Annotated in this window: 49 protein-coding genes and 9 pseudogenes (1 of these 58 running past the window's edge); 20 read left to right on the forward strand and 38 right to left on the reverse strand. The window is 59.3% G+C overall.

Annotated features, from left to right (window positions below):
• From CES87_RS06000 to CES87_RS06010, 3 genes are all read left to right on the forward strand, one after another.
• On the forward strand, positions 1–583 hold a 583-nt coding region (locus CES87_RS06000), incomplete at its 5' end, for an FUSC family protein (protein ID WP_178081392.1).
• On the forward strand, positions 573–773 hold the full coding sequence (locus tag CES87_RS06005; RefSeq protein WP_128605394.1) for a DUF1656 domain-containing protein: 201 nt from the start codon (positions 573–575) through the stop codon (positions 771–773). The genes CES87_RS06000 and CES87_RS06005, both read left to right, overlap by 11 nt.
• 24 nt (positions 774–797) lie before the next feature.
• Positions 798–1,652, forward strand: a complete 855-nt coding sequence (locus CES87_RS06010; protein WP_128605395.1) for an HlyD family secretion protein — start codon at positions 798–800, stop codon at positions 1,650–1,652.
• Between the two features lie 120 nt (positions 1,653–1,772).
• On the opposite strand, the gene CES87_RS06015 is transcribed toward CES87_RS06010, so the two are convergent.
• The 16 genes and pseudogenes from CES87_RS06015 to yaaA all read right to left on the reverse strand — a co-directional run bounded on the left by CES87_RS06015 (position 1,773) and on the right by yaaA (position 22,459).
• On the reverse strand, positions 1,773–2,162 hold the full coding sequence (locus CES87_RS06015) for a DUF4440 domain-containing protein (protein WP_128605396.1): 390 nt from the start codon (positions 2,160–2,162) through the stop codon (positions 1,773–1,775).
• Positions 2,163–2,281: 119 nt separating this feature from the next.
• Positions 2,282–3,105 (reverse strand): annotated as a pseudogene (locus CES87_RS06020) (SDR family oxidoreductase).
• 47 nt (positions 3,106–3,152) lie between these two features.
• Positions 3,153–3,617 carry a multidrug transporter gene (locus CES87_RS06025; protein WP_128605397.1) on the reverse strand — a complete coding sequence of 155 codons (465 nt, stop codon included), beginning with the start codon at positions 3,615–3,617 and terminating at the stop codon, positions 3,153–3,155.
• Between the two features lie 279 nt (positions 3,618–3,896).
• On the reverse strand, positions 3,897–5,348 hold the full coding sequence (locus CES87_RS06035) for a mannose-1-phosphate guanylyltransferase/mannose-6-phosphate isomerase (protein WP_128605399.1): 1,452 nt from the start codon (positions 5,346–5,348) through the stop codon (positions 3,897–3,899).
• A 226-nt stretch (positions 5,349–5,574) separates the two neighbouring features.
• The gene (locus CES87_RS06040) at positions 5,575–6,231 is read right to left on the reverse strand and encodes an alginate O-acetyltransferase AlgF (RefSeq protein ID WP_128605400.1); all 657 of its coding nucleotides are present in this window, start codon (positions 6,229–6,231) and stop codon (positions 5,575–5,577) included.
• Between the two features lie 17 nt (positions 6,232–6,248).
• On the reverse strand, positions 6,249–7,424 hold the full coding sequence (locus CES87_RS06045; RefSeq protein WP_128605401.1) for an alginate O-acetyltransferase: 1,176 nt from the start codon (positions 7,422–7,424) through the stop codon (positions 6,249–6,251).
• Positions 7,425–7,436: 12 nt separating this feature from the next.
• On the reverse strand, positions 7,437–9,002 hold the full coding sequence (locus tag CES87_RS06050) for an MBOAT family protein (RefSeq protein ID WP_128605402.1): 1,566 nt from the start codon (positions 9,000–9,002) through the stop codon (positions 7,437–7,439).
• A gap of 356 nt (positions 9,003–9,358) precedes the next feature.
• Complete coding sequence (locus CES87_RS06055; RefSeq protein WP_128605403.1) at positions 9,359–10,474, reverse strand: mannuronate-specific alginate lyase; 1,116 nt, start codon at positions 10,472–10,474, stop codon at positions 9,359–9,361.
• 8 nt (positions 10,475–10,482) lie between these two features.
• Complete coding sequence (locus CES87_RS06060; RefSeq protein ID WP_128605404.1) at positions 10,483–11,931, reverse strand: alginate O-acetyltransferase; 1,449 nt, start codon at positions 11,929–11,931, stop codon at positions 10,483–10,485.
• Positions 11,932–11,941: 10 nt separating this feature from the next.
• A complete protein-coding gene (gene algG, locus CES87_RS06065) occupies positions 11,942–13,528 on the reverse strand; it encodes a mannuronan 5-epimerase AlgG (protein WP_128605405.1) in 1,587 nt (528 codons plus the stop codon).
• 26 nt (positions 13,529–13,554) lie between these two features.
• Positions 13,555–15,167 (reverse strand): annotated as a pseudogene (locus CES87_RS06070) (alginate export family protein).
• Positions 15,164–16,666, reverse strand: coding sequence for an alginate biosynthesis TPR repeat lipoprotein AlgK (gene algK, locus CES87_RS06075; RefSeq protein WP_305880253.1), 1,503 nt, complete (start codon positions 16,664–16,666; stop codon positions 15,164–15,166). The pseudogene CES87_RS06070 and the gene algK overlap by 4 nt, the downstream one beginning before the upstream one ends.
• Before the next feature lie 15 nt (positions 16,667–16,681).
• The gene (locus tag CES87_RS06080) at positions 16,682–17,851 is read right to left on the reverse strand and encodes an alginate biosynthesis protein Alg44 (protein WP_128605407.1); all 1,170 of its coding nucleotides are present in this window, start codon (positions 17,849–17,851) and stop codon (positions 16,682–16,684) included.
• 37 nt (positions 17,852–17,888) lie between these two features.
• A complete protein-coding gene (alg8, locus tag CES87_RS06085; RefSeq protein ID WP_371858183.1) occupies positions 17,889–19,370 on the reverse strand; it encodes a mannuronan synthase in 1,482 nt (493 codons plus the stop codon).
• 169 nt (positions 19,371–19,539) lie between these two features.
• Positions 19,540–20,856 (reverse strand): nucleotide sugar dehydrogenase, encoded by a 1,317-nt coding sequence (locus tag CES87_RS06090; protein WP_128605409.1) that lies wholly within the window; start codon positions 20,854–20,856, stop codon positions 19,540–19,542.
• A gap of 823 nt (positions 20,857–21,679) precedes the next feature.
• On the reverse strand, positions 21,680–22,459 hold the full coding sequence (yaaA, locus tag CES87_RS06095) for a peroxide stress protein YaaA (protein ID WP_128605410.1): 780 nt from the start codon (positions 22,457–22,459) through the stop codon (positions 21,680–21,682).
• 254 nt (positions 22,460–22,713) lie between these two features.
• On the opposite strand from yaaA, the gene CES87_RS06105 reads away from it, so the two are divergent.
• The 6 genes from CES87_RS06105 (at position 22,714) to CES87_RS06130 (ending at position 28,047) form a co-directional block, all read left to right on the forward strand.
• Positions 22,714–23,838 carry a polysaccharide deacetylase family protein gene (locus CES87_RS06105; RefSeq protein WP_128605411.1) on the forward strand — a complete coding sequence of 375 codons (1,125 nt, stop codon included), beginning with the start codon at positions 22,714–22,716 and terminating at the stop codon, positions 23,836–23,838.
• Positions 23,839–24,175: 337 nt separating this feature from the next.
• Positions 24,176–25,570 (forward strand): PhoH family protein, encoded by a 1,395-nt coding sequence (locus CES87_RS06110; RefSeq protein ID WP_128605412.1) that lies wholly within the window; start codon positions 24,176–24,178, stop codon positions 25,568–25,570.
• Between the two features lie 252 nt (positions 25,571–25,822).
• Complete coding sequence (moaC, locus tag CES87_RS06115) at positions 25,823–26,296, forward strand: cyclic pyranopterin monophosphate synthase MoaC (protein WP_128605413.1); 474 nt, start codon at positions 25,823–25,825, stop codon at positions 26,294–26,296.
• Entirely contained in the window at positions 26,293–26,535 is a 243-nt protein-coding gene (moaD, locus tag CES87_RS06120) for a molybdopterin converting factor subunit 1 (RefSeq protein WP_128605414.1), read from the forward strand. The genes moaC and moaD overlap by 4 nt, the downstream gene beginning before the upstream one ends.
• A gap of 3 nt (positions 26,536–26,538) precedes the next feature.
• Positions 26,539–26,991: a molybdopterin synthase catalytic subunit MoaE gene (moaE, locus tag CES87_RS06125; protein ID WP_128605415.1), complete on the forward strand. Its 453-nt coding sequence runs from the start codon at positions 26,539–26,541 to the stop codon at positions 26,989–26,991.
• Positions 26,992–27,270: 279 nt separating this feature from the next.
• The gene (locus CES87_RS06130) at positions 27,271–28,047 is read left to right on the forward strand and encodes an ABC transporter substrate-binding protein (protein ID WP_128605416.1); all 777 of its coding nucleotides are present in this window, start codon (positions 27,271–27,273) and stop codon (positions 28,045–28,047) included.
• A 106-nt stretch (positions 28,048–28,153) separates the two neighbouring features.
• On the opposite strand, the gene CES87_RS06135 is transcribed toward CES87_RS06130, so the two are convergent.
• The 5 genes and pseudogenes from CES87_RS06135 to CES87_RS06160 form a co-directional block, all read right to left on the reverse strand.
• A complete protein-coding gene (locus tag CES87_RS06135) occupies positions 28,154–28,795 on the reverse strand; it encodes a transcriptional regulator (protein WP_128605417.1) in 642 nt (213 codons plus the stop codon).
• Positions 28,796–28,884: 89 nt separating this feature from the next.
• Positions 28,885–30,012 (reverse strand): FAD-binding oxidoreductase, encoded by a 1,128-nt coding sequence (locus tag CES87_RS06140; protein WP_128605418.1) that lies wholly within the window; start codon positions 30,010–30,012, stop codon positions 28,885–28,887.
• Between the two features lie 137 nt (positions 30,013–30,149).
• Positions 30,150–31,094: an ornithine cyclodeaminase family protein gene (locus CES87_RS06150; RefSeq protein WP_128605419.1), complete on the reverse strand. Its 945-nt coding sequence runs from the start codon at positions 31,092–31,094 to the stop codon at positions 30,150–30,152.
• A 141-nt stretch (positions 31,095–31,235) separates the two neighbouring features.
• A pseudogene (gene rhlB / locus CES87_RS06155) lies at positions 31,236–32,722 on the reverse strand (ATP-dependent RNA helicase RhlB).
• A gap of 105 nt (positions 32,723–32,827) precedes the next feature.
• Entirely contained in the window at positions 32,828–33,484 is a 657-nt protein-coding gene (locus CES87_RS06160) for an alpha/beta hydrolase (RefSeq protein WP_128605420.1), read from the reverse strand.
• 468 nt (positions 33,485–33,952) lie between these two features.
• Here CES87_RS06160 and CES87_RS06165 point away from each other — a divergent pair, with 468 nt between their 5' ends.
• The 6 genes from CES87_RS06165 to CES87_RS06190 all read left to right on the forward strand — a co-directional run bounded on the left by CES87_RS06165 (position 33,953) and on the right by CES87_RS06190 (position 40,337).
• Positions 33,953–34,984, forward strand: a complete 1,032-nt coding sequence (locus CES87_RS06165) for an amino acid ABC transporter substrate-binding protein (protein ID WP_128605421.1) — start codon at positions 33,953–33,955, stop codon at positions 34,982–34,984.
• A 65-nt stretch (positions 34,985–35,049) separates the two neighbouring features.
• On the forward strand, positions 35,050–36,231 hold the full coding sequence (locus CES87_RS06170) for an amino acid ABC transporter permease (protein ID WP_128605422.1): 1,182 nt from the start codon (positions 35,050–35,052) through the stop codon (positions 36,229–36,231).
• 10 nt (positions 36,232–36,241) lie between these two features.
• Positions 36,242–37,339 (forward strand): amino acid ABC transporter permease, encoded by a 1,098-nt coding sequence (locus CES87_RS06175; protein ID WP_128605423.1) that lies wholly within the window; start codon positions 36,242–36,244, stop codon positions 37,337–37,339.
• A 27-nt stretch (positions 37,340–37,366) separates the two neighbouring features.
• The gene (locus CES87_RS06180) at positions 37,367–38,131 is read left to right on the forward strand and encodes an amino acid ABC transporter ATP-binding protein (RefSeq protein ID WP_071551739.1); all 765 of its coding nucleotides are present in this window, start codon (positions 37,367–37,369) and stop codon (positions 38,129–38,131) included.
• Between the two features lie 249 nt (positions 38,132–38,380).
• On the forward strand, positions 38,381–39,040 hold the full coding sequence (locus tag CES87_RS06185) for a FadR/GntR family transcriptional regulator (RefSeq protein WP_128605424.1): 660 nt from the start codon (positions 38,381–38,383) through the stop codon (positions 39,038–39,040).
• A complete protein-coding gene (locus CES87_RS06190) occupies positions 39,030–40,337 on the forward strand; it encodes a CynX/NimT family MFS transporter (RefSeq protein WP_128605425.1) in 1,308 nt (435 codons plus the stop codon). Before CES87_RS06185 ends, CES87_RS06190 begins: the two co-directional genes overlap by 11 nt.
• Here CES87_RS06190 and CES87_RS06195 read toward each other — a convergent pair whose 3' ends face one another.
• The 13 genes and pseudogenes from CES87_RS06195 to CES87_RS06250 form a co-directional block, all read right to left on the reverse strand.
• Positions 40,338–40,973, reverse strand: coding sequence for a DUF1120 domain-containing protein (locus CES87_RS06195; RefSeq protein WP_128605790.1), 636 nt, complete (start codon positions 40,971–40,973; stop codon positions 40,338–40,340).
• 93 nt (positions 40,974–41,066) lie between these two features.
• Positions 41,067–41,690, reverse strand: a complete 624-nt coding sequence (locus tag CES87_RS06200) for a DUF1120 domain-containing protein (protein ID WP_128605426.1) — start codon at positions 41,688–41,690, stop codon at positions 41,067–41,069.
• 94 nt (positions 41,691–41,784) lie between these two features.
• Complete coding sequence (locus CES87_RS06205) at positions 41,785–42,405, reverse strand: DUF1120 domain-containing protein (protein WP_128605427.1); 621 nt, start codon at positions 42,403–42,405, stop codon at positions 41,785–41,787.
• Between the two features lie 92 nt (positions 42,406–42,497).
• Positions 42,498–43,115 carry a DUF1120 domain-containing protein gene (locus tag CES87_RS06210; RefSeq protein WP_128605428.1) on the reverse strand — a complete coding sequence of 206 codons (618 nt, stop codon included), beginning with the start codon at positions 43,113–43,115 and terminating at the stop codon, positions 42,498–42,500.
• 92 nt (positions 43,116–43,207) lie between these two features.
• A complete protein-coding gene (locus CES87_RS06215; protein ID WP_256590844.1) occupies positions 43,208–43,612 on the reverse strand; it encodes a hypothetical protein in 405 nt (134 codons plus the stop codon).
• Positions 43,603–43,821 carry a DUF1120 domain-containing protein gene (locus tag CES87_RS32940; RefSeq protein WP_256590845.1) on the reverse strand — a complete coding sequence of 73 codons (219 nt, stop codon included), beginning with the start codon at positions 43,819–43,821 and terminating at the stop codon, positions 43,603–43,605. Before CES87_RS32940 ends, CES87_RS06215 begins: the two co-directional genes overlap by 10 nt.
• Positions 43,822–43,904: 83 nt before the next feature.
• Positions 43,905–45,047, reverse strand: a complete 1,143-nt coding sequence (locus CES87_RS06220; RefSeq protein WP_128605429.1) for a DUF1120 domain-containing protein — start codon at positions 45,045–45,047, stop codon at positions 43,905–43,907.
• A 10-nt stretch (positions 45,048–45,057) separates the two neighbouring features.
• A complete protein-coding gene (locus tag CES87_RS06225) occupies positions 45,058–47,520 on the reverse strand; it encodes a fimbria/pilus outer membrane usher protein (RefSeq protein ID WP_128605430.1) in 2,463 nt (820 codons plus the stop codon).
• A 132-nt stretch (positions 47,521–47,652) separates the two neighbouring features.
• The gene (locus CES87_RS06230; protein WP_128605431.1) at positions 47,653–48,363 is read right to left on the reverse strand and encodes a fimbria/pilus chaperone family protein; all 711 of its coding nucleotides are present in this window, start codon (positions 48,361–48,363) and stop codon (positions 47,653–47,655) included.
• Between the two features lie 44 nt (positions 48,364–48,407).
• A complete protein-coding gene (locus tag CES87_RS06235) occupies positions 48,408–49,037 on the reverse strand; it encodes a DUF1120 domain-containing protein (protein WP_128605432.1) in 630 nt (209 codons plus the stop codon).
• A 93-nt stretch (positions 49,038–49,130) separates the two neighbouring features.
• Positions 49,131–49,751, reverse strand: a complete 621-nt coding sequence (locus tag CES87_RS06240) for a DUF1120 domain-containing protein (RefSeq protein WP_128605433.1) — start codon at positions 49,749–49,751, stop codon at positions 49,131–49,133.
• Between the two features lie 32 nt (positions 49,752–49,783).
• Positions 49,784–50,406: pseudogene (locus CES87_RS06245) on the reverse strand (DUF1120 domain-containing protein).
• Positions 50,407–50,467: 61 nt separating this feature from the next.
• The gene (locus CES87_RS06250; protein WP_128605434.1) at positions 50,468–51,085 is read right to left on the reverse strand and encodes a DUF1120 domain-containing protein; all 618 of its coding nucleotides are present in this window, start codon (positions 51,083–51,085) and stop codon (positions 50,468–50,470) included.
• 355 nt (positions 51,086–51,440) lie between these two features.
• Here CES87_RS06250 and CES87_RS06255 point away from each other — a divergent pair, with 355 nt between their 5' ends.
• From CES87_RS06255 to CES87_RS06270, 4 genes and pseudogenes are all read left to right on the forward strand, one after another.
• Positions 51,441–52,073 (forward strand): response regulator transcription factor, encoded by a 633-nt coding sequence (locus tag CES87_RS06255; protein ID WP_128605435.1) that lies wholly within the window; start codon positions 51,441–51,443, stop codon positions 52,071–52,073.
• A 124-nt stretch (positions 52,074–52,197) separates the two neighbouring features.
• Positions 52,198–52,667, forward strand: a pseudogene (locus CES87_RS06260) (nuclear transport factor 2 family protein).
• A gap of 40 nt (positions 52,668–52,707) precedes the next feature.
• The gene (locus CES87_RS06265; RefSeq protein WP_128605436.1) at positions 52,708–53,019 is read left to right on the forward strand and encodes a GIY-YIG nuclease family protein; all 312 of its coding nucleotides are present in this window, start codon (positions 52,708–52,710) and stop codon (positions 53,017–53,019) included.
• An 88-nt stretch (positions 53,020–53,107) separates the two neighbouring features.
• On the forward strand, positions 53,108–54,040 hold the full coding sequence (locus tag CES87_RS06270) for a glutathione S-transferase family protein (RefSeq protein WP_128605437.1): 933 nt from the start codon (positions 53,108–53,110) through the stop codon (positions 54,038–54,040).
• Positions 54,041–54,146: 106 nt separating this feature from the next.
• Here the strand turns inward: CES87_RS06270 and CES87_RS06275 are convergent, their stop codons facing one another.
• Positions 54,147–54,497, reverse strand: a complete 351-nt coding sequence (locus CES87_RS06275) for a glutaredoxin family protein (protein ID WP_128605438.1) — start codon at positions 54,495–54,497, stop codon at positions 54,147–54,149.
• Positions 54,497–55,499, reverse strand: a pseudogene (gene yejK / locus CES87_RS06280) (nucleoid-associated protein YejK). The gene CES87_RS06275 and the pseudogene yejK overlap by 1 nt, the downstream one beginning before the upstream one ends.
• Before the next feature lie 391 nt (positions 55,500–55,890).
• Here yejK and CES87_RS06285 point away from each other — a divergent pair.
• Positions 55,891–56,169, forward strand: a pseudogene (locus CES87_RS06285) (HU family DNA-binding protein).
• Positions 56,170–56,380: 211 nt separating this feature from the next.
• Here CES87_RS06285 and rlmF read toward each other — a convergent pair.
• A pseudogene (gene rlmF / locus CES87_RS06290) lies at positions 56,381–57,402 on the reverse strand (23S rRNA (adenine(1618)-N(6))-methyltransferase RlmF).
• A gap of 223 nt (positions 57,403–57,625) precedes the next feature.
• Positions 57,626–57,671 (reverse strand): annotated as a pseudogene (locus CES87_RS06295) (valine--tRNA ligase); it runs 2,799 nt beyond the window's last position.

The raw sequence follows: 57,671 nt of genomic DNA on the forward strand, positions 1-57,671 counted from the left end.
GGGGGCAATCATTCTGCCGCCCAACAGTCGCTGGTTGTGGCGACGGCTGGAGCAGGACCTGCGCGGCCAGGTGGTGTATGCCATCAGCGGCAAACTCAAGGGCCTGGCGTCGAGTTTCGAAAGCCGCACCCGTGACCTGGTGCATCAGGCCTACGGCTTCGCGGCGGGGCAGCCGCAGGTGCAGCGCACTCTGCTGCGCTGGATGTTCGTAGTGCTGGAGGTCGGTCACGCGATTATCGAGTTGCGTAAGGAACAGGCGATCTTGCCGGTGCACCCGGCGTATGCCCAATCCCAGCCATGGCGTCAGTCGATCCGCGTGATGGGGCGCTCGCTGGTGCGGCTGTTTCTGAAGCCGGGCCAAAGCAACCTGGAGCGCGCATTGATCGCGGTCGACCACGCGATCAATCGCGTGCAAGCGACTGACGAACCCTTCGCCCCGCACTTCGATACTTCGGCGTTGCGTCGGGTCAAGAGCTACCTGCACTTCATCCGTACCTCACTGCTGGACCCGCAATCGCCACTGTCCAGCTACGCCCTTGCCAGCGCCACCGCCAAGCCCCAAGGACTTGAACATGCCTCGTGAAATAGCGTTCCACGGCGTGTACATGCCGACCATGACCCTGATGTTTCTGATTGCCGCAGTGCTGGCCTGGGCGCTTGACCGGTTTCTCGCAGGCTTCGACCTGTACCGCTTCTTCTGGCACCCGGCGCTGCTGCGCCTGAGTCTGTTTACCTGTCTGTTCGGCGCCCTGGCGCTGACTGTCTACCGTTGACTCTCTACCACTGAGAATGCACTGATGAAAAAGCTTTTCAGCCTGCTCGCGACCCTGCTGGTGCTGGCCCTCGCCATATGGATCGGCCGGACCCTCTGGGTGCAATACATGCAAACCCCGTGGACCCGCGACGGCCGGGTGCGCGCCGACATCATCAACGTCGCCGCCGACGTTACCGGCGAAGTGGTGAACGTGCCGGTGCGTGACAACCAGCTTGTAAAAAAAGGTGATCTGCTGATGCAGATCGACCCCGAGCACTACCGTCTGGCGGTCAAGCAGGCGCAGTCACTGGTGGCTTCGCGCAAGGCGACGTGGGAGATGCGCAAGGTCAACGCCCATCGCCGTGCCGATCTGGATAATCTGGTGATCTCCAGGGAAAACCGTGACGACGCCAGCAACATCGCCGATTCAGCCCTGGCCGATTACCAGCAGGCACAGGCGCAACTGGAAGCCGCCGAACTCAACCTGAAACGCACCGAAGTCCGTGCGGCGGTGGACGGTTACGTGACCAACCTCAACGTCCATCGCGGCGACTATGCGCGCATCGGCGAAGCGAAAATGGCCGTGGTCGATATGAATTCGTTCTGGGTCTACGGCTTCTTCGAAGAAACCAAACTGCCCCACGTGCGCGTCGGCGATAGGGCCGACATGCAACTGATGAGCGGCGAAGTGCTCAAGGGCCATGTGGAAAGCATCTCGCGCGGTATCTACGACCGCGACAACCCGGAGAGCCGTGAACTGATCGCCGACGTAAACCCGACGTTCAACTGGGTGCGCCTGGCGCAACGGGTGCCGGTGCGGATTCACATCGATGAAGTGCCGGAGGGGGTACTGCTGGCGGCGGGGATTACTTGTACGGTGGTGGTGAAACAGATGTAACCCTGTAGGAGCGAGCATGCTCGCGATGGTCGTCAACGATGACGCTGGCGTCCTGACACCCCGCGGCGTTCCCGGGTGCATCGCGAGCAGGCTCGCTCCTACAGTTGATCATCGACACAGTCAGCAAAAAGTCTCATGCAAATGCCGCCAAAGAATCTTGCCATCCACCTTCTGGAACACCACGGTCGAACGGCGATCCGAGTGCAGGCCGGTGGCATCGGTCTGTTGCTCGCGATAGCTGACGGTCGCGCCATCGTTGTGCAGCGCAATGCCGCGTAACTCGCTGAGCTTGATGCGGAACCCAAGCTTCTTGCCACCAGACAGCATGAACAACTGATTCAGCGCATCAAAACCCAGCACCCGACCCAAGGGCGAGACCATGGAAAACTGCGGCGAAAAGCGAGTCAGCAGGTGCTCAAGTTCGGATGCTTCCTGCTCCTTTCCCAGCCATTGTTCGATGGCTACGTGGGCCTGGATCACTTCGTCAAAGTATTCGGTGTAGTCGGTCATGTTGTTTCCTTGAATTCTGTGGAGTCTGTTCCGGCGCCTTCGCGGGCAAGCCTCGCTCCTACAGGTTCGGTGATTACCTGTAGGAGCGAGGCTTGCCCGCGAAGAACGATCACGCGGTGCTAGAGCTGCCCACGCAACCCGAACCGCTTCATCAACGTCGATTCCAGCAAGCCCTTGGGTAACAACCCCGCTATCAACGGCAACGCCCGACTGCCATTACCCAACCGCACCAGCCGTGGCGGCTTGCTCTGCTGCACGGCCTTGAGCAACCCGGCTGCGAATTCACTGGCTGGCGTCGGTTGTCCTGGGAAGCCTTGGCCCGTGCGCGAATGCCTTCACGCAGCGGGAACCATGGCGATTGTTCGCTGATCAGTTGCTCGGCCTCAAAGCCGGCATTCTTGGCGAAACTGGAGGTAATGGCACCCGGCTGAACTTCCATGACCCGTACGCCAAACGGCGCGAGCTCCATGCGCAAGGCATCACTTAAGGCATGCACGGCGGCTTTGGACGCGCAGTAGGCGCCAGCGAACGGCGTGACCAGAATCCCCGAAACGCTGCCGATATTCACCACGATCCCTTTGGCGTGACGCAACACTGGAAACATTGCGCGAGTCACGCCAACGATGGCGAAGACATTGGTTTCGAACTGGCGCTGCATCGCCTGTACGCCGCCATCGAGCAAAGGCCCCATGGCGCCGTACCCGGCGTTATTGATCAGCACATCGAGTCCGCCATGCTGCTGGTTGATCCGTTCGCTCAATTGCTCAAGCGCCTGGCCGTCGTTGACATCCAGTTGCACGGCGGTGAATCCCGCCGCGCTCAGCGCGGCCACGTCTTCAGCCTTGCGCGCACTGGCCCAGACTTCGTATCCGACGTTTTTGAATGCATCGGCGAGGGCGCGGCCAATGCCGCTGGAACAACCGGTAATCAACGCAACGGGCATGGCGCGGTCCTTGTGCAAACGGTGGAAGAAAGCTCAGTGGGGAAAGCTCAGTCAGAGAAACTACCCTGCAATCGCTCGGCGCGAAACTCCAGGGTTTCCGGGCGGTAACCGGGGCGCAGTGGCGGTAGCGGCAAACAGTCTTCCCACTTGCCACCGGCCTGCAATTCGCCGGGGCCGCGGTAGCGTGGGGCGGCGTATTGATTGTCGGCCAGGTTGACCGTGTCGCCTGGCGCATAGGCGGCCACCCGCCAGCGTAGTTCGGTCAGCGGCACATCGTTGCCGTTGTTCATGGTCAATTGCAGCGGACGGTCTGCGGGGCAGCGTTGGGGCGCATAGCTGATGCGTAGCTCAAGGCGTTGCAGTTGCTTCAGTTCGCGGTGGTCCATCCAGATGACCCAGGTGGCGACGATGCCCAGTCCGATGGCAGCAGCCATAGACACGGGTAAAGCCTTGGCCGGATAGCGCAGCAACAGGATCAGCCAGGTGATTACCAGCAGGATGCCGATGAACATGTCGCGCAGACCTCGGGGGAGATAGGACCATCGTACATAAGCGCGGGTGGGGTTGGCGATGGGCGAGATCTTTGTGGTGAATGTAATGGCCCCATCGCGAGCAGGCTCACTCCTACAGTTGACCGGGTTTTTCCTGGAGAAATACGATCGAATGTAGGAGTGAGCCTGCTCGCGATGAGGCCAGTAAGGGCAGCAATGAATCCAGAAAAAAGCCCCATCCAACCCGCTGCGGATAGGGAACGCAGCGGATTGGACGGGGGCTTTTGTCTTGCCTGATGCTTACTGCGCGATGGTTTTCACCGACACGCCACGCTCGATCGGCGTTGAACGACCGTAGATATCCTCAAATCGCTCGATATCGTCTTCGCCCAGATAGCTGCCCGATTGCACTTCGATGATCTCGAGTGGAATCTTGCCTGGGTTTCGCAAACGGTGCACCGAAGCAATCGGAATGTAGGTCGACTGGTTTTCGGTCAACAGGAACACATTTTCATCGCAGGTCACTTCGGCGGTGCCGCTGACGACGATCCAGTGCTCGGCGCGGTGGTGGTGCATCTGTAGCGACAGGCACGCGCCCGGCTTCACCGAGATGTGCTTGACCTGGAAGCGACCGCCCATGTCCACCGAGTCGTAGGAGCCCCACGGACGATAGACTTCGCAGTGATTCTGGGTTTCGCTGCGGCCCTGTTCATTGAGGGTGTTGACCATCTGTTTCACGCCTTGGACCTTGTCCTTGTGCGCAATCATCATGGCGTCCTTGGTTTCCACCACGACGATGTTTTCCAGGCCGATCACCGACACCAGTTTGCCGTTGCCGTGGATCATGCAGTTGCGGCTGTCCTGAATCACCACGTCGCCTTTGGTGACGTTGCCGTTGGCGTCTTTTTTATTCACTTCCCACAGCGACGACCAGCAGCCGACATCACTCCAGCCCGCGGTCAGCGGCACTACGCAGGCGCGCTGGGTTTTTTCCATTACCGAGTAGTCGATGGAATTGTCCGGGCAGCAGGCGAACGTGGCTTCGTCGATGCTGATGGTGTCGGAATCTTGCTGGCTGCGTTCCAGGGTCAGCAGACAGGTGTCGTAGATGTCCGGATCGTGCTTTTTCAGTTCTTCGAGGAAACGGCTGGCGCGGAACAGGAACATGCCGCTGTTCCAGAAGTAGCCACCGGACTGGACAAACTCGGTGGCACGTTTCACGTCGGGTTTTTCGACGAAGTGCGAGACACGGCTGACGCCTTCGGGCAGCAGCAAATCGTTGGTCGACTTGATGTAGCCGTAGCCGGTTTCCGGTTTGGTGGCCGGCACGCCGAACAGCACCATTTCGCCGTTTTCGGCGGCGACGGTGGCCAGTGCCAGGGCACGTTGCAGGGCCTTCTGGTCTTCCAGCACGTGGTCGGCCGGCAGCACCAGCATCAATTCGTCGCGACCTTCATTGATCAGCATCATCGCGGTCAATGCCACCGCTGGTGCGGTGTTGCGGCCGAACGGTTCCATCAGGATGCGCTGGGTTTCCAGCTTACGGGCGGCCAGTTGCTCGTTGACGATGAAACGGTGGTCTTTGTTGCAGACCACGATCGGCGTGTCCATGCCGTCGAACACCAGGCGCTCCAGGGTTTGCTGGAACAGCGTGTGCTCGCCGGTCAGGGCCAGGAATTGTTTCGGGAATTGCTTACGGGAAAGCGGCCAAAGACGGGAGCCGCTACCACCTGACAAGATCACCGGAATCATGTTGTTACTCCTTGAAAATCGTTTGGGTCAGAGCGACGAACGCTGTGTCGTTTCACTCTTGTTCTTGTTTCGTGTCCCGACTGACACCTCGGTCCCTTGTAGGAGCGAGCTTGCTCGCGATGGACGTCAACGAAAACGCGCGCTGTCTGGATAAACGCGTTGTCCTTACGTTTTTCGCGAGCAAGCTCGCTCCTACAGAGGAAAATGGGTCAATCGGGCAAATGTGTTAGCGCGTCGATACCGGGCGTTTTACCCAGACCGGCGACAGGCTGCTGCCGTTACCGGTGACGTACAGCACCGCTGCCTCACCGCGCTCCAGGGCGACGGGTTTCACGTCGCCGACTTTCGTTGCGCCATCGTATAGCGCCAGGCTGACTTTAACCGGGTTGATTTCACGCTCGCCACGGCCCTTGGCGGCCACGTTCGGGACTACCTCGGTCTTGCCGTCGGCGGTCTTCAGGGTCAGTGCCTTGTCGCTCAGGTTCTGCACGCGGACCAGGGATTTCTGCTTGTTCTTGAACGGCGGCTCTTCAATCAGTTGCGGCGCGCCGCTCGCGTTGTTGACCAGGGTGTAATAGTGGTCGCCGGCCAGTTTCACCGGCAGGGTCTGGCTGCCGACCTTGGCGCTGTAATCGCCGCCCGGCATAAAGCTGAAGTCACTGCTGGACAGCGGCGCGACGTCGCTCAGGCTGGTGCTGCCGACGGTGGCGCTGACTTCGGCGTTGCTGGCGTTGTAGATGCGCACGAAGGTCGAGCCTTTCGGTGCGGTCGGGCCGTACAGCGCCGCGTCGCCACCGGCGAAGGCCTGCATCGAGAGCACACTCATACCAGCAACCAGTGCAAAGGTCTTGGCGAGACGACGAGGAGTAGTCGTGAAAGTCATGGTAATACCTCTCTCTTTCAGTTTTGCGCCCGATCGGGCGTCTCGGATTTAGCGTTAATGGCTACGTTTTGTTGGCGGGCGCCGGCTTGTTTAAGCTCTGCGACCCACTGCGGGTCGGCGTCGCCGATTTCGTTGTTCACAGGCAGATAGCGTTCAGGAAACTCCCAGATCAGCACCTGTGGCGGGCTGTTCTTGAAAGCGTCGCTTTTCAGGTAGCTGAGCATCGGCAGAATCGGGCCGTGGCCGTCTTCGGCGTAATTGACCACGTCGCTGTGCAGCGCTTGCTTGAGCGCACCGACGAAGTTCCAGTTGGGATTGGCGCTGTAGCTGGTGCCGATCAGTGCTACGGGTACTTCGGTGTTGGCGAACAGCGCGTCGTCGCCGGCCGGCTGGCCTTCAGCCGCTACGGTGTTGCGCTTTTGCAGCGGTTCTTGCGCCGGCATCAGGTTTTCGAACAGCGGGTCCAGCGGCAGGAACAGACGCAGGTCGCCCTTGTGGATAACTTTTTCCGCTGGTTCAGTGACGAAGGTTTGCGGTTCGCCGCTCAGCGGGTACTTCTCGGTAATGGTCTTGGCCAACCGGTTGGCGGCGATCTCGGCGCCTTCCGGGGTCCAGTGGGTGTCGGTACGCAGGAACACTTGCTTGCCGGCGTTTTTGGCGGCTTGCAGCGGACCAAGCAGGTCCGGCGCCGGAATCCGGTCAGCGGCCAGGCGCTGGTGGAAATCCTTGTAGAGGTTGGCGTGGATGCTGGCCGGTTTCTCTTCACCAAGGTGTTCCGGGTACAGGCGCACCTTGGCCGGCACCACCGCCATCACCAGTTGTATGCCTTTGGCTTTCAAGGTCTGGCGCACGCCTTCGACCAGCGCGTAGTTGCCTTGCAGGTTCAGCTCTTCGTTGACGGTCGGATGAAACTCTTCATCGCTGTACAACCACTGATCCCGACCGAGCACCACGCCCGGACGACCTTCGTTGAACAGTTTGAAGTCCAACGCCGCCCAGAGGTTGGTACCCAGGCGCTTGATCGGAAACTCGTCGTCGTAGTGCGTCTCCACGGCCTTGGTCCAGCGGCCGTTGAGTACCGTCGCATCGGCGTTGGTGGTGAAGCCCAGGAAGCTGCGAACCGACCACAGGCCCAGGGCCAGCAGGGTCACCATAAACAGGGCGATGTAGAAGATGCGTAATGAGCGGGTCATTGGTCAGATCCCTCAGAACTGGAAGTAAAGGAACGGCGAGAAGCTTTGCGCCGAGAGTTTGAGAATCGAGGCGATGAACAGCAGCAGTACCAGGGCGCGCATCACGTAGCGCGACCAGTCAGCGGTCCAGTAGGCCGGTTGCACCTGGGCTTCGACGCCGACGGTGTAGCCAGGCTGGTGGATGCTCGACGGGTTATCCCCAGGCACGGCTTTGATCAGGCCCGGTTGAGCGGCTGCCGGACCGTCGCTATCAACGTTGACGGCAGGCTTGGTCTTGGCTGGCGGCTGATTGGTGTAGAAGTCGCGCAGGCCGAAGAACGCCAAAGTCACATAGGCCAAAATAAGCGTCGCCACTTGCAGGCCGGTGAGGCTGGCCTGGTTGAGTTCCGACAGCGACCAGTCGCCGAAGCTGAACATCGCGCCGTACATGCGAGCGGCGACGTGCAGGTTTTCCGCACGGAAAATCACCCAGCCCATCACCACCAGCAGGAAGGTCAGCGCCCAGCGGATCGGATTGAAACTGCGCGGCGAGGTGTTCAGGCCGATGGCTTTTTCAATCGCCAGCCACATGCCGTGCCACGCACCCCAGACGATGTAGGTGATGTTCGCGCCGTGCCACAGACCACCGAGCAGCATGGTCAGGAACAGGTTGCGATAGGTCATCAGCGTGCCTTTGCGGTTGCCGCCCAGGGTGATGTAGAGGTAGTCACGCAGCCAGGTCGACAGGCTGATGTGCCAGCGACGCCAGAACTCGGTGATCGACTGGCTGATGTATGGCTGCTTGAAGTTTTCCATGAAGCGGAAACCCATCATCAGGCCCAGACCGATGGCCATGTCGCTGTAGCCGGAGAAGTCGAAGTACAACTGCGCGGTGTACGCCAGGGCGCCCAGCCAGGCATCGCCTGTGGTCGGGTTTTGCAGGGCGAAGCAATGGTCGGCCACCACCGCGAGGGTATCGGCGATGAAGACTTTCTTAATGAAACCCTGCATGAACCGCGTGCAGCCCTCGGAGAACTTGTCGAGGGTGTGGGTGCGGTTGTTGAACTGATCGGCCAGGTCGCGAAAACGCAGCACGGGGCCGGCGATCAGGTGCGGGAAGATCGCCACGAACGCCGCGAAGTCGATCAGGTTGCGGGTTGCCGGCGTGTCGCCACGGTAGACGTCGATGATGTAGCTGATGGACTCGAAGATGTAGAACGAGATCCCGATCGGCAACAGCACGTGGGTCAGGATGAACGGCGACAGACCCACCGACGTCATCATGGCGTTGATGCTGTCGACGCCGAAGTTGGCGTACTTGAAGTAGCCGAGGATGCACAGGTCGACGGCCACGCCGAGCAGCAACCAGCGCTGCGCCGGATTGGTCCTGACGCCGGCGGCGCCGACTTTGAGGCCGATCCAGTAGTTCCACAGCGTGACGGCGGCAAACAGCGCCAGGAAGTCCACACGCCACCAGGCGTAGAACACGTAGCTGGCGATCAGCAGCAGCAGATTGCGATAGCGTATTCCGCTCAGGTAGTACAAGCCGAGAAAGATCGGCAGGAACAAAAACAGGAACACGTTGGATGAAAAAACCATCCTGATCTCTCCTTGTTTAACCAACATTCAAGGGCCAACGGCCCCCCAACCCCCCACGAAAATCCGGGAGATGTATTGCATTCAAAACCACCACAAACCCCCTGTAGGAGCTGGCTTGCCAGCGAAGGCGGTGTTTCAGGTACACCGAGTCGTGCCATTCGCCAGCAAGCCGGCTCCTACAGGGTTAGCGGTGTGTCAGGTACACCGTGTCGCGCCATTCGCCAGCAAGCCGGCTCCTACAGGGTTGGCGGTGTGTCAGGTACACCGTGTTGTGGCATTCGCCAGCGAGCCGGCTCCTACAGGGTTAGCGGTGTGTCAGGTACACCGTGTTGTGCCATTCGCCAGCAAGCCGGCTGCTACGAACCTTTTTTGCCTTTTTCGTTGGCCGGGTCGTAGACCTTGGTCAGGTCGCCTCCGAGGCGGAAGGTCTTGAACGGCTGCATGGAGTGTTTCTTCTCCAGCACCTCCGGCGCGCAGGTGTAGAGCGTGCAGAACGGTTCGAGCCAGGCGAATTTCATGTCCTCCTTCAGGTCGGTCATGTCCTGCTCCTTGCCGTTCTTCTTCTCGAACTGGTCCGGGTCTTTCACCCCCGCCAGTACACGATCACCCAGGCGTTTCAGCGCGCCGTTGTTTTCCTGACGCAAATCCACACCGTTGACCTGGGCGAAACTGGCGATCATCGCCAGCGGCGGCAGGGCGTAGTTGTGGTAGGCGAGAGCGCGTTGCTGGCGCTTGAGTTCGTTGGGCAGGTAACCGTCCGCGTCGACCTGATTGGCGCCGACCTTGTATTCCTTCACCGCCCAATCGAACAGGTCGCGACGGTTAGTGGCGATGGACGTTGCCATCACCGACCAGGCAGCCCAGTACGAGTGGTTGTTGGTTTGCTCCAGTGGCAGGTTGTCCCAGTCGCTGACTACCTGATCAGCCATTTTGCTGAACCAGGCTTCGATCAATTGCGACTCTTGCTGATGGTTGGCCAGCGGATGGGAGTCGGAGAACTTCAGGCGAATGTAAGACGACGCCATACTGCCCAACGCCCATTTGCGCATGGACTTGCCGGTGTGGTTGAAGTCCTTGGACATCAGTGCATCCGCCCGAGCCCAAGTAGCCAGCCAATTCAAAGTGCATTCCAGCTGTTCCGGGCGACCGTCGCGCATGAACTGCATCACCCGCTTGCTGGTGCCGCGCTCCATTTTGGTGATGTCGGCGGTACTGTCACGGAAGGCTTTTTCCGACACCACATTCAGTGTCGAGCGGGCCTTGTCCGAGCCTTCGTACTTGCTGCGAAACTGCAGCGAGCCGGTGTACGGCGTCGGCATCGCGTCACAGCCTTCGCTCTTGTCGCCGGTTTTGAGTTTCTCGATCGGCGCGAAGTAGCCCTGGGGCGGACGCAGTGGCGCGGCAGCCTGAGTCGCTCCGGCAAACATCGCCATGCTCAGAAGAGCAAGTGTTGCAAGTGTCGGATTTTGCATAGCAGTCCTCATTGCCCGGCCTGAGCGGTACGTTGCTCAGCACCCGGGAATACGTTGCGTTTGCAGATTTTTGCTTCGACTTTCTGTGGCGCGGCGCCTGCTTCAGGGCCTTGGATTTCGACGGCCAGCAGATTCTGCGAGGCCCAGTCTTCGTCCGTGCGCAACTCGAAGGCGAAACGCCCGTCAGTGTCGGAGGTTTGCGGTTTATCGATCTTGATGTCCTCGTGGCGCCCGTTCATGTACCAGAGGGTGGCTTGCAGGGTTTTCACCGACGGATCGGCGAAGCGGATGTCGACCTGGTGACTGCTGTTTTGCAGGTTCAGGTTTTTGCTGTTGACCATCAGTTCGTTTTTGCCCGGTTTCAAAGTGGTGCTGCCGGACATCTGTGCATCCTTGCCTTCGCAACCGTTGTCCAATAGCGCCATCATCTGGCGGTAGATGGTTTCCTGGTCGAGGCGATAGAGCGGCGAGAATTCCCAGATGAGAATCTTCGGTGGTTTGGTCTGAAACTCTTCGCTGCCCAGGTACTGCAGCATCGAACCTTCCAAGCCGCCGCCGGGGAACGCCACGTTGAGAATGTCGGCTCCGATGGCCTCTTCGAGGAAACCGGCGAAGTTGTAGTTCTTGCCGCTGTGGCTGGTGCCGACCAGGGTAATTTGCGGATTGGCGGAATCGCCAAACAAGTCGCCATCGCCCGCTTCGCCCTTGGGCTCGGTGGTGAATTGATCCATGTACTGGATCGCGTAGCTGGTGCCACAGAGTTGACCGGCCATGTTGTGTAATGTTCCGGTCTTGCCCATGCGACCTGACTTATGGGTCTCGAATTCGCGCTTGGGAATGTCGGCGAAGGCCGGGATTTGCTTGACCTTTTCAGCGACGATTTTCGCTGTGCGCTGGGCGCCGTACGGGGTCCAGTGCTGGTCGCCGCGGAAGTAGAAATCATGCGCCGGCAACGTGTCGGGCAGTTGTTCGTTGGTCAGCGGCGACAGGTCCGGCACCACGTAGCCCATGGCCGCGAAACGGCCGAGCATGGTCTTGTAGTTTGTCAGCGCCTTGTCGAAGTCGTAGCTGGCTTTCTCTGCCGGGTTGAGCTTGTTGCGGTTCACCAGGCCACGGGTCGGTTGATAAACGACGACCAACTCCACGCCTTTGCTCTTGAACGCATCGTGCAGCTGTTTCATGCGTTTGTAGCCGGCGGGCGAGGTGTCGAATTCGGTGCGCAAGTCTTCCTGGGTACGGAACAACCAGTCGCCCTGAGCCTGCACCAGCGTGGTGAAATTCTGCTGGTAGCGGGTGGTGTAATTCTTCGCGTCGTGGGCAGCGGGGCACAGGCTGCAGCACGGTTCGGCGCTGAACTTCGGTGCCTGATTTTCATCGGCACGAACGCCCGAGCTGGCCGCGAGAATGCCGGCGGTCAGGGCCGACAGGCTGAGTAATTTGATCAAGTGTGGGTGCATAAAATTATCCTCAGTCGCGCATTTCGGTCTGGCGTTCGACAGGGTCGATCAGCACGGCTTTTTGCTGGCGCACCAGCAGGTCGAGAATTTCATCCTGGCGCTCGCCGAGAATGCCGTTGAAGCTGATGCCGCTGGATTTGGTCGGCGCAAGCATGGACACGCGATACAGCTCGACGCTCAGCGGCGAGTCGATGGACAGCGGGCCGCTGCCGTTGGCCGCCAGTTCGCCGCCGACCACGATCAGCGACACCTGGGCGTCGAACGGGTCGAGCTTGATGTCGCGGTCGGTGTCGGAGAGATCCTTGATGTGCCCGTACACGCCGGTCAGGCCGTTGGCCATGGCGACGTTTTCGTAGAGGCGAATGTTCACGCTGTTACGAATGCGGATGCCGTGGCGACGGTTGCTGATCACCTTGTTGCCCCACAGCAAGTTGTCGGCACTCTCGTAGAGGGTGATGCCGTCGGTGTGGTTCTGGTAGATCTCGTTGTGGGCGATCAGGTTGTTGACGCTGTTACGGTCGATAACGAGTCCCGAGAGGTGGTTGTCGTAGCTGCGGTTGTTGAAGATGAAGCTGTCGTTGACCTCACGGGAAATAATGATCCCGTGCTTTTTCTTGGTCCCGAACACCGTGTTGTCGGCGATGATCAGGCCATGCGACCGGTCATGCGGGTCGATGCCGTAGACGATGTTGTCTTTGTAGGTGTTGCCCTTGACCACGAAGTCGCGGGTTTCGTAGCAGTAAAATCCGTACCACATGTCCGAGAACTCGGAACCGACTATCCAGCCGGTCGGTTCAGGACGCTTGAGCACCTTGGCCATGTTCGGCGTGTACTGGGAAATACTCACGCCATAGGACTTACTGTTGGCGTAGCCGAAGCTCGCGATCTTGCTGTTGGCGATGTAGGTCTCGGTGCCGCCCCAGGACAGCAGGAACGGACGGAATTCCTTGGGCGAATTGAACGTCGCCGGGCCGTTGTCCTTCTCGCGCCAACCGGTGATTTTGGTATCACGCACGAACAACTGGCCGTCGTTGACCAGGAACGAACCGGCCTCTTGCGACAGGCGCAATTCCTGGGTCTGTTTGTCGATTTCCAGGATGCCATGACGGCCGACCACGATCGGCAATTTGGCCAGGAACACACCCGGCGAAGTTTCGATGACGTATTTGGGCTGCTTCTTCGCCAGGTCCTTGAGGTTCATGTAGCCGTCGTCGACAAAGATCGCCTGCGGGATGCCGTGCTGACGCACCACCCATTCGGCCATCTTGTTGTCGCCGCCAATGAAGTCCTTCAGGGCGTCTTCCTGCATCATCCGGCGCACACTGATTTTGCCGGCCTTGCTGCGCACGATTTTCGCGGCGATGGCATCGCTGGTGTAGCCGGAGATGTCCGGCAGTTTCGGCTCGGCCAGTTCCAGCGGCGCGGTCGGTGCGCTGCTGACGGTGTAGGTCTTGGCTTGTTGCAGTTCCTTGGCCATGGTCGCCGGCTTACCTTGTTGCGGGGCAGCCGGCTCCACACTGGCGAAGGCGCTCGCACTGGCCAGCAGCATCGCGCCGGCCAACAGGCTGATCGAGCCTTTTATGGCTTGATGATTCATCTGGGAGACTCCCTTCGCAATGTGCATCAGAAGCGCCAGATCACGTCGATGAACGCGCGGTGCATGTACGAATCGACTTGCTTGCCATAGGCGTCGCCGGGCTTGAACACGCCACCACGGAACCGCACCAGGGCCGAAGGCTCGTCGACCGACTGGCTCAACGCTGCTGGCAACAGCCCCTGCTTGAAGTACTTGGTGACTACCAGGTCCATTTCCTGACCCATGTCTTTTCACCATCGTTCAGCGGCAGCGAGGTGCTGGAAAGCACGGCGCCGGTGACGTCGTCGGTGTTGTTCTGCACAGCATTGATGCCGTTGCTGCCGACCGGCTTGTTACCGTCGACACGCCAGAATTTGTGGTAGATCAGGCTGGCGTCGTATTCGTCGTTGAGCATCCACGATCCGAACAGCGTCGCGGTTTGCAGGTTGTTCATTTCACCGCGGAAGGCTTCGCCGAAACGGTGCACACGCGAGCGGGTACCGGTGTAGTTCGAGCGGTTGCTTTCCAGGCCGTTCTGTTCGTAATCGGCGCTGGCACGGGCGTAGGCCGCACCGACTTGCCACTGTGGATCGAGGCGCAGGCGCACACCCAGATCGGTGGCCCAGCCGTTGACATCGCCGCTGTGCTTGGCTTGTGCGGGAGCGCTGCCATCGGCGTTCAGCGGGTTGACCGTGTCGCGGTCGCCGCTCATGCCGGTGATGCTGCCCCAGTAATTGACCGTGTTTCTGTTTTTCAAGCTGTAGGCGTCGCTGTCGGCGGTGAGGCCGAGCCAGCTGATGTCGCCGTTCTGTTTCTTGTCCAGCGAGTCGCCCGGTTCGCCCGGCGTCGGGTAGTCGAGTTTGCCGTCATCGTGGGTGTGATGACCGCGAATGCCGACCCAGTTGCCTGGCGTCCACTGATACGCCGCATCGACGTAGGCGTGCAGGCGATCCTTGTCTTTCGGCGCCAGTTCTTTGAGGTCGGTGCGGTATTCGCTGAAGCGTTCGGCGACACCGGCGTTGGCGCGCAGCAGGGTGGTGTCGAAGGTCCAGTTCAGGGCTTCGATGTTGGTGTCGCGCCACTGGCCGTCGTCGTTGCGCAGGCGTTGGCGACCGAGCTTCAGCATCTCGCCAGGGTAAGGCGTCAGGCCGCTGTAGCCGACCCAGAACTCGCGCATCGCCAGATAGTTCTTCTTGGTCTTGCGGTCATTGTTGTCAGTGTTCGCGGCGCCGTCGGATTGTTGCAGGGTGTCGGTCTCGATGATGTCGGTGGACGTCACCGCCTGGCCCATGGCGTAGGCGCTCCACGCGCCGCTTTCGCCATAGACCCACGGGCGCAGGTCGAGGCCGACGCCATTGACGTCGCCACCGCTGCGGGTACCGAGGTCGCGGTCGTCTTCGGACTGGCCGGTGATTTTCACTTCAAGGCCGAAGTTCTTGTCTTCGGTCAGGGCCGCCAGGGTCGGGCTTGACCAAATCACGGCGAGGCTCAAGCCAATAAACAATTTCGAAAACGCAAACGGTCTTGTAGCAGCTGGCGCAGCCTGCGTCCGGCTGCGGAGCAGTCGTAGGGTGGTTTGGCGACCGCTGCGCGATCGAACGCAGCCTTCGGCAGCTGCTACAGAGGTCGCGGCTGGCTCAAAAAATGGATTCAACTTCATAGGGATTCCTCGCCGTCTTCTTGCAGGGCCTGCAGTTGCAGCGTGTTCTGGCTCAAGGCACCGCGAACGGACTGTTCCTGTTTCAACAGACGCTGGGCCTCGGCAAGCTGCGCAGGTGGCAGTTGGGCTTCGAGTGTTTGTGCAAGCTCGGTGGCTTGCGGGGTGTTCTGGGCCTTGGCGAGCTGGCTGAACACGTACGCGTTGAGCGGGTCAGGTTTGGTGCCTTTGCCTTGGGAAAACAGCTGGGCGATGGCGAAGTCGGCACTGTTCTGGCCATTGCGCGCAGCGGTCAGCAGGTGATCCAAAGCCTTCTGCGGATAAACCTTGCCCAGGTAGCCACGGCGATAGATCTGGCCGAGGTAGTAATCGGCGGCGACTTCGCGGCCGACGGCTTTCTGGAAATGTTCTTCGGCGACCTTGGCGTCGGCCGGGACCAATTTGCCTTCGTAGTAGAGCTTGCCCAGCAACAGTTCGGCGCGCGGCTGGTCGGCGGCGCGGCCGTTGTCCAGGTACTTCATCATCTGGTCGACGTCGCCAAGCTCCGGGAAGTCGTAGATCAGTTGCGCGAGGGTGACCCACGACGCCGGGTAGCCCGGAGCGATCGGTTCGAGCAGCGACTGCGCGGTTTTTTCGTCAGTCTTGCCCAAAGTCGAATCGGCGAGTACGCGAGCGACGCTGTCCACCCGCTGAGCGGAGACAGTACCGCGGCTGTGCGCCGCCTGCATCTGTTTGATCAGCTCGGCCTGTTGTTCTGGCTGGGCCTTTTTCTGATAGACCGTGGCCAGTTCGACGTAGCAGATGTCGGTGCTGTTGAGCGCGGCTTTGCAGATCTTTTCCACGTCATCCAGATGCTGGTCGTAGGTGCCCTGGGTGCGATACAGCAGCACTTGCGCCAGACCGGCTTGCGGCTTGCCTTCTGCACGCCATTGGCTGATCTGTTTCTGCGCGTCGACGTTGGGGAAGCTGTGCGGGTATTGCAGGTACAGCATCGCCAACGGGATCAGGGTGTTGCCTTCGCCAGCAGCGGAAGCCTTTTTCAACAGGCCTTCGGCTTCGAGATGTTCGGCTTCGGTAGCGCCGGGCTTGGCCACCAGCAGGCGACCGAGACGCGCCTGGGCACGCGGCGAAACACTGGCCGCGGCGCGGTAAGTCGCCTCGGCCTGTTTCATCTGCGCCGGGTCGCGGCTGTCGACCTGAATGTCGGCCAGGCCAACCTGAGCTTCGCTGTAGCCCAGGTCCGCCAATTGCTGATAGTTCGCGGCGGCGGTGGCGGTATCGCCACGCTTGAGGGCTTCGTTAGCCAAACGTTGGTCGGGCAGGCCGGCGCAACCGGCCAGGCTGACGGCCAGTGCCAGCGAGCACACCACATGCCCCCTGTAGGAGCTGGCTTGCCAGCGATTCGCTTGACGCGGTTTATCAGAAACACCGCAGTGATCCCATCGCTGGCAAGCCAGCTCCCACAGGGATCGCGGTGTTCTCAGGAGACTGATGATGGTCACAGGCATGTCCTCCGGTTACAGACCAGCAGCCATGGCTTTGTCGATCAGCCAGTTCAGGTTCGGACCACGGTCGCTGTGCACTTCCACCGGGCGACCGGCGAGGGTGCTGTCCAGCGCTTCGTCCGGCTGGATCAGGACGCGGATGTCGGACGACAGGTCGGCGCTTTTCAGGCTGGTGCTGCTGACAATCTTGCCGGTGCGGGTCTTGTCTTCACCGGCGATCTGGAAGCGCACGGCAGTGCCTGGCAGCACGTCGCCGAACTGACGGTAGGAGAAGCGCGCTTCGACATTGGCTTCGGTGTTGCGCGGCACCAGCTGGAAGATCACGTCGCCCTTGCTGGCGTACTGACCGTTGGCAACCATTTGCTGGCCCACGGTGCAATCGCACGGCGAAGTCAGGGTGCCAGTCATTTGCTTGCCGAACAGTTCTTCAACCTTGGCCGGGGCCAGTTGATCGTCGTCGAGATGACCCTTGAGCACGTCGAGCATGCTGGTGCTGAACGTCGCCAGCGGTGCGCCTTTGGCAGCCACGCCGTCGGCTTTGATCAGGCTTTGCACGGTGCCGTCACGGGGCATGGTGATGTTCACGCCTTGCACGCTGACCAGACCGGCCTGGGCGTGGCTGACGAAGTACATGCCGTAAACCGATTTGAAGATAAAACCGAACGCGACCAGACCGACGACGAAAATCCCCGCGCTGAAGGTCACGGCTTTCAGGCGTCCAAAAGGGGTCATGCCGTGGCCGCCGTCCTTGACCTTGCGCGCCTTGGTGAAGTTGTCGCGCTGCAGGGTCGCCAGCACTTCGCCGATGCTGACGATGTCGCCAGCCAGGTGCGAGGTGATCAGGTGACGCAGGGTCGAGATGTCCTGTGGCTCCAGGTTCTGGAACTGGCAACCGGCACGGCCGGTCTGGCGATCGTAGGAACGCACCTGCAACTCGACGTCCATGGCCAGGCCGAGGTTGTCGATGACAAATTGCAGGCGGGCCTTGTACACATCGCCAGTCTTGAGCGGCAGTTGCCCGGCGTTGAAAGCCAGGCCACCGGCGGAGAGGTCCAGCACTCGCGCTTCGACCGGGGTACGGTCCGGGCCGAAGAAACGCAGCTTGGCCGGGATTTTCACTCGGGCGTGTTGGCGCTGGGCTTCGGATTCATGCACTACGTTGGCGTTGACGGCGGTATTCATAAGGGGCGATTTCCTGGTTAATTCAATAAGGGGGCGGTCAGACCATCATCAGCAGCACGGCGACAAAAATGCTGCCGGCGGAGAAGGTCATGGTCCGAGACGACCAGGTGTTGAACCAACGTTGAAAGCTGGCGAGATCACGGGTCAGAGAAGTGGGCTGGCGAGTCCAGGATTGTTGGTCGAGGCGGAAGAACACGTAGATCTTCACCAGCGCGCCGACGATCTGGTTGTAATAGAGAATCGCCGGGTAAGCCGGGCCGATCCGGTGGCCGGAGCAGGACAGCAGCAAGGTCAGGATCAGGCGGGTGATGCCGATCCACAGCAGGTAAACCAGGATAAACGCGGTGCCGTACTTGAAGCTGGCGATCAGCGCCACGGTCAGGCCCAGCAACGAGGTCCACATCGACACGCGCTGATCGAACAGCACCACCGAGGTGAACGCGCCGAGACGTTTGATCCCCAGGCCCAGGGCGCGGGAGTTCTGGCGCAGGTTGTTGCCGTACCAGCGGAACATCAGTTTGCGACTGGCCTTGATGAAGCTTTTCTCTGGCGGATGTTCAACGGTGTGGATCGCGGCGTCGGGCACGTAGAAGGTGTCGTAGCCCAGGCGCATCAGGCTGAACCAGCTCGACTTGTCGTCACCGGTGAGGAACTTGAAGCGGCCCAGGCGCCAATGTTGCAGCGAGTCGCTTTCCACGTCGGCGATGAAGTCCGGGTTGGTGACCACGCTGGCGCGGAATACCGACATCCGCCCGGTCATGGTCAACACGCGCTTGGACAGAGCCATCGAGCACATGTTGATGTGACGCTGGGCGAAACGCAGCTTGTGCCATTCGCTCATGATGTAGCCGCCGCGCACTTCGCAGAACTCGTTGGTGGTCAGGCCGCCGACGTTGCCGAACAGCTGGAACCACGGCACGGTCTTGAGCACGACGCCTTCGGCGAGCACGGTATCGCCATCGATCACCGCCACGACTGCGCGGTCATCCGGCAGGTGACGGGAAATGGCGCGGAAACCGTAAGCCAGACCATCGCGCTTACCGGTGCCGGGAATGCGCACGAAGTCGAGCTTCACGCGATCAGGCGGGTTCATCCGGTTCCACAGGGCCTTGACCAGCAGCTCATCGGACATTTCCACGATGGAGCAGACCATGGTGGTCGGCAGGCCGCAGTCGATGGCCTCGCGGATCACCGAGCTGTAGACCTGCGCGGTGGTCAGCGCATCGATACGGAAGCTGGTGACCATCAGGAATACGTGGGACGGGTCCGCCGCCTTGCCCAGCTTGCGCACTTTGCGCCGCAGGTGCGGGTAGACCACGTACAAAAACAGCATGCCGCGCAGAAAGTGCGTGGCACCCATCGAGTAGCGCCAGATGCCGACGATACCGATCAGGAAAATGAAGTCCTTCGACTCGGAGTCGAACGTGGACACAGGCAACGCCAAGGCGATGCCCATCAATAAACTTAGATAAAACAGCCAACCGGCGGCCTGGAGTAGGCCGTGCTTTAGCCTGTGCATAATCTGCATCCGTCTCGATCTCGGGCGGAGCCCGATTGGGTTAAGGCAGGCGTAAATGCCACGTCGATCTCTCGGACCGTAGGAGCGAGGCTTGCCCGCGAAGGCTGCGTGCCTGACACACCAGGGCGTCTGGTTCGCCGGCAAGCCTGGCTCCTACAGGGACGGTGTGTTACCAGCAGATGCCTTCGGTGCGACCGCTCACGCTGGTGGCCTTGGACATGAAGCCAACCAGGTCGATCACTTGCTTACCGTGTGGGGCGTTCTGCGCCAGGGCGCGGAATTTCTCGTCACGGTTGCCCAGGATGATCACGTCGCAGTTGTCGATCACCGCGTCGAAGTCGGCGTTGAGCAAGGAGGAGACGTGGGGGATCTTCGACTCGATGTAGTCCTTGTTCGCGCCATGGACACGGGCGTATTCGACGTTGCTGTCGTAGATGCTCAGGTCGTAACCCTTGCCGATCAGCATTTCCGCCAGATCAACCAGCGGGCTTTCGCGCAGGTCATCGGTGCCGGCCTTGAAGCTCAGGCCCAGCAGGGCGACTTTGCGTTTGTCGTGGCTGGAGACGATGTCGAAGGCGTTCTGCACCTGGGATTCGTTACTGCGCATCAGCGAGTTGAGCAGCGGCGCTTCCACGTCCAGGGAACCGGCGCGGTAGGTCAGGGCGCGGACGTCTTTGGGCAGGCAGGAACCGCCGAAGGCGAAGCCCGGACGCATGTAGTACTGGGACAGGTTCAGGGTCTTGTCCTGGCAGACCACGTCCATCACTTCACGACCGTCGACGCCGACAGCCTTGGCGATGTTGCCGATCTCGTTGGCGAAGGTCACTTTGGTGGCGTGCCACACGTTGCAGGTGTACTTGATCATCTCGGCAACGGCGATGTCCTTGCGGATGATCGGCGCGTCGAGCTCTTCGTACAGCGATTGCAGAACATCGCCCGACGCTTTGTCGAACTCGCCGATAACCGTCATTGGCGGCTGGTCATAGTCGGCGATGGCGGTGCTTTCGCGCAGGAACTCAGGGTTCACGGCAACGCCGAAATCGACGCCGGCCTTCTTGCCGGAACAGTCTTCGAGAATCGGGATGACCACGTTGGCCACGGTGCCCGGTAACACGGTGCTGCGCACAACGATGGTGTGGCGGGTGGTCTTGTCACGCAGGACAAAACCGATCTCGCGGCACACGGCTTCGATGTAGTTCAGTTCCAGATCGCCGTTCTTCTTGCTCGGCGTGCCCACGCAGATCATCGACAGGTCAGTGTCGCGAATCGCCTCGGCGAAGTTGGTGGTACCGCGCAGGCGGCCAGTCTGAATACCTTGCGCCAGAAGTCCTCCCAGGCCCGGCTCAACGATCGGCGAACGACCTGCATTGATCATATCGATCTTGTCTTTGGCAACATCGACGCCAACGACGTCATGGCCCCGTGCAGACAGGCAACCGGCACAGACTGCGCCAACGTAACCCAAACCAAATATGCTGATGCGCATCGCAATTACCTCTGTGATATCAAGCTTGTGTTTTACTAGCCATTAGATGGCCGGAGTTAAGGGTGTTCAGCGGTCATAGTGCACTCGCAAGTGCGGCTTACAGGCGCAACAATGCCGTGTGCTGGCATATAAGTTACGAGTGTCTGAATAAGTTCACTCAAGGTGTGTTTAATCGGGACTTATTGTTATGACTTGCCCTGTAATGCAGCCAATCCTCTTGTCAGAAGATATTCGTGCAATGGTCCTGCGCGCTTGATGTCAGGCAAAAGGGCCGAAATATCAAACGGTTGGCTGCCCGGATGAGCACGTTATAGGGGCGCTGCCATGGCCCTGTAGGGGATAGTCATCTTCGGTTATCTCCTGTCCTTTCTGTGTTGCCAAAATCAGCGATTAGTCTGCGAAAGTTGATGTGAGAACTTCGCTACATGGATCTCTGTTCTGCGTAAGTTATCTCCTGCAAGCGCTGTAAGAATCGTTACCGGTGGTATGAGCGGTGCATTCGGACATAGTTCCGGTCCGGCGTTCACGATTTTTGAAATTTCTTGAAATATTGAGAAAGATGGCACTGCCCTCAAATTGATAGCACTTGCCGTTTCGGCCTTTATATATAGGCGGATTATCAGAAGAGATAGTTTTTTGCCACTACCGGTAAAATTTTTCAGTGCCACTACTGAAAAAATGATCGAAGTCGAGTGAAACTAAAGTTATAAATTTGACTGATGTATTATTGGCGCCATAAAAATGGCGAATCGGGCGGGAAATGTTGGGTGTTTCAATGGGTCGACGCAGGTCGTATTTAAAGATCCTGCGCCGACTTGATGGATCACTCTGGTGCGTGATCGCGCAGGAAAACCAGATGGTCCGGTTTGGATTGCTCGGCGCTGTAGCGATAGCCCTGGACGTCGAACTCTTTGAGGGCCGCCGGGTCGTTGATGCGCTCCTCGATGACGAAGCGACTCATCATGCCTCGGGCCTTTTTCGCGTAGAAACTGATGATCTTGTACTGGCCGTTCTTCAGGTCCTTGAAGTCGGTATGGATGATGCGCGCGTTCAGGGCGTTGCGTTTGACCGCCGAGAAGTACTCGTTGGAGGCCAGGTTCAACAGTACGTCATCACCTTGATCGGCCAGGGCTTCGTTCAGCCACTCGCTGATGCGCGAGCCCCAAAACGCATACAAGTCCTTGCCGCGGGCATTGGCCAGTTTGGTGCCCATTTCCAGCCGGTAGGGCTGCATCAGATCCAGCGGGCGCAGCAGGCCGTAGAGGCCGGAGAGCATGCGCAGATGTTGCTGGGCGTAATCGAAATCGGCTTCGCTGAAGGTTTGCGCATTCAGCCCGGTGTACACATCACCCTTGAACGCCAGCAACGCCTGTTTGGCGTTTTGCGCAGTGAATGCCGGGGTCCAGCTGCCGAAACGCGCGGCATTGAGCCCGCCGATCTTGTCGGAGACGTGCATCAACTCGCTGATCTGCGCTGGCGTCAGGTCGCGCAATTGCTGGATCAGCTCTTGGGAATGGTCGAGGTACTGCGGCTGGGTAAAGCGCTGGGTCGCCGGCGGTGTTTCGTAATCGAGGGTCTTAGCGGGTGAAATCACCATCAGCATGAAGTCGTCTCCTTTAATCGTGGGGCGATTCTAGGGGGTTGTCCTTGTTGACTCCAGCTATCGACGCGATAGGCGCCAGACGGTGATCGTTCCCACGCTCTGCGTGGGAATGCAGCCCGGGACGCTCCGCGTCCCAAATCAAAAGCCGAACGCAGAGCGTCCGATGAGGCATTCCCACGCAGAGCGTGGGAACGATCAGAACCTGAGGTGGATCGGCTATAGTGCCGCGCGGGTTTTGTTATGGAGACATCCCATTGCGTATCGTTTTTCTAATCATCGCCTGGCTTCTGAGCTTTGGCGCCATGGCGGCGCCGGGCGATGTGGCGACGCTTGATCGCAGCACCTGGCCGGAAAAGCTCAACAACCCGACGCTGTTCGACGTGGCATCACGCGCCGAAATCCTCATGTTCGCCCGGGTGCTGCTGGCCAGCGAATCCCTGGATGAGCCCGCGCTGGCTCAGCGCCTGGGCCTGCGCACGGTCAACATTGAGTCGGTCAACCGTGTTCGCCAGCGCATGTGGCAACGGTTGCTGACCAACTTCAATTTCGCCCAGCAGAGTTGCGATCAGGATGCTTCCTTCTGTTTTCTGGTCGAGGACATGCCCACCCTGCGTGAGCAAGCCGGCAAATTCCAGATCAGCGAAGACAGCTACTACATCAAATGGTCCGAACCGAGCCGTTTGTTTCATGCCCAGTACCTGGACGAGCAGTTGCGCAAGGCAGCACTGTTTCCGCAAACCAGCAGCGAAGTCGATCGTTTTGGCGACTATGAGCGCAATGGCGATGCGATGCATGACCGGCTGTTTCTACTGACTTTCGACAGTGGCGCCAATACCGCGCCGGACAATACGGACTGGGTTACCGGGTACCTGCGCAAGTCGAACATGAGCGGTATGTTCTTCGTCCTCGGCAAAGACGTTCAGGCGCGCCTGGCGGAACACTCGGTGGCAACCTTGCAGTCAACTTATTCAGCCCAGTGCATCGGTGTGCAAGGCTGGGAGTTCCGCTCCCACAGCCACTGGCAGGACTGGCAGGACTCGGTGCGACGCAGTGTCGACCTGGTTAAAAGCAAACTGCCGGAAAATTATGTTCCGCTGTTCCGACCGCCCGATGGTCAGCGACGGTCGGATGCCGAGGCTTTCTTCAGGTCTCAGGGCTTGCAGGTGGCGCTGTGGGACATCGATGCGCAGGACGGTGCTGGCAAGCTCAAGGCCAGCCAGAGCGCACAACGGGTGCTGACCCTGATGCTGCTATGGCGTCATGGCGTGATCAATTTCAATGTAAAGCAGGACGGGGTGAAAACGGCGTTGCCCTGGTTGATGACGCAAACGGCACAGAGCGGAATTGGTTGGGAAGACTGTCAGGACGCTTTGCGCTGAAAACAGAAAAAGCCCTCAAACATTGGGCGAAGGGCGATTTTGGGAGGGATTTTGCTGCAGGTTGATTTCCGACTGTAAACGGGTGCTGGCAGTTCGCCAAGTGCTATTGGTCATTCTGAAAAATAAACTTCAAAAAAGCGTCAAAGTGCTTTTTTCTGTCATGTGTTTTGGAGTATTACGAAGACAGACCGCCGAAACCTGCAACACAGGTGGCGTCTTCCAAGACCCAACTATGTATGCAGTCACTTGAATCTCCACAAGTGAGATTCGGCGGCCACTTCGAGGCGCAGCACCGCCAAGGTATTGCGTCCACTGGCTCCCACTAAGGTGACCGAGTATGGATGATCACGGACGTAGCTCTTCTTCCAACCAGCCAATCCTATATGTACTCGATACCAACGTACTGATTCACGATCCAAACGCGCTGCTCAACTTCGAAGAACACCACGTCGCCATCCCGATGACCGTGCTGGAAGAGCTCGACAAGCTCAAAAGCGGGCATCACAGCGTTGCCGCCGAATGCCGTCAGGCCATTCGCCTGATCGACAAGACTCTGGGCGATGCCTCACCCGAGGATGTTGAACAGGGCGTGCCGATCCAGCGCGGCAAGAGCGGGCCGAAAGGTTTGCTGTCAATTCTGATGAGCAAGCGCGCCGAGCCGAACATCATTCTGCCCGAGCACCTGAACGACAATAGAATCATCAACCAGCTGATCGACCTGCACGCGCGCGATCCGAAAAAACCTGTGGTGCTGGTCACCAAAGACATCAACATGCGCCTCAAGGCCCGGGCTTGCGGGATCGAGGCCGAGGACTACAGCACCGACCAACTGGTCGACGACGTGTCGCTGCTGCCCAACGGTTACCACAACATGACCGGCTCCTTCTGGGACCGTGTGAGCAAGGTCGAAACCCGTCAGGACCACGGTCGCACCTGGCATCAGGTGCAGTTGATCGACAACCTGCCGGCGGTGCACATCAACGAGTTCATCATCGATGAACAGGGATTTGTCGGCTGGATCAAGGAGATTGATGAGGCCCAATTGCTGATCCTTGACCTGCACCAGGAACCCCTGTTGCACCAGGAAGCCTGGGGCCTGAAACCGCGTGACATCTATCAGAGCCTGGCCCTGTATGCCTTGCTCGATCCGGACATCCATCTGGTCAACCTGTCCGGTGCTGCCGGTTCCGGTAAAACCATCCTGGCTCTGGCGGCGGCCATCGAGCAGACCATGGTCAGCAAGCGCTATCGCCGGATCATCGCCACCCGCAGCGTGCAGGGCCTGGATCAGGAAATCGGCTTCCTGCCCGGCACCGAAGCGGAAAAAATGGAGCCTTGGCTGGGCGCCATCACCGACAACCTCGAAGCCTTGCACATGGATGATGAAAGCACCCATGGCAGCGTCGACTACATCCTCAGCAAAGTGCCGTTGCAGTTCAAATCCCTCAACTACATTCGGGGTCGCAGCTTCCAGCAGAGTCTGATCCTGATCGACGAATGCCAGAACCTGACACCGCACCAGATGAAAACCATCATCACCCGTGCCGGTGCCGGTTCCAAAGTGGTGTGCCTGGGCAACCTGGCACAGATCGACACCCCTTACCTGTCCGCGACCAGCTCCGGGCTGACGTACCTGACTGAACGCTTCAAGGATTTCCCCAACGGCGTGCACATCACCCTGCAAGGGGTGCCGCGTTCGATTCTGGCCGAATACGCAGAGTCGCACCTGTAACCCTTCACCCAAACCGGGCGGCCTCAAAATCGCCCGGTTTTTTTATGCCCCACACAAAACCCTTTTTTCATGCTCAAACCATATCCCTTGTAGGAGCGAGGCTTGCCCGCGAAGACGTAGGCACAGTCGACATCACAGTGTCAGAAATGCCGCCTTCGCGGGCAAGCCTCGCTCCTACGGTGGTGCGCAATCAAACGTGCGAAAAATTGACCCGCAGGTTTACAATCGACGCTCCTGATCAGGAGTAATCCCGTGCTGACTCATCTCGATTCACAAGGTCGCGCCAATATGGTCGACGTCACCGAAAAAGCCGTGACGTTCCGTGAGGCGACGGCTCAAGCGCTGGTGCGCATGCTGCCCGAAACCCTGCAGATGATCGTCAGAGGCGGTCACCCCAAGGGTGATGTGTTTGCCGTGGCGCGCATTGCCGGTATCCAGGCGGCGAAGAAAACCAGTGATCTGATTCCGCTGTGCCATCCGCTGATGCTAACCGGGGTCAAGGTCGAGCTCAGTGCCGAAGGCGACGACAGCGTGCGCATCGTGGCGCGCTGCAAGTTGTCCGGGCAGACCGGCGTCGAGATGGAAGCCCTGACTGCCGCCAGTGTTGCGGCGTTGACCATCTACGACATGTGCAAGGCCGTGGATCGCGGCATGACCATTGAAAGCGTACGGCTGCTGGAAAAGGTCGGCGGCAAGAGCGGGCATTTCCAGGCGGACCAGCCATGAACGTCACCGTGAAGTTTTTTGCCCGTTATCGTGAAGCGCTGGGTGTGGATTCGGTGAAGGTCGAAGGCCACTTTGCCACCGTCGACGACGTGCGGGCGCTGCTCGCTCAGCGTGACGGCGCCGAGGTGCTGAGCGAGCAGAACCTGATGTGTGCGCGTAACGAAGACCTTTGCCAACTCGACGAACCCGTTCGTGATGGCGATGAAGTGGCGTTTTTCCCGACTGTGACCGGGGGCTGAGCCATGGCTATTCGCGTGCAGTCCACGGCGTTTGATCCGGGTGCCGAAGTCAACGCCATGCACGACGCCAACGTCGGCGTCGGTGCGGTGGTGAGCTTTGTCGGCTACGTGCGCGACTTCAATGACGGGCTCGACGTGGCAGGGATGTTTCTTGAGCACTATCCAGGCATGACCGAAAAAGCCCTTGGTAAAATCGCTAGCGAGGCTGAGCAGCGCTGGCCGTTGCTCAAGCTGCAAGTGCTGCATCGCATCGGTGCGCTGGAGCCCGGCGAGCCGATCGTCTTCGTCGGCGCCGCCAGCGCCCACCGCCAGGCAGCGTTCGATGCCTGCGCCTTTGTCATGGATTACCTGAAAACCCGCGCACCGTTCTGGAAAAAAGAACACACCAGCGACGGCCCGCGTTGGGTCGAGGGCCGGGACAGCGATCATGCTGCGGCGGATCGCTGGAAGCAGTAGTTCCTTCGTTGCATTCAATTAAGCCATCGCGAGCAGGCTCACTCCTACAGTTGAACGCATTCCCCTGTAGGAGTGAGCCTGCTCGCGATAGCGTCATCTGCCACACCAAAAAACCTGCTGATTCACCACCCGACCACCGCCCGGTGCGAACTGCACCTGCCCGATTGACGAGCCATACATAAAAGTCCAGTATGGAATTATAAGTACAAAAAAGCTTTGTCCCGTTTCTGCTTTTTCTTCTGTCTTGCAAAACCAACAACAACCCGCGAGAGAACGAATATGAAGAAGTTCCCCCTCATCACCGGTCTGGCCCTGAGCCTGTTGGCGTGCAGTAGCCTGTTTGCCGCCGAGAAAACCCTGCGCATCGGTATCGAAGCGGCTTATCCGCCGTTTGCCTCCAAAACCGACAAGGGCGAGATCGCCGGTTTCGACTACGACATCGGCAATGCCTTGTGCGCTGAGATGAAGGTCAAGTGTGTGTGGGTCGAAGGTGAATTCGACGGTCTGATCCCTTCTCTGAAAGTGAAGAAAATCGACATGGCGCTGTCGTCCATGACCATCAATGACGATCGCAAGAAGTCGGTGGATTTCACCCACAAGTACTACTTCACCTCATCGCGCCTGGTGATGAAGGAAGGCGCGGTGGTGGATGACCAGTACGCCAGCCTCAAGGGCAAGACCATCGGCGTGCAGCGTGCAACCACCACCGACCGCTATGCCACCGAGGTGTTTGAACCCAACGGCATCAACGTCAAGCGCTACAGCAACAACGAAGAGATCTACATGGATCTGGCGGCCGGTCGTCTGGACGCCATTTTCGCCGACACCATTCCGCTCAATGACTTCCTGTCGATGCCGCGCGGCAAAGGCTACGCGTTTGTCGGGCCGGAACTGAAAGATCCGAAATACGTGGGCGAGGGTGCCGGGATTGCCGTGCGCAAAGGCAACGCCGAGTTGGTCAGCCAGTTGAACACGGCCATCGACGGGCTTCGTGCCAATGGCGAATACCAGAAGATTTCCGAGAAGTATTTCAAGTCCGACATCTACGGCGATTGATAGTCCGCCTTCGCGGGCAAGCCTCGCTCCTACAGGGGAACGCATCCTCCTGTAGGAGCGAGGCTTGCCCGCGAAGAGGCCAGTTCAGCCAATACACATTCAGGGTTCAACCCTTCAACTCCTTCAAATGCTTGTACACCGTCGCCCGCCCCATGTTCAGCACATTGGCCACATAGTTCGACGCGCTTTTGCCTTTGAACGCCCCTTCAGCATGCAGCGCCAGCACAAGCTCCCGTTTATGGTCACGAGTCAGCAGGTTCAGGCTCAGCTGCCGCTCGCGCAGCCAGGCGTGGAGGAAGGTGTTGATTCGCTCCTGCCAGTCATCGCGAAACAGTGAGTCCGGTTGCGGGATCAGTTTGGTCGGTGACAGGAACAGGTCCAGCGCGGCCTTGGCATTCTCGAACAGCGAAATATTCAGATTGATGCACAGCACGCCCAGCGGATGACCTTCGCTGTCGCGCAGCACAGTGCTGACGCTGCGAATGTTCTGACCATCCCAGTTGAGCTTTTCGTACGGTCCGATATTTCGTTCGCTGACATCGTCACTGAGCATGTCTTCGAGCGCCGAATCATCGCCGATTTCCCGTTTCGACAGGTTATTGGCGATGTAGTCGACCTTTTGCGTGCGCAGGTCGTGCAGCACCACCTCGGCGTGCGGGAAGAACAATGTGGCGATGGCATCGGCGATCGCCCGGAAGTTATCCAGGGACGCTTCGTTCAAGGCCGGGTCTTTTTCTGGTGCATTCATACATGGGCTCCGGGAAGCATCAGCGCCCCGTAAAACGGGGCTCTGAAAGTGTGCCGCAATCGTGGCGGCACGTCACCTGAGGACAAGAATCAACTCAGGCGGGCAGGGGATAGCATGTCGGCGCTAAGGCCGAAGCGGGTCAGTTGTTCGGGGAGGGCCTCACCGCGCACCAGGGCGGCGCTGGCCTGGCCCATGGCCGGCGAGGTCTGGATGCCGTAGCCGCCCTGTGCCGCGACCCAGAACAGCCCTGGCACCTGTGGATCGAAACCGGACAGCAAATCGCCGTCGCTGACGAAGCTGCGCAGACCGGCCCAGGTGCGGGTCGGACGGCGGATGGTCAGGGTCGTGGCTTCTTCGATCTGGTAAATGCCCATGGCGATGTCCAGCTCTTCGGGCTGCACGTCGTGAGGTTCAACCGGGTCGGCGTTGGCCGGCGAGCCGAGGAACATGCCGGCGTCGGGTTTCATGTAGAAGGATTCGTCGAGGCTGACCAGCATCGGCCAATGGTGGAAATCCACGCCTTCGGGGCCGGCGAAGATGAAAGCTGCGCGACGCTTGGGTTGCAGGCCCAGCGGTTTGGCGCCGGCAAGTGTGCCGATCTTGTCGGCCCAGGCGCCGGCGGCATTGATGATGATCGGCGCGCTGAAAGTCCCCGTGCTGGTTTGAACCTGCCACACGCCTTGGGCGTCACGGGTCAGGCTCTGTACTTCGCAGTCAGTGTGCACTTCGCTTTTGTTGCGGCGGATACCGCGCAGGTAACCCTGATGCAGGGCGTCGGTATCGATGTCGCTGGCGGTCGGGTCGTAGATCGCGCCGTGAACTTTTTCCCGCCGCAGGATCGGCACGCGTACGCAGGCCTCCTCGGCACTGAGCAATTGCATCTCTGGCACCGTGGCTTTCGCGCTCAGGTATTGGTTGTTCAGTTCGGCCGGATCGCCGGTGAGGTCCACGGTCATCTCACCGCGGGGGGTCAGCAACGGGTGTTCGCAGAAACCGCTTGGCGGAGCGTCGAAAAAGTCCCGGCTGGCCTGGGTCAGTGCGCGAACCTGCGGCGTGCCATAGGCTGCGGTGTACAGCGCCGCCGAGCGTCCGGTGGAGTGATAAGCCGGATGGGATTCGCGTTCGAGGACGACCACGCGCCCGTGCTGCGACAGCCAGAAACCGGTGGAAGCGCCGGCAATCCCGCCGCCGATGATGATGAAGTCTGCCTGGCTCATGAATGTCTCCTGATGGGGCGTGAAAAAAGGTCCCCTGTAGGAGCGAGGCTTGCCCGCGAAGAACGATAATGTGGTCTTTCTGACTGACCGAGGCGGTTTCTTCGCGGGCAAGCCTCGCTCCTACAGGGGTTGTGGTGTTAGTGCTGCAGGCTATAAATGGCATTGGCCAGCGCGATGTCTTCCAGGCCCAGACCGATGGAGCGGAAGAATACATGGCGGTCGTATTCGGGACGCTGCACCTTGTTGCTGAGCAGGTCGGGCAGGTCGCCGATGATCGCGTTTTTATCCCAACCATGCTGTTCGCCGGCGATCAACATTTCCCCGGCCGAGCCCGGGGTGGTCAGACGGTAGTCGCAGAACACCTGCATGTCTTTGAGGCTCTGCGGCGGCACTTCGTGGGCGCGCGGGGCGTTGGTGCTGATGGAGGTGATCAGCGCCGGTTTGCTTAAGTGAGACGGATCAATCACGGGGCTAGCAGACGAGGTGCAAAGCATGATCACATCGACGTCAGCAATGGCCGCTTCGCGACTGTTCGCGATGGCCAGGCGCGGGTCGAGGCTTTTCAGCAGGTTCGCGGTTTCAGCATCGTCGCTCAGGCCCGGCGAATACATGCTGATGGTCTGCCAGTCGCGCAGGCCTTTTACGTAGTGCAAATGCGCCTGAGCCACTTTGCCGCTGCCGATGATCGCCAGGCGCGTCGCTTTTACCGGCGCGAGGGCATCGATCGCCACAGCGGTGGTCGCGGCGGTGCGCGCAACGGTCAGTTCACCGGCATCGCAGAGCAGCAACGGCTGGCCGGTTTGCATCGACATCAGCAAGGTCCAGGCCGTCACCAGCGGCCCTTGTTCGCGCACGATGTATGGCGAAGTCTTGACCCCATACACGCCGTCTTCCGCCAGCACGCCCAAGTAGTTGATGAAGTCGCCGGCACCCTGTGGAAACTCCACCAGTTGCTGCGCCGGCTGCACGGCTTGCCCGGCGGCCAGGTCGCGGAACAGTTTGCGCAGGATTTGCGGCACGTCGACCTGGGCCAGTAATTCACGGGCCTGGGTTTGGGTGATCACGTAAGGGGTGCTGGACATGGTCGGCTCCGGGAGCTGCAAATAAACTAATTTGTCCATTATGGACTTTTAAATATGCCGAGCAAGCTCTTGAGGAAAAAAATCCAGACGAAAAAAAAGCGCAGTCCGTTTCCGGCTGCGCCTCTTTCTGCACGTGGTCCGTTACGGACGTTTACGCTCAACCGCCCGCAGAAGATGCGTCGGTGGTGTCTCACAGCTGATTTTACGACCCAGCAGCGCTTCGATGGACGGTAGCTGGTAGGAGTCGTCTTCACCGGCAAAACTGATGGACACGCCGTCTGCCCCGGCGCGACCGGTACGACCGATGCGGTGCACGTAATCGTCCGGGACTTCCGGCAGTGTGAAGTTGATCACGTGGCTGATGCCGTCGATGTGGATACCACGACCGGCAACATCGGTGGCCACCAGCACGCGAATCTTGCCTTCGCGGAAACCTTCGAGAGTCTTGATGCGCTTGTGCTGCGGCACGTCGCCAGACAGCTGCGCGGCGTTGATCCCATCGCGCACCAGGCGCTCTTCGATGCGTCGCACTTCATCCTTGCGATTGGCAAAGACAATGACCCGCTCCCAACCGTTGTCGTTGACCAGGTTGTAGAGCAGTTTGTATTTGTCAGCGCCGGCCACCGCGTAGATGTGCTGCTCGACGTTTTCGCTGGCCACGTTCTGCGACTCGATCTCGACGATCGACGGGTCGGTGGTCCATTGCTTGGCCAGGTTCATCACGTCTTCGGTGAAGGTCGCGGAGAACAGCAGCGTCTGACGCTCATTCTTCGGCGGGGTCTGGCGAATGATCGAACGCACTTGTGGGATGAATCCCATGTCGAGCATCCGGTCGGCTTCGTCCAGCACCATGACTTCGACCATGTCCAGATGCACGTCGCCGCGCTGGTTGAAGTCCAGCAATCGGCCGGGAGTGGCCACGAGGATGTCGCAGTGACGGGCTTCGAGGAGCTTAAGCTGCTTGTCGAAATCCATGCCGCCGACGAACGTCATGACGTTGAGGCCGGTGTACTTGGTCAGGTCTGCCGCATCCTTGGCGATCTGCACCACCAGCTCGCGGGTCGGGGCGATGATCAATGCCCGTGGCTCGCCCATGTAGCGCTCTTTCGGCGGCGGGGTTTGCAGCAGCTGGGTGATGATCGAAATCAGGAACGCCGCAGTTTTGCCGGTGCCTGTCTGGGCGCGGCCGATGGCGTCTTTGCCGGCGAGGGTGAAGCCCAGCACCTGCGCCTGGATCGGCGTGCAGTACGGAAAACCCAGATCCTGGATGGCGTGCATCAGTTCAGGGGCGAGTTTGAAATCGTGGAAACGGGTTTTGCCTTCCTGGGGTTCGACGACGAAGTCTTCGAGTTTCCACGGGATGACCGGGGCTTTTGGCTTCGGTTCGCGGCGGGGCTTGGCGGGTTTCGGTGTTTCGCTGTGCGACTGCTCGGGGGCGGTGTCCACCGCAGGCTCGGTGGCCGGAGTGCTCGACGGCTCGTGTTTCGGTGCCGCTACGGGGGCGGTCCGGCCAGGCTGATTACCGTCGGTGCGGTGGCTGGGGGGTGAGACGGAGCGCTGGGGACTGGCGCGAGTTGCTCAGTCTCGCTTTTACCGAACATTTTCTTGAGTGCTTTGAGCACGGTCATCTCATCAAATTGGTTAAGTGCCGGCCAGTGTAATGCAAGAATCAGGCGCGGCGTAGTGGGATGGATCAAAGGGCGCTTTTAAACAAAAAGAGCAACATAAAAGGCTTAGCGCAAACGCTCGGCAAGCCACACGCCGATGTCGTGAATTTCCTCGGGTAACACTTCATGGCCCATTGGGTATTCCTGCCATGTCACGGTGACACCACGTTGCTTCAGATGCTCATAGGCGGTACGCCCCATCGAGTTTTGTACCACGTCATCGTACTGACCGTGCAACGACAGCACTGGAATGCGCTGCTGGCTGGCTGACAGTTCAAGTTCATCGCTGAAAGTCGGTGCATAAGTCGAGAGGGCAACTACGCCACCCAACGGTCCCTGCCATTTCAGAAACGCGGTGTGTAAAACCACGGCGCCGCCCTGGGAAAAACCTGCCAGAAAAATCCGCGAGGCGTCTATTCCGACGGCTCGCTGCACGTCGATCAAATTGACAATCCTCTGTGCTGACTCCTCCAGTTGATCGCGATTGATCGCGCGCGCCGGGCTCATGGCCAATATGTCGTACCAGCTCGGCATCTCGTAGCCGCCGTTTATGGTGACAGCACAGGTCGGGGCCTGAGGCAGAACGAAGCGCAGGGTCAACAGCTTTTCCTGCAGCGCTTCGGCCACCGGAAGGAAATCGTAGCGATCGGCGCCGAGGCCGTGCAGCCAGATGACGCAGGCGTCTGCGGGCTTGACGGGTTCAAGAATCAGGGGCTCGGTCATGGGTGCTCCAAATATGTGCGTGCGCTCTCATTGGGTGCAGTGTGTGAGGGCGCGTCTGGTTGATCAGTTAAGAGAATGTCGCAAGGTTGCAAGTTTGGCTATTGACCTGTCGCTTAACCGCTTTAGCAGCCTGTGTGGTACGGGCTTTGCTATACGCAAGCTGGTACGAAAATCCCACGTCTGTCGGTAACACTATCAGGCCATTGTTGGCAGTGGGATAGCAAAGAATCCGGTGATGGATGTTCGCCAGCGGCCAATACGGGCCTAGCGAACGTGAAAGGGCTACAGCCCGTTCGGCCGATTGGTGAGAAGTGAGGTGTCCATTATGTGGATTTTCTCCTACTAGACTCATAGCTACGGTCTCTACGTCGGTTGACCCCAAAACAAGCCAGCACGGGTCGACAACGCCTCAAAAGGGTGCGACAGGACTCACGCTCCGACACAACAAGAGCAAAACTGGAGGTTTGAATGAAGATGTTGAAATCCACCCTGGCTATCGTGACTGCAGCTGCAGTACTCGGTGTCAGCGGGTTCGCTCAGGCGGGTGCAACCCTGGATGGCGTGCAGAAAAAAGGTTTCGTGCAGTGTGGCGTCAGCGATGGTCTGCCAGGCTTCTCGGTTCCGGATTCCACCGGCAAGATCGTGGGTATCGATGCTGACTACTGCCGCGCTGTGGCCGCTGCCGTATTCGGCGACGCGACCAAGGTCAAGTTCAGTCAGTTGAACGCCAAAGAGCGCTTCACCGCGCTGCAGTCGGGCGAAATCGACATCCTGTCGCGCAACACCACCATGACCAGCTCCCGTGACGCGGGCATGGGCCTCAAGTTCCCGGGCTTCATCACTTACTACGATGGCATCGGCTTCCTGGTTAACAACAAGCTGGGCGTAAAAAGCGCCAAAGAGCTGGATGGCGCGACCATCTGCATCCAGGCCGGTACCACTACCGAACTGAACGTTTCCGACTACTTCCGCGGCAACGGTCTGAAATACACCCCGATCACTTTCGACACCTCCGATGAAAGCGCCAAGTCGCTGGAATCCGGTCGTTGCGACGTACTGACCTCCGACAAATCCCAGCTGTTCGCCCAGCGCAGCAAGCTGGCTTCGCCGAAAGACTACGTAGTTCTGCCGGAAACCATTTCCAAGGAGCCACTGGGCCCGGTCGTGCGTAATGGCGACGACGAGTGGTTGGCCATCGTGCGCTGGGTTGGCTACGCCATGCTCAACGCTGAAGAGGCAGGCATCACTTCGAAGAACGTCGAAGCCGAAGCCAAAGGCACCAAGAACCCGGACGTCGCTCGTCTGCTGGGAACCGATGGTGAGTACGGCAAAGACCTGAAAGTGAAGAAAGACTGGGTCGTGCAGATCGTCAAGCAGGTCGGCAACTACGGTGAAGTGTTCGAGAAAAACCTCGGCAAGAGCACTCCACTGGAAATCGACCGCGGGCTGAACGCCTTGTGGAACGCTGGCGGCATTCAATACGCACCACCAGTGCGCTGATGGTTCTATCACCCGGCAGGCCAACTGCCGGGTGATGTTCTGTTCCATTCCTTGCGGGGCACTTCATGCAAAATTCAATCGGCGCACCAAAGCAGAGGCTCAGCCTCAGCGATCCTAAAGTGCGTGCGTGGCTATTCCAGATCATCACCATTGTCGCGGTGGTCTCGATGGGCTGGTATCTATTCGATAACACGCAGACCAACCTTCAGCACCGGGGCATTACCTCGGGCTTCAGCTTTCTGGAGCGAAGTGCCGGTTTCGGCATCGCTCAACACCTGATCGACTACACCGAATCGGACACGTATGCCCGGGTGTTTGTCATCGGCCTGCTCAACACGCTGCTGGTAACCTTCATCGGCGTGATCCTGGCGACGATCCTCGGGTTCATCGTCGGCGTCTCACGCCTCTCGAAGAACTGGATCATCAGCAAGCTGGCGACGGTTTATGTGGAAGTCTTCCGTAACATCCCGCCGCTGCTGCAGATCCTGTTCTGGTACTTCGCGGTGTTCCTGACCATGCCAGGGCCGCGCAATAGCCACAACTTCGGCGACACTTTCTTCGTCAGCGCTCGCGGCCTGAACATGCCGGCCGCGCTGAAGGCCGACGGTTTCTGGCCGTTCGTGGTCAGCGTCGTCGTGGCCATTGTCGCCATCGTGTTGATGAACCGTTGGGCCAACAAGCGTTTCGAAGCCACCGGCGTTCCCTTCCACAAGTTCTGGACCGGCCTGGCGCTGTTCCTGGTGATCCCGGCGCTGTGCGCGCTGATCTTCGGCGCACCGCTGCACTGGGAAATGCCGAAACTGCAAGGTTTCAACTTCGTCGGTGGCTGGGTACTGATCCCGGAACTGCTGGCCTTGACCCTGGCGCTGACGGTGTACACCGCTGCGTTCATCGCCGAGATCGTGCGTTCGGGCATCAAGTCGGTCAGCCACGGCCAGACCGAAGCGGCCCACTCGCTCGGCCTGCGCAACGGCCCGACCCTGCGCAAGGTGATCATCCCGCAAGCCCTGCGCGTGATCATTCCGCCGCTGACCAGTCAATACCTGAACCTGGCGAAGAACTCCTCGCTAGCGGCCGGTATCGGTTATCCGGAAATGGTTTCGTTGTTTGCAGGGACCGTGCTGAACCAGACCGGGCAGGCGATCGAGGTGATTGCGATCACCATGAGTGTGTACCTGGCGATCAGTATCAGCATTTCCCTGCTGATGAACTGGTACAACAAGCGCATTGCGCTGATCGAGCGGTAAGGAAAAGCGCATGAGTACTCATACATTCAAACCCGATATGCCCCCACCGAGCAAAGTCTTCGGGCCGGTGGCGTGGATGCGCGCGAACATGTTCTCCAGCTGGCTCAACACCGTGCTGACCCTGTTCGCGTTCTACCTCATCTACCTGGTGGTGCCGCCGATCCTGCATTGGGCGATCCTCGACGCCAACTGGGTCGGCACCACCCGCGCCGACTGCACCAAGGAAGGCGCCTGCTGGGTGTTTATCCAACAGCGTTTCGGCCAGTTCATGTACGGCTACTATCCGCCGGAACTGCGCTGGCGCGTGGACCTGACCGTGTGGCTGGCGGTCCTCGGCGTGGCACCACTGTTCATCTCGCGCTTTCACCGTAAAGCCGTGTATGGCCTGAGCTTCCTGGTGTTGTACCCGATCATTGCCTACTTCCTGTTGCATGGCGGCATCTTCGGCCTGACCAACGTAGCGACCAGCCAATGGGGCGGCCTGATGCTGACCCTGGTGATCGCCACCGTTGGTATCGCCGGTGCCTTGCCGCTGGGGATTGTCCTGGCGTTGGGCCGTCGTTCGAACATGCCGGCGATTCGTGTGGTCTGCGTGACCTTCATCGAATTCTGGCGCGGTGTGCCGTTGATCACGGTGCTGTTCATGTCTTCGGTGATGCTGCCGTTGTTCCTGCCTGAAGGCATGAACTTCGACAAACTGCTACGGGCATTGATCGGCGTGATCCTGTTCCAGTCGGCCTATGTGGCCGAAGTGGTGCGCGGCGGTCTGCAAGCGATTCCCAAGGGTCAGTACGAAGCGGCCGCGGCGATGGGCCTGGGCTACTGGCGCAGCATGGGCCTGGTGATTCTGCCGCAAGCCCTGAAGCTGGTGATCCCGGGCATCGTCAACACCTTCATCGCGCTGTTCAAGGACACGAGCCTGGTGATCATCATCGGCCTGTTCGACCTGCTCAACAGCGTCAAGCAAGCCGCCGCCGATCCGAAATGGCTGGGCATGGCCACCGAAGGCTATGTTTTCGCAGCCCTGGTGTTCTGGATTTTCTGTTTTGGTATGTCCCGCTACTCCATGCATTTGGAACGCAAGCTGGACACAGGCCACAAGCGCTAAGTCGCTACCTATTTAGGAAGTTCTGAAATGAGCGAAGCAATCAAACAGCCTGTGAGCCCTGAAGGCATTATTCAGATGCAGGGCGTGAACAAGTGGTATGGCCAGTTCCACGTGTTGAAAGACATCAACCTGAACGTCAAACAGGGTGAGCGAATCGTCCTGTGCGGCCCGTCGGGTTCCGGCAAGTCGACCACCATCCGTTGTCTGAACCGTCTGGAAGAACACCAGCAGGGTCGCATCGTGGTCGATGGCGTGGAACTGACCAACGACCTCAAGCAGATCGAAGCGATCCGCCGTGAAGTCGGCATGGTGTTCCAGCACTTCAACCTGTTCCCGCACCTGACCATTTTGCAGAACTGCACCCTGGCGCCGATGTGGGTACGCAAAATGCCCAAGCGCCAGGCCGAGGAAATCGCCATGCATTATCTGGAGCGCGTACGCATTCCGGAGCAGGCGCATAAATTCCCGGGGCAACTGTCCGGCGGTCAGCAACAGCGTGTGGCGATTGCCCGTGCCTTGTGCATGAAGCCGAAAATCATGCTGTTCGACGAACCGACGTCGGCACTCGATCCGGAGATGGTGAAGGAAGTTCTCGACACCATGATTGGCCTGGCCGAAGACGGCATGACCATGCTCTGCGTAACCCACGAAATGGGCTTCGCCCGCACCGTGGCCAACCGCGTGATCTTCATGGACAAGGGCGAAATCGTTGAGCAGGCTGCGCCGAACGACTTCTTCGACAATCCGCAGAATGAGCGCACCAAGTTGTTCTTGAGCCAGATCCTGCATTGATCGACGCTCGGTAATGAAATAAACCCGGACAATGTTCCGGGTTTATTTTTGCCTGAAGAAAAACACGCCCCTTGTAGGAGCGAGCTTGCTCGCGATGGACGTTAACGATAACGCGTGCGGTCTGAAAAATGCGCTGCCTTGGAATTCATCGCGAGCAAGCTCGCTCCTACAAGGACTGTTGCCGTTCTGGAGCCTGTTGACTAACATGTCAGAAAATTCATCCTATGATTGGATGAAAGGGCGAATCCTATGTCAGACATTTTTCCGTTAATTAAGCGATCTCTGGTCGATCAGGCCTTGGATCAACTGCGTCAGCGCATCAATCAGGGCGTTTGGGTGGTCGGCCAGCGTTTGCCCACCGAACCCGAGTTGTCCGCCGAGCTGGGCATCAGCCGCAACACCATGCGCGAAGCCATGCGGGTGTTGGCGTTTTCCGGGTTGATCGAGATCCGCCAGGGCGACGGCAGTTATCTGCGGGCGGTGGTCGATCCGCTGGACACTCTGAAAGCGTTGTCGCAGTGCTCACTTGAGCAGGCCCGGGAAACGCGGCACATCCTCGAAGTCGAGGCCATCGGCCTGGCAGCAATGCGCCGCACCGAGGAAGACCTGGTGGCATTGCGAGAGGCACTGGGTGTCAGCGGCAGCCACTATCACGGCGATCTCGATACCTATATCGCCTGCGATCTGGTGTTCCACCGTCAATTGGTAGACGCCGCACACAACCCGACCCTCAGCGAGTTGTATCGCTATTTCTCCAGCGTCGTCGGCGCACAGTTGCGTCATTGCCTGAACATCACCCCGCGCCGCCAGGAAGTGTTCGACCTGCATATCCAACTGCTCGATGCCGTCGAGCAACGCGATCCGGAACGGGCCAAAGCCTTGTCGAGGCAGTTGATCAATGAACCTTGAAACCGAGAACGCCATGCCCAGCAGCAACACCCGGACCGCCGAAGCCAAACGCAAGGCGGAGCTCGAAGAGCTGCTGATCGACGCCGAAGCCGATGATGAACAGGTCCAGCAAAGTCATCCGGTTCTTCGGCGGCCATGGCTGTTGCTGCTGGGGTTGATTCTGGTCGCGCTTAACTTGCGTCCGGCGCTGTCGAGCATGGCGCCGATGCTCAGCGAGGTGTCGAAAAGCCTCGGGTTATCGGCGGCGCAGGCTGGTTTGCTGACGACGTTGCCGGTGCTTTGCCTTGGCCTGTTTGCGCCACTGGCGCCGATTCTGGCGCGACGTTTCGGCGCCGAACGCGTGGTGCTGGGGATTCTTCTGACCCTTGCTGGCGGGATCATCCTGCGCAGTTCGTTCGGCGAAATCGGCCTGTTCGGCGGCAGCGTGCTGGCAGGTGCCAGCATCGGCGTAATCGGTGTGTTGTTGCCGGGTATCGTCAAGCGCGACTTCGCCAAACACGCCGGCACCATGACCGGCGTCTACACCATGGCCCTGTGCCTGGGCGCGGCAATGGCGGCGGGTGCGACCGTGCCGTTAAGTGAACACTTCGATAAAAGCTGGTCATCAGGCCTTGGCTTCTGGGTGATTCCAGCGCTGATCGCGGCCGTGTTCTGGTTGCCTCAGGTTGGCCAGAAACAAGGCGCCCATAACGTTGCTTACCGGGTTCGAGGTCTGATGCGTGACCCACTGGCCTGGCAAGTGACCCTGTACATGGGCCTGCAATCGTCCCTGGCGTACATCGTGTTCGGCTGGTTGCCATCGATCCTCATTGGTCGCGGGCTGACGCCGACCCAGGCTGGCCTGGTGCTCTCGGGCTCGGTGATCGTTCAACTGGCCAGCTCACTGGCCGCACCGTGGCTGGCCACGCGCGGCAAGGATCAGCGCCTGGCAATCGTGATCGTCATGGTCATGACCCTCGGTGGTCTGTTCGGTTGCCTCTATGCACCGATTGAAGGCCTGTGGGGCTGGGCGATCCTGCTTGGTCTGGGGCAGGGCGCTACCTTCAGCCTGGCGCTGACCCTGATCGTACTGCGCTCGCGCGATTCCCATGTCGCGGCAAACCTGTCGAGCATGGCCCAGGGCTTCGGTTACACCCTGGCGTCCATGGGGCCTTTTGCGGTCGGCATCGTGCATGACTGGACCGGCGGCTGGACGGCCGTGGGCTGGATCTTCGGCGTGATCGGCATCGGCGCGATCATTGCCGGCCTCGGCGCAGGGCGTTCACTGTACGTTCAGGTGGTCAGCGAAAAGGTCTGATTACAAATACACAACGTCCAGTGTCGCCGCCCCATCAAGCTGAACATCCGCGCTCAGGTCCAGCTCGGAGGTGGGCGCGATGACCGTTTCGACGGTCACCCGGCTCGTCAGGCTTTGTATGGCTATCGGCCCGGCGCTGCTGCCGGCCACGTCGGTAAAGCCCAGGTAGCTTCGGGCGCCAATCGGAATGGATCGGCTGTTCGATGAACTCCACGCCAGGCCGCCGGTGGTTGAGTCGGTTCGATACACCTGCGACCAGTCATCCACCACCGTGGCGGCCGGATCGAAATTCAGCGAATACAGACCAATTTTATTGCCGCTGCCGTCGCGATTCAGGCCGTAGTAAATCTCGCTGTTGACGATGGCTGAACCGTCACGATCGTCGCGCATCAGCAAAGCAAAGCGCGCGGCGCCATCGCACTGAAGGCTGAAGTCGAGTGTCTGGTCGCGCAGTTGCGTGCGCTTGTCGGCGCTCAGGTCCTGGCGGGAGATTTTGCCGTAGTCGACCAGGCCGTTGTTGGACAGGCTTGGCGTGCAGGCTAGCGGAGTGATGCGGCCTTTGACGGTCAGGTCGACTGTCGACGCCGCGAAAGTGCAAGGCGCTTGAGCGATCAGTGCTGTAGCCACAAGGGCCATGAGTACGGGTTTCACTTTTAAATTCCTTTTCGGGTGGAGGCCATGGGCGCTGAACCGTTGGCTGGCGCTCTGTGCGACTCAATGCTGGAAACATCAGAGGTACTTCATTTCAAACGTCGCGGAGCCGTCCATTGGGGTATCGTCTTTCAAAGTCAGACCGTTGGCCGGCGCTACATAGGTGGTGACGTACAGGAACATCGAGAGATTTTTTACCGCAATGGGCGTTGTGCCACTGATAAAACTGATCGAGGTGAGTGCATCCGAAGCGATCCTCTTGGTACTGCTCCAGGTATCCCCGTTGTTTCTGGAGACAATAAGTTGCGCAGCCTGACCGTCCGCCTGAATAGACCCGCCGGCCGGCTCGAAATACCCGACCTTTTCGTCCGCGGCAGTCATGCCCAGGCCGAAGAACGCCGGGGCTGGCGATGATGATGTGCCTGCCCGGTTGTCGATGGCGTTAATGGCGAACAAGGTCGCCGAATTACAGGCCACGGCAAATGCCAGCTGGTGAAACCCCACTTGCGTGGACGAGTTTTGGTTGAGGTCCTTTACCAGGACTTTGCCGATGTCGATCTTCCCGCCATTGGACACACTCGGCGTACAAGCGACCGGGGTAATCACGCCGGTGACGGTCAGGTCGGTACTCGAAGCTGCCCGTGCGTAGGGTGCAAGGCTGATCAGGGATGAAGCGCAAAGCGCTGCCAGTAGCGTTTTCACATTGAGTGCTCATTTTTTTGCCAGGGAAGGTCCGCCAACCAGCGCTGAACCGCTCGCCTTGGTTGAACGGCGAGAAGTTCAGCGTCACGGGTTTTTATAGGTACTTGACTTGAATCGTTACGGAGCCTTCTAGGCTGACTTCGTCGGTCAGGGTCAGGCTATTGGCACCGGCTATACCAACAGCGACCTGCAATTCCATAGCGAGGTCCTTTACGGGAATTGGCGTACTGTGGTCGGAGGCGGCAGCAACAGATGAAAGTGAGAGAGGGTCTATGTAGTTTTGCTTTTTCCAGGTTGCCCCACCATCCTTTGAACCAATGGCTTGTGCTTGCTGTGCATCCGCCAGGGTGCTGTTGATCGACACATCGAGCATGCCAATTTTTTCGTTGGCCGGGGTCAATCCGATACCGAAGTATTCGTCGTTCGTCGCGGTTCCCGCCTTGTTGTCGAGTGATTGCAGCGCGAATCGCGTCGATGCTTCACAGGACACTGTCAGTTGCAACGGCTGCCGGCTCAGCCAGGTGTCTTTGACGGGATCGAGGTCTTTCGCCGAGATTTTGCCGTAGTCGACAATCCCGCCACTGGACAGCGCCGGCGTGCACGCACCCGGCGTGATGGAGCCGGTGACCGTCAGGTCGGTGCTTGAAGCCGCCAGTGCGTGAGGGGCCACGCAGATCAGGGCGGTGGTCGAAAGTGCTGCCAGATACTTTTTCATTATTGAGTGCTCGTTCATTTGGAAGTGGGAAGTTCTTCATGCAGTCGCCGAAATCGCTCGCGTGAGGTGGCGAACGGTTCGGCGTCATGGCGTTACAGGTACGTCATTTCGAAGGTTGCGGAGCCGGTGAAAGCGACTTCGTCGGTCAGGGTCAGGCCGTCGGCGCGGGCGATCCACGCATTAAGATCAACGTTCATCAGGACGTTTTGTGCGGCAATCGGGACAAGCGTGCCCACCGCGCCCACGGACATGAGCCTGTCAGGAAACACCCAGCTGGTAGCTACCCAAGTCGTCCCATTGTTACTGGAGTCAATCGCTCTTGCTGCCTGGCCGTCAGCTACAACACTGCGGACCTGTGGCGTAAACGAACCCACCTTTTCGTTGGCATCGGTCATCCCCAAACCAAAACCCTGGTTGTTAAACGAGGTGCCAGGTTTGTTGTCGACGGGGATCAGCGCGAACAAAACCGGCGCATCACACGTCACATTCAACGCAATAGGAGTCTTTGGTAGTGTCGTGTGTGTGGTCTGGTTGAGGTCCTTCGCTTGTATTTTTCCAAAGTCGACTACACCGCCATCGGAAAAGCTCGGCATGCAAGCTGCCGGCGTAATGGTGCCGGTGACCGTCAGGTCAACGCTCGAAGCCGCCAGGGCAAAAGGTGCAACGCCGATCAGGGTGGTGACGGAAATAGCTGCAAGGTACTTTTTCATTTTGGAATACTCGTTCAGTCGATATGTGTGGTGTTGTTAGCCGCCACTGAACCGCTGGTGCGATGTGAGTGGCGAGGGGTGGAGGCCTGGCCTCAGAGGTACTTCATTTCAAAGGTCGCAGAGCCGTCGAAAGCGACTTCGTCTGTCAGGGTCAAGTTGTTGGAGGGGGAGATCCAGACGTTGGCCAATGCATTCACCGAGAGGTTTTGCACGGCAATCGGAAGCTGCCCGCCCACTGTGGTGGTCGAGGTAAGCCTGTTTGGGAGCACGTAGGGCGCGCGTACCCAGCTCGTGCCATCGTCGATCGAATCAATTGCCCATGCGGTAACACCGTCAGCCTCGACGCTCATGATCCTTGGCGAGAAGGCGCCGATCTTTTCGTTGGCGGCGGTCAATCCCAAACCAAAGGTTTTGTTGTCGGCTGCCGTTCCAGGTTTGTTGTCGATGCTGTTCAGTGCGAACGCAACCGGCGCAGCGCAGGTCACGGTCAAATCCATGGGGTGCTGATCAGTGTGTAGGTGGTTGGGTTGAGGTCCTTCGCCGATATTTTTCCAAGGTCGATCGCACCGCCGTTGGAAATGCTCGGCATGCAAGCTGCCGGCGTAATGGTGCCGGTCACGGTCAGGTCAACGCTCGAAGCCGCCATGGCAAAAGGTGCAACGCCGATCAGGGCCGTGGCGGAGAGAGCTGCAAGGTACTTTTTCATTTTCTTCCTCACTTCTATGGTTATTTTCCTGCGTGCCCCGGAGGTATGAGTGCGCCTGGGTTTCAGCAGGGTTGGGTCGGGTGTCACAGGTAAATAATTTCGATCGTCCCCGCGCCATCGAGGTCGATGGCCGTGCTCAGGTCGAGGCTGTTGGTGGGGGCGATCACGGCGTCGACGGTGACGCTGGTGTTCAGGTTCTGGATCATCACCGGGCCCGCGCTGCTGCCCGGGGTGTCGGTGAAACTCAGGTAACTGTTTTGGCCGATGGCAATCGGGCTGGCGCTGGCGGTGCTCCAGGCCACGCCGCCGGTGGTGGAGTCGGTTCGATAGAGGCGTGCAAAGCTGTCGGCGCTGGTATTCACCGGGTCGACGTTCAGCGAATACAGGCCGATCTTGTTGTTGCGGCTGTCCGTGCCGAGGCCGTAGTAGATCTCGCTGTTGACCGTCGCCGAGCCCGAGCGGTTGTCGTGCATGATCAGGGCGAAAGCCGTGGGCGCATCGCAGCCGATCCGCAACATCAAGGATTTGGGTGGCAGGCGCGTGCTCTTGTCGGCACTCAAATCATTTTTGGAGAGCTTGCCGAAGTCGACCACGCCGCCGTTGGACAGCACCGGTTCGCACGCTGCCGGGGCGAAACGGGCGCGCAAGGTGGCCTCTTTGCTGCGCCCGGCGGCCATGGCGTCGAATACGCCGGTGGTCTCCCAGGTGACCGCGTCACGCAACTGCATGCCTTGCTCCTGCACCCACGCCGTCACCTCAAGTTGCGCCGAGAAACTGCGACCTTGCTGCGGTACGCCGGCCTGTACCGGCACGATCCCGAACTCCGGTCGCCAGATCAGGTTCGACGCAGTCTGCGTGGGCGGCTGACCGACACCGGCAATCAATCCGATCTCTACTGATTGGCCATCGAGCACCGCGTCGCGAATGCGAATCTGGTAGCTGCCGCGATCGGCAAAGTGGAAGCGGTTGGTCGTCGCCGCCATGGCTCGATAAAACAGGCTCATATCGATGGGCTTTGAGCAGCTCAGGTTCAGACTCAGCTGACGCTCGCCGAGGTTTCGCTCCGGTGCCGAACCGGGGCGAATCGCCCGGTTCATCAGTCCGTAATCGAGCACGGGCAGGCTCAGGTTGAACTGACAGTTGTCGTCGGTTGCCCAGGCTAACGGTGTGAAAACGCTCAGTGCCAAAGGCGCTAGAGTCACCAGCAGGTATCGGGACAGTTTCATGAAGTCATCCTCAAAGGGCTCGGCACTTGGCGGGGGCGGTTTCGTAGTACGCGTTCACGTCGGGCTCCGTCGGCAGCTCGAAACGCAGTTCGCAGCGCTCCAGTCCCGGACCGCTGATCCACAGCGCACGGGTGTCGAGCACGTTTGGCAGAAACACCAGGCCGCCCTGCTGCACCAGGGTGACGAACTCGCCATCCTCGGTATTCACCGTGGCGCCGCGCGGCAGAGGGGCACCGTTGGCGGTGGTGACTTTGAGCAAGGCCCGACGGGTCATGGAGACACCGAACTCGACCTTGTCGACCGCACCGCGTCCGGCGGAAATCACCGCCAAACCGTTACTGATGTCGGCGTTGCGCGGCAGGGTTTTGGTGTCGACTTCCACCGGACTGCGACCATAGGCCGCCACCTGCGGAATCACCGCCTGACCTTGCCAGTCGGTCCAGACCGGGCCGCTTGGTGTCGAGACTTTGATAGCGCCCATGTCGCCCACCGAGAGCAGGGCGAAGGTGTCGGCCACGGGATAAGGTGACAGCGTCAGGCCACCGCCGTGCAGCACCGCACCGCCACGGGCGCTGGCTTGATAGCTTGCGCGGTCGTCGCCGCCGGTGTAATTCAGGTCCAGTTGGGTGTAGCGCGGCAGCAGTGAAACGCCGGCCGTGGATTGCACCTGCTTGTCGCGAGTGTCGTGTTCAACGCCGACCCGGTAAGCCAATTGATCGTTGATCTGCTCGCTCAAGCCCACGCCGCTACGGTATTCGCCATCGGAACTGCGCACCCAGGTGCGTGCGCGGCGGTTCTCGCCCAGGGGAATGCTCAGGTTCACGTAGACGCTGTCATCGTTGCGGTTCGCACCGCTGACCTGCCATTCGGCAGTGGCCGAAACCGACACACCGCGGATGTTGGTGCCCCAGGAGGCGAGGGCGCGGCCGCTGCTTTGGCCGTCGAATGAGCTTGACTGGCTGAAGCCGCCGCTGAAGGCGCCGAGCCATGGATGGGACCAGGACAGCGCGGCACTTTGTTGGTCGCGGTAGCGGGATTTGTTGTCATCGGTGGTGTTGTCGAACACCGCGTCTTCCAGTTCCCGATAACCCAGGGTCCGGTAGGAACTGCCGGCATTGACCGCCCATTGTTCGTTTAGGCGATGCGATGCGCTCAGGTCAGCCTGAAGACCCTTACTGGATTGCATGCCACCGGCGTCGGCGCCGGTCAGCGTGGCTTGAACCTGTGTGACGGGCGAGGGCAGAAGCCCCACACCGACACCCGCCGCACGATAGTCAGCGGCACCGGTCACGCCGGCGCTGAGCAACACCTGCGGGTGAATCGCACCGCTCCAGCCGCCGCTGATCACCCACGGATCGCCACCCTGTTCATCGCCAATGCTGCGTACCCGACCTGCCGCCAACGAAAAACCCGGCGCTGGCAAACCGATACCGAGCATTGCGGCAGGTACGGTAAATTTGCGTTCGCTGCCATCGGCTTCCTTGACCGTGACTTCGACGTCGGAACGGGTGTTGAGGCGGCGCACATTGGTGAGGGCAAATGGGCCGGCGGGTACTACGGTGGAATGAATCAGCGAACCGTTCTGCCGAACCTCGATCTGCGCCTGACTGTTGGCGATGCCTTCGATGACCGCGCCTTGCCCTTCGACTTGCAGGGCCTGCTCATTGAGCACCTGCACGCCAGTGATTTGCGCGCCAGCGAGTACCGGGTTGTAGAGGTTGATCTGACCGGCCTGCAGCACCGCTTCGTGGCTGGCAAAAGTGCGCTGGGCGTAGGCCGCGATGTGTGTGGTGGTGGAGACATCGTCCTGCCAGGTTTGCACCTGACGACTGCGCACGATCCAGTCGCCGGCATTGAAACCCAACTCAGTGTTTGCCGACGCATAACGACTGGACTGATCGCCATATTCGCTGTGCAAACCGGTGACGTCGTAATTGAGCATGCCGGCGAAGCCACCGGTTTGATAGCCGGTGAAATCCCGAGTTGTCGGGCGTATGGCGTCGGTGGGAACGATCAATGACAGGGCCAGGTTGGCCGGGTCCGGTTCGATGACGGTTTGCGGAGCGGCGGCAAGAAAATCATGGCATTTGCCATCGTCCAGCAATTGATCAGGCACGTTCAGGTTGGCCGCATCGAGCAGCGGGCGATCAAAACACAACGCGCCCTGGCGATTGAACGCGACGTCCACGCGACCCCGACGCTGACCATTGACGGAGAGCGTTACCGGGTGCTTTCCCGCAGTGAAGCGCGGCGCTTGCATGAGCGAAGTCGCCAGCGCCGGATCAATGCCTCGCTGCAGCAGCGTGTTGGTGTCGAACGCGGCCAGTAACAAAGGATCACCCTGGGCGTCGAGCACCCACAATGCGTTGGTCAGCAGCAACGCAACTGTGGCGCGCCGCCGCAACAAATGCGGGCGAGCTGGCTGAATGACGGGCATGGCTTCGCCAGCACGGTAAATTGATACTGTGTTCATTAGGTTCACTTGTTTATGCCGGCGTGCTGGCCTGTTCGCTGTGGCTCAGACATGCCTGGGGCAACGGCCTTAAGGCCGTCGCCTGGAAACTTCGGCGCTTACCGTTCCTTCATGGCGCTGTCGTGGTTGGTTTCAGGATTTGACCGGCGCCTCGTAATGCGGCACCGCGAAGCCGTAGACCGTGGCCGGTTGCAACCGTACGGTAGTGGCGGCGACCCCGTCGGTGGTGACGCTCAGTGTTTCACCCGGCAGCACGTAAGTGCGTGGCAGCAATGCTGAACCGTTGCCCGGTAACAGCAGCAGTTCCTGAGCCAGACGCACCACGTAAGGCGAGGGATTGTGCACGCTCAGCTGATCGTTTTTCAGGCTCCAGGCCAGTCCCGTCCACGGCGTGCGGTTGGGGGCCAGGCCTTTGGGGTGCAAGATCACCGGTAGATTCTGCCGCACCGTCACCCCGACCCGCGCATGCCCGGCCTGGGCAGCCGCGCGATCCTGAGGCATGCCTTCGAAAATCACTCGTTTCAGACGCTGCGTCGTCAAGGGCGTAGAGGTCTGCAGGATGAACCGCACCAGTTGGCTTTTCCCAGGCTCGACACGGGCCAGCGGCGGTGTGACAAACAGTAGCGGCTCCTTGTCTTCTTCGATGTCTTCGAGAGTGACGTGTAGCAAGGCCAGGCTTGCATCGGTGTTGGTCACGGACACCGAGGCTTCGCCGTCGGCTTCGTTGATGATCACCACCGACGTGTCCGGCACCATGCCGTCGGCCAGTACGCGACCGCAGAGCAGAAAGGCCAGTGTGCCGAGGCAGAAACTCAAGCATCGAACGTGATTGGAAAGATTCATGATTAAAGCCTGTTTGAGAGGAGCACTAGGAAAAGTCGGCATGGCTACAGGTATCTCAGGTCAAGCACGATCGAGCCGTCCAGAGGCACTTCCTGATTCAGGGTCAGGAAGGCTGCGGCATTGATTTCGGTGTTGATTTGCACCGTGGCGATTAGCAGGCGATGGGGTTCGGGCACCAGCGTGCCGGGCCTGGCGAAGCCCATGTAGTTGTTTGGATAGGCGTTGGTTTCCGGGAACCAGGTCACGCCCTGGTTGCTTGACGCCAGAACTCGTGCAGGCTCGCCGTCGGCCACCACATCGTGATAGGTCAGGCTCACCATGCCCAGGCGCTCAGTGGGGGCATGAATGTTCCATCCCAGGCCGTAATAAAACCCCGGCCCCAACGACGAATCCGCCCGGCTGTCCACGCCCACGAGCACGAACAGCAGGGGCTCTTCGCAACTCACGCTCAACTCCAGTTGCCGGTCGGGCAAAGGGCTCAGCTCGTGTTGGTTGAGGGTGCGAGCCGGCACCTTGCCGTGGTCGACCATCCCGTCGTTCGACAACAGCACGTCGCACGCGTGGGGGGTGATCCTGCCCAGGACATTCAGCTCCACGTTGGATGCCGCCAGTGCCGCCGGCCTGAAGCTAAGCAGGCAAAGGAGGACGAGCACGTGTGAGGTCGCTTTTTTCATATCGTTCTGAAGTCCTTGTCAGCACGGGGTAAGTAGGGGCGGTGAAGGCCCCGGTTGTCGCCGGACGCCTACCGCTTTTTGGTCTATCGGTGATTACAGGTAACGCACGGTGAGGGTTACCGAGCCGTCGATGGATACTTCGTTGGTCAGGGTCAACTGATTAGTAGGAGCAATACGTGGGCGGACTTGCAGATTGGCGGCAAACGACTGAATTGGTGTCGGTGTATCAGTACTGGTATTGGTTACCGAGAGGATGTTGGTGCGCATCAGGTAGCGCTCGTTGTACCAGGTCGAACCGCTGTCTTCGGAAGCGATGGTTCTGACCGATACACCGTCAGCCACCGGTGATAACACTCTCAATTCCATGGCGCCGAGTTTTTCGGTGCCGTCGATCAGTCCCAAGCCAAAATCATAGAGACTGTCAAAGGCCGAGCCTTCGCGGTTGTCCTTGGACTCCAGCGCCATCAGAGTCGCTGCGTCGCAATTGACGTTCAGTTGAATCTGTTGTGTTGCGAGAGAGGTTGGATGGTCGGGATTCAGATCCTTGGCCGAGATCTTGCCGTAGTCCACCGCTCCACCGTTGGACAGGGCAGGGGTGCAGGCACTCGGGGTAATCATCCCGGTAATGGTCAGATCGACGCTGGAAGCGGCGAAGGCATTGGCGCTGCCTGCCACTAACATTGCGCCAAGCAGGGTGTTGAGTGTCTTGCTCATGATGTAGTTCCTGAATGCGGAAAAGGGCTGACTTACAAGTACTTGAGTTGCAGCGTGGCGTGACCGTCGATGGGCAATTCATCGGTCAGGGTCAGTTCGCTGGCCGGCGCAATGATGGTGAAGGCGCGCAGGCGAGCGCTCAGGTCTTTGATGGCAATGGGCGTGCGCGGATCGCCGGTCGCCGCGAACGACGTCAACCCAGCGTGCCCCAGATAAGAAGAAGCGCTCCAAGTGGTGCCGCCGTCGCGTGACATGATGCTCACCACTGGCCTGCTATCGGCCTGCGGCTCGAATACACCGAAGGCCACGCTGCCCAGTTTCTGATCATCATTGACCACCCCAAACCATGGAAAGCCGGATTGATGGCCGAGGTGCCGGCGCGGTTATCCAGCGTGGTCAGCGTGAAATGGGTGGCGCCCTCGCAATGAACCTCCAGTTGCATTTCGCCGACAGGCAGTCGGGTTGGCAGTAGCGGATCGAGGTCCTTGGCCGTCAACTTGCCGTGGTCGACGATGCCGCCGTCCGACAGCGTAGGCGCACAGGCGCTGGGGGTGATGGTTCCGGTAACGCTCAAGTCGGTGCTGCTGGCGGCAAAAGCCACGGGGGCGCAGGCGATCAGCAAGGTGGTCAATAGAGCAACGGAATATCTGTCCATGATGGGGCGTCCTTAGATTCGGTGGGCAACGGTGTGTTTGGCGTTTTTCTGAAGGGGTGATTTACAAGTACTTCACTTCGAGAGTGGCCAACCCATCGATGAGCACTTCGTTGCTCAGATCCAGTCCGTCAGCTCGAGCGATAAGGGTGGTTACTTCTAAATCCAGTGTCAGGTCTTTGACTGCGATTGGCTGGCTGTCATCGGCCATTGAAGCGACGGACATGTACAGCCCCGGGTCCCAGAATTTTTCGTTGCCCCAGGTAATGCCCTTGTCAAGCGAGGCGATCGATTGGGCCTGAACACCATCAGCAATCGGATTTCGGATCATCAGACCATATGCACCCAGTTTTTGAGTGCCATTGATCAAACCCAGACCGTACTGACTGGTAAAAGCAGCGGAGCCGCGCCGGCCATCGATGGAGTTCAACGCGAACCGGATCGCCGAATCGCAGTTGACGGACATGGTCAAAGTTCGCACGTCGATCAAAGTGTGCTTGTCGGTGTTGAGGTCTTTCGAGGCGATTTTTCCCAGATCAATGTTGTTGCTGGAAAGGGTGGGGGTGCAGGCGGACGGAGTAAGGGTGCCTGTGACTGTCAGGTCGGTGCTGGACGCGGCGAAGGTCGAGGATGTTCCGGTCAGCAGCAAAACTGCGGTCAGGAGAGGTAAGCGCTTGTTCATGATTTGGCTTGGTTCCTTGAAGAACGATTGTCGAGAGTCGTCCTTTGCGGACAGGGCGCAATCTATCCATCGCGGTAGCCAGGTGAAATGCAACTAATACGAAAACGGCTGGCTTGATGTAAGAAAGAGCGGTTCGGGATGCAAGTCGACGTCTTTCGTAGTCATGTCTGTAGTCCTTCGGTGTGATCTGTGTAGCTTAAAAGCGTAGGGCGGTTCTGTTTGTTTTATAGGAGAAAGGACAGAGCCCCGGTGGCATAGGGCGGAGCGTTTTTACGCGCGAGATTGGCCGTTGTGATGGCAACAAGATGGCGTTACTTTTCGGACATTCCACTTACCAAACAGGAAAAATCCGACAATGCGCGTAATCATCGCTGACGACCATCCTGTCGTTCGTATCGGCCTGCGGATGCTCATCGACCTGAGCAACAAATGTGTGATCGTGGGGGAGGCCGATGGTCCGGACAGCTTGTTGAGCCTTCTTTCCACCACGCCTTGCGATCTGTTGATCACGGACTTTTCCATGCCAGGCAGTCAGCAGTCCGATGGATTGAAGATGCTCAGCAAGGTGCGACGTGGCTACCCAAAAATGCCGATTATTCTGGTCACGATGCACGCCAACATCACGACGCTGAGGGCGGCGTTTGCTCAAGGCGTGATGGGGATCATCGCCAAAGGTGCATCGGCGAAGGATTTGCCCATGGCGATCAAGTCGGTCGGCGAGGGGCGGTGCTTCATCAGCGAGTCACTGCGCGCCGCGGTGATACAGGCGCAAGCCGAGGCTCAGGCGATTTCCCCTTCGCTGTCGGCCAAAGAGCTTGAAGTGGTGAGAATGCTCGCCAGCGGCATGACCGTCAGTGAAATCGCCGGCTACTTCAAACGCAGCGTGTCGACGATCAGTAAACAGAAAAGCATGGCCATGCAGAGGCTGGGCATTTCCACGGACGTAGGTCTGTTTGCTTATGCCCGTGAAAGCGGCATGGTGCATTAGGCTTAAGCGCAGCTGGAGGTATTCCTGCTACGAATGCCAGTAGTGTTCGCCGCGTTTGTTGACTATCGTGCAGGCTATCTTGCGAAACCATTGCACTTCTATTTTCACATGCAGGAGCTTGTTAATGAGTGATGCCCACAACGCATTGATCACCCGGTTCTACCAGGCCTTTCAGCGGCTGGATGCCGAAGCCATGAGCGCTTGCTATACCGACGACGTGGTGTTCAGTGATCCGGCGTTTGGCGAATTGCGAGGTCGTGATGCCGGCGACATGTGGCGCATGCTCACCACTCGTGCCAAGGATTTTCCCTGACGTTCGACAACGTGCGCAGCGACGATCGCAGTGGCGGCGCGCACTGGGTGGCGACATACCTGTTCAGCCAGACGGGCAACATCGTGGTCAACGACATTCAGGCACGTTTCGTTTTTCGTGACGGCAAGATCTGCGAGCATCACGACAGTTTCGATATGTGGAAGTGGTCCCGTCAGGCGCTGGGTTTCAAAGGCTTGGTGTTGGGCTGGACGCCACTGGTGAGAAACGCCGTTCGCGGTCAGGCCTTGAAGGGTCTGAAGGCATTTCAGGCCGGTCGCTGATAAGATCGCAGCTTGTTTCCTTTCAAGCCTTGATTGTTACGTGACCACTCAAAGCGAAAAACCTGCCGACGCCGAATCTGCGGTAAGCAAACCCTGGTTCGTCTATCTCGTGCGCGCGGCCAATGGTTCGCTCTACTGCGGGATCAGCGACGATCCTGCACGCCGCTTTGCCAAACACCAAAGCGGCAAAGGCGCACGTTTCTTTCTCTCCAGCCCGGCCATGGCGCTGGTCTACACCGAACTTTGCCGCGACAAAAGCGAAGCGTTGCGTCAGGAACGGCTGATCAAAAAACTCAGGAAGAGCGCCAAGGAATGTCTGGTAGCCAGTGCTGCCGCCGGCTTATCAATCTGACTGATCGGTTGCCATCAGGCAGATCCGTATTCTGCTAACCGATTGCGCGCTAAGCTGCTGATTCCTACTGAGTGCGGCGGAGCCGAGCATGTCCGAGTTGATTCTTCATCATTACCCGACGTCCCCCTTCGCCGAAAAGGCCCGGCTGTTGTTGGGCTACAAGGGCTTGTCCTGGCGCTCGGTGAAGATCTCGCCAGTGATGCCCAAACCCGATCTCACCGCCCTGACTGGCGGCTACCGCAAGACCCCTGTGTTGCAGATCGGCGCGGATATCTATTGCGATACGGCACTCATCGCCCGTCGACTGGAGCAGGAAAAGCCTGCCGGCATTTTTCCCGGAAGTCAGGAAATGATCGCCGCTTCTTTCGCCACGTGGGCCGATTCGGTGGTGTTCCAGCATGCGGTCAGTCTGGTGTTTCAACCGGAATCGGTCGCTGTGCGTTTCGGTAGTCTGCCGCCGGAGGCGATAAAGGCTTTCCTTGCCGATCGTGCCGGGTTGTTTAGTGGCGGCAGCGCCACCCGATTGTCGGCCGAGCAAGCCAAGCATCAATGGCCGACGATCATGGCGCGTCTGGAGCAACAGTTGCAGCGCGAGGAAGGTGATTATCTGTTTGGCGAGCCGTCGATTGCCGACTTCGCCATGGCGCATCCGCTGTGGTTCCTCAAGGCGACACCGGTGACGTCACCGCTTGTGGATAACTATCCGGCGGTTGCGGCCTGGTTGAGCCGAGTGTTGGGGTTCGGTCATGGTGCGCCGAGCGAGATGACCTCGGAAGAGGCGCTGGCGGTTGCACGTGATGCCACACCGGCTGCTTTGCCGGATGAGCAGTTCATCGATCCGAACGGGTTCGAGGCTGGCCAGCAGGTGGTGATCGCAGCGACCGACTACGGCGTTGATCCGGTAGCCGGGGAGTTGTTGTTTGCGGGGAGTGAAGAATTGATAGTGCGTCGTGAGGATGAGCGTGGCGGTGTGGTACATGTGCACTTTCCGCGGTTTGGCTTCCGAATCGAGGCGCAGTAACCCCTCTGTAGGAGCGAGGCTTGCCCGCGAAGAACGATAACGCGGTCCATCAGATACACCGCGTAATCGTTCTTCGCGGGCAAGCCTCGCTCCTACAGGTTCTGTGTTATTTCAATGCTGCAAGAATCGCATCCGGGTCATACCCGCGAATCAGCGTCCCGTTCACATCGATGAACGGAATCCCGCCGCCACCCAGCGCCTCGTACGCCTTGCGCGCCTCGGCGTCTTTCTCGATATCGAACTCCTTGTACGGGATGCCCTTCTGATCGAGAAAGCGCCGGGTCAGTTTGCAGTAGCCACACCATTGGGTGGTGTACAGCACGACATTGGCCGTGGCCTGAGTCTGCTCGGACACCGCTTGCGACGGATTGAGCACCCGCTCGATCTTGCCCCAGTTCTGGTAAACCACAACCACCAGCAGGATCAGCAGGAATTTCTTCAGTACGTTGCCAAGCATCAATTGCGGCGCTTGAGCTGGTCGGTAAGCGAGGTCGGCAGGCCTTTAATGACCAAGGTGCCGGCTTCTTCGTCGTACTCGATCTTCGAGCCCAGCAGGTGCGCTTCGAAGCTGATCGACAAGCCTTCGGCGCGACCGGTAAAGCGGCGGAACTGGTTCAGGGTGCGCTTGTCGGCCGGGATCTCCGGCGACAGGCCGTAGTCCTTGTTGCGGATGTGATCGTAGAAGGCTTTCGGGCGTTCTTCGTCGATCAGTTCCGATAGCTCTTCCAGGCCCATGGGCTCGCCGAGCTTGGCCTGGCTGCTGGCGTAATCCACCAGGGTTTTGGTTTTCTCGCGGGCAGACTCTTCCGGCAAGTCTTCGCTCTCGACGAAGTCACTGAAGGCCTTGAGCAGGGTGCGGGTTTCGCCGGGCCATCGACACCTTCCTGGCAGCCGATGAAGTCGCGGAAATATTCCGAGACCTTTTTGCCGTTCTTGCCTTTGATGAACGAAATGTACTGCTTGGATTGCTTGTTGTTCTGCCACTCGGAGACGTTGATCCGCGCCGCCAGATGTAGCTGGCCCAAATCCAGGTGACGGGACGGGGTCACGTCCAGTTGATCGGTCACCGCCACGCCTTCGCTGTGGTGTAGCAGGGCGATGGCCAGGTAGTCGGTCATGCCTTGCTGGTAATGGGCGAACAGTACGTGGCCGCCGACCGAGAGGTTCGACTCTTCCATCAGCTTTTGCAGGTGTTCCACCGCCACGCGGCTGAAGGCTGTGAAGTCCTGGCCGCCATCGAGGTATTCCTTCAGCCAGCCGCTGAATGGGAACGCTCCGGACTCCGGATGAAACAGACCCAGGCTTTGCCTTGTTTGGCGTTGTAGCTTTCATTGAGGTCGGCAAGCATGTTCTCGATGGCTGCGGACTCGGCCAGTTCGGAGTCGCGAGCATGGAGAACCGCTGGTGTGCCGTCGGGTTTTTTGTCGATCAGGTGGACGATGCAATGACGGATCGGCATGGGCTTCTCGGCTGATTGAATAGAGGAGGGCGTGCTCCCCGAAAAAGCGCCCAGTGTACCGCAATCATTGGTTTTGGCGCGGTACGAAGGGCGATTGCGCAGCGACCGGTGGTGCTTATGCGGTTTTTCCCGATTTAGAGCATAAAGCTGACCAAATGGGTAGCTAGAGGCGGATATTTCCCGTCTCTGTGCTAGTTTTGCGCGGTCTTGCGCGAAGTCACTGCGTTAAGCCTGCAGTCAGCAAATGTCAGGTCGAACCAAACCCTGATTTCGGCATCTATAACCCGACTCGTCGCGGTTGTCGCCGAGGGTGCCAGATCCAGAAGATCGGGCTCGATGGCTGACACTGCACTCTGCAATCCATATGAATTTGATAGGGAAGGAACACTACATGGCTCTTACTAAAGACCAACTGATCGCCGACATCGCTGAAGCTATCGACGCGCCAAAAACCACCGCGCGTAACGCTTTGGACCAACTGGGCCAAATCGTTGCTGATCAGCTGGAAACGGCGGCGAAATCACTCTGCCAGGCATCGGCAAGCTGAAAGTGACCGAGCGTCCTGCCGTACCGGCCGTAACCTTCGACTGGTGCTGCCATCGAAATCCCTGCAAAGAAAGTGATCAAGCTGGTTGTGGCCAAAGGCCTGACCGACGCTGTGAACAAGTAAGACGCAGTGAAAAAAACCGTGCGCCGGAGCAATCCGGGCACGGTTTTTTGTGCCATAAATTCTTCAAACACCGCAGATCCTTGTGGGAGCGGGGCTTGCCCGCGATGGCGGCGTGTCAGTCGCCTTCTTTGACACCTGACACACTATTTTCGCGGGCAAGCCCGCTCCCACAGAGATTTCAGCGCTCAGAAATTTGGCTTGTCAGCAATGTTCAGCTTTTACGCGCCCAACGTTCGCGCCAGACCTGCTGCTCGCTTTTAGTCTGGAAGGTCCAGGCGACGAAGCGGCTTTGCTTCTGCCCCTGAGACATTTCCACCACCTGGCTTTCCAGCACGCCGGCCTTCTTCAGCGCGGTCTGGATTGCGGGCAGGTTCGAGGCTTTCGAGACGAGGGTGCTGAACCACAGCACCTTATGCTGAAAGTGGGCGCTCTCGGCGATCAGTTGCGTCACAAACCGTGCTTCGCCACCTTCACACCACAGTTCGGCGGACTGACCGCCAAAGTTGAGCACCGGCAGTTTGCGTTTCGGGTCGGCACGACCAAGTGCGCGCCATTTACGCTCGCTTCCCTTAGTCGCTTCGTCCATCGAGGCGTGGAACGGCGGGTTGCACATGGTCAGGTCAAAGCGCTCGCCGGGCTCCAGCAGGCCCAGCAGGATGTGCTTGGGATTGCTTTGTTGGCGCAACTGGATGGCCTTGTTCAGCCCGTTCGATTGCACGATGGCTTTGGCAGCGGCCAGGGCCGTCGGATCGATTTCCGAGCCGAGGAAGTGCCATCGATAGTCGCTGTAACCGATCAGCGGATAGACGCAGTTAGCGCCCATGCCGATATCGAGGACCTTGACCGGCGCGCCGCGCGGGATTTCACCGTCGTTGACGCTGGCCAGCAAGTCGGCCAGGAAGTGTACGTAATCGGCGCGCCCCGGAACCGGCGGGCACAGGTAATCAGCCGGAATGTCCCAATGGGCGATACCGTAGAACGCCTTGAGCAGCGCCCGATTGAACACCCGCACCGCGTCCGGGCTGGCGAAGTCGATGCTTTCCTTGCCATACGGATTGATGATCACGAACTTCGCCAGTTCCGGCGTGCTTTTGATCAGCGCCGGGAAGTCGTAACGACCCTGGTGGCGATTGCGCGGATGCAGGCTGGCCTTTTCACGCGACGGGGCGTCTTTGGGCGGGGTCGCGGTGTCAGGTTTTTACGCGCAGGTTTGGGTGTGCGAGGGACGTTCATGGGCGTGGTCGATTCGGGTATGGCTGAAAGTGGCGGGCATTGTCCCACAGACGATGGCCAGGCGGGGTACCTGTAGGAGCGAGGCTTGCCCGCGAAGAACGATAACGCGGTTTGTCAGATGCACCGCGTAATCGTTCTTCGCGGGCAAGCCTCGCTCCTGCGAAAAAACGGATAGAAAAAAGGGAGGCCGTTGCGGGCCTCCCTCTTTCACTGCGATTTGCCGTTACAAACTGGCAATCCGCGCATGTTGCTCCGCCAACTTGCCCAGA

The organism is Pseudomonas sp. ERMR1:02 (assembly GCF_002277815.1).
Lineage (GTDB): Bacteria > Pseudomonadota > Gammaproteobacteria > Pseudomonadales > Pseudomonadaceae > Aquipseudomonas.

Bases quoted from the DNA above. Each gene is read 5' to 3' on its own strand.
- CES87_RS06230 (WP_128605431.1), bottom strand. From the start codon at position 48,363: ATGAATCTTTCCAATCACGTTCGATGCTTGAGTTTCTGCCTCGGCACA.
- alg8 (WP_371858183.1), bottom strand. From the start codon at position 19,370: ATGCACAGGCTAAAGCACGGCCTACTCCAGGCCGCCGGTTGGCTGTTT.
- CES87_RS06140 (WP_128605418.1), bottom strand. From the start codon at position 30,012: ATGAGCCAGGCAGACTTCATCATCATCGGCGGCGGGATTGCCGGCGCT.
- CES87_RS06035 (WP_128605399.1), bottom strand. From the start codon at position 5,348: ATGATTCCGGTGATCTTGTCAGGTGGTAGCGGCTCCCGTCTTTGGCCG.
- CES87_RS06015 (WP_128605396.1), bottom strand. From the start codon at position 2,162: ATGACCGACTACACCGAATACTTTGACGAAGTGATCCAGGCCCACGTA.
- CES87_RS06190 (WP_128605425.1), top strand. From the start codon at position 39,030: ATGAACCTTGAAACCGAGAACGCCATGCCCAGCAGCAACACCCGGACC.
- CES87_RS06275 (WP_128605438.1), bottom strand. From the start codon at position 54,497: ATGCTTGGCAACGTACTGAAGAAATTCCTGCTGATCCTGCTGGTGGTT.
- CES87_RS06225 (WP_128605430.1), bottom strand. From the start codon at position 47,520: ATGAACACAGTATCAATTTACCGTGCTGGCGAAGCCATGCCCGTCATT.
- CES87_RS06240 (WP_128605433.1), bottom strand. From the start codon at position 49,751: ATGAGCAAGACACTCAACACCCTGCTTGGCGCAATGTTAGTGGCAGGC.
- CES87_RS06205 (WP_128605427.1), bottom strand. From the start codon at position 42,405: ATGAAAAAGTATCTGGCAGCACTTTCGACCACCGCCCTGATCTGCGTG.
- CES87_RS06210 (WP_128605428.1), bottom strand. From the start codon at position 43,115: ATGAAAAAGTACCTTGCAGCTATTTCCGTCACCACCCTGATCGGCGTT.
- moaD (WP_128605414.1), top strand. From the start codon at position 26,293: ATGAACGTCACCGTGAAGTTTTTTGCCCGTTATCGTGAAGCGCTGGGT.
- CES87_RS06255 (WP_128605435.1), top strand. From the start codon at position 51,441: ATGCGCGTAATCATCGCTGACGACCATCCTGTCGTTCGTATCGGCCTG.
- CES87_RS06130 (WP_128605416.1), top strand. From the start codon at position 27,271: ATGAAGAAGTTCCCCCTCATCACCGGTCTGGCCCTGAGCCTGTTGGCG.
- CES87_RS06135 (WP_128605417.1), bottom strand. From the start codon at position 28,795: ATGAATGCACCAGAAAAAGACCCGGCCTTGAACGAAGCGTCCCTGGAT.
- CES87_RS06235 (WP_128605432.1), bottom strand. From the start codon at position 49,037: ATGAAAAAAGCGACCTCACACGTGCTCGTCCTCCTTTGCCTGCTTAGC.
- CES87_RS06050 (WP_128605402.1), bottom strand. From the start codon at position 9,002: ATGGTTTTTTCATCCAACGTGTTCCTGTTTTTGTTCCTGCCGATCTTT.
- CES87_RS32940 (WP_256590845.1), bottom strand. From the start codon at position 43,821: ATGAAAAAGTACCTTGCAGCTCTCTCCGCCACGGCCCTGATCGGCGTT.
- CES87_RS06160 (WP_128605420.1), bottom strand. From the start codon at position 33,484: ATGACCGAGCCCCTGATTCTTGAACCCGTCAAGCCCGCAGACGCCTGC.
- moaE (WP_128605415.1), top strand. From the start codon at position 26,539: ATGGCTATTCGCGTGCAGTCCACGGCGTTTGATCCGGGTGCCGAAGTC.
- CES87_RS06175 (WP_128605423.1), top strand. From the start codon at position 36,242: ATGAGTACTCATACATTCAAACCCGATATGCCCCCACCGAGCAAAGTC.
- CES87_RS06215 (WP_256590844.1), bottom strand. From the start codon at position 43,612: ATGGATTTGACCGTGACCTGCGCTGCGCCGGTTGCGTTCGCACTGAAC.
- CES87_RS06090 (WP_128605409.1), bottom strand. From the start codon at position 20,856: ATGCGCATCAGCATATTTGGTTTGGGTTACGTTGGCGCAGTCTGTGCC.
- CES87_RS06270 (WP_128605437.1), top strand. From the start codon at position 53,108: ATGTCCGAGTTGATTCTTCATCATTACCCGACGTCCCCCTTCGCCGAA.
- CES87_RS06080 (WP_128605407.1), bottom strand. From the start codon at position 17,851: ATGAATACCGCCGTCAACGCCAACGTAGTGCATGAATCCGAAGCCCAG.
- CES87_RS06250 (WP_128605434.1), bottom strand. From the start codon at position 51,085: ATGAACAAGCGCTTACCTCTCCTGACCGCAGTTTTGCTGCTGACCGGA.
- CES87_RS06025 (WP_128605397.1), bottom strand. From the start codon at position 3,617: ATGTTCATCGGCATCCTGCTGGTAATCACCTGGCTGATCCTGTTGCTG.
- yaaA (WP_128605410.1), bottom strand. From the start codon at position 22,459: ATGCTGATGGTGATTTCACCCGCTAAGACCCTCGATTACGAAACACCG.
- algG (WP_128605405.1), bottom strand. From the start codon at position 13,528: ATGAATCATCAAGCCATAAAAGGCTCGATCAGCCTGTTGGCCGGCGCG.
- CES87_RS06165 (WP_128605421.1), top strand. From the start codon at position 33,953: ATGAAGATGTTGAAATCCACCCTGGCTATCGTGACTGCAGCTGCAGTA.
- CES87_RS06010 (WP_128605395.1), top strand. From the start codon at position 798: ATGAAAAAGCTTTTCAGCCTGCTCGCGACCCTGCTGGTGCTGGCCCTC.
- CES87_RS06040 (WP_128605400.1), bottom strand. From the start codon at position 6,231: ATGACTTTCACGACTACTCCTCGTCGTCTCGCCAAGACCTTTGCACTG.
- CES87_RS06170 (WP_128605422.1), top strand. From the start codon at position 35,050: ATGCAAAATTCAATCGGCGCACCAAAGCAGAGGCTCAGCCTCAGCGAT.
- CES87_RS06005 (WP_128605394.1), top strand. From the start codon at position 573: ATGCCTCGTGAAATAGCGTTCCACGGCGTGTACATGCCGACCATGACC.
- CES87_RS06150 (WP_128605419.1), bottom strand. From the start codon at position 31,094: ATGTCCAGCACCCCTTACGTGATCACCCAAACCCAGGCCCGTGAATTA.
- CES87_RS06060 (WP_128605404.1), bottom strand. From the start codon at position 11,931: ATGCACCCACACTTGATCAAATTACTCAGCCTGTCGGCCCTGACCGCC.
- CES87_RS06195 (WP_128605790.1), bottom strand. From the start codon at position 40,973: ATGGCCCTTGTGGCTACAGCACTGATCGCTCAAGCGCCTTGCACTTTC.
- CES87_RS06055 (WP_128605403.1), bottom strand. From the start codon at position 10,474: ATGCAAAATCCGACACTTGCAACACTTGCTCTTCTGAGCATGGCGATG.
- CES87_RS06185 (WP_128605424.1), top strand. From the start codon at position 38,381: ATGTCAGACATTTTTCCGTTAATTAAGCGATCTCTGGTCGATCAGGCC.
- CES87_RS06220 (WP_128605429.1), bottom strand. From the start codon at position 45,047: ATGAAACTGTCCCGATACCTGCTGGTGACTCTAGCGCCTTTGGCACTG.
- CES87_RS06110 (WP_128605412.1), top strand. From the start codon at position 24,176: ATGGATGATCACGGACGTAGCTCTTCTTCCAACCAGCCAATCCTATAT.
- CES87_RS06180 (WP_071551739.1), top strand. From the start codon at position 37,367: ATGAGCGAAGCAATCAAACAGCCTGTGAGCCCTGAAGGCATTATTCAG.
- CES87_RS06045 (WP_128605401.1), bottom strand. From the start codon at position 7,424: ATGACCCGCTCATTACGCATCTTCTACATCGCCCTGTTTATGGTGACC.